The organism is Microcoleus sp. T3_A4 (genome assembly GCF_036700465.1).
Classification (GTDB): Bacteria; Cyanobacteriota; Cyanobacteriia; order Cyanobacteriales; family Microcoleaceae; genus Microcoleus.
In genome coordinates this window covers 57672-102748 of record NZ_JAUBOY010000027.1, presented here as the reverse complement: position 1 = coordinate 102748, position 45077 = coordinate 57672, and the positions used below count along the sequence as shown (strand labels likewise).

General features: G+C 45.6%; 60 protein-coding genes and 1 pseudogene (1 of these 61 only partly in view). 41 read left to right on the top strand and 20 right to left on the bottom strand.

Annotation, left to right across the window (positions count from 1 at the left end; all coding sequences use genetic code 11):
• A partial coding sequence (locus QUA07_RS16820; RefSeq protein WP_333327006.1) for a choice-of-anchor Q domain-containing protein occupies positions 1–1632 on the top strand: 1632 nt, incomplete at its 5' end.
• Between the two features lie 185 nt (positions 1633–1817).
• Here the strand turns inward: QUA07_RS16820 and QUA07_RS16815 are convergent.
• Both QUA07_RS16815 and QUA07_RS16810 read right to left on the bottom strand, forming a co-directional pair.
• Complete coding sequence (locus QUA07_RS16815; RefSeq protein ID WP_333327003.1) at positions 1818–2081, bottom strand: hypothetical protein; 264 nt, start codon at positions 2079–2081, stop codon at positions 1818–1820.
• Between the two features lie 15 nt (positions 2082–2096).
• A complete protein-coding gene (locus tag QUA07_RS16810; RefSeq protein ID WP_333327001.1) occupies positions 2097–2966 on the bottom strand; it encodes a DNA phosphorothioation-associated putative methyltransferase in 870 nt (289 codons plus the stop codon).
• Between the two features lie 87 nt (positions 2967–3053).
• Between QUA07_RS16810 and QUA07_RS16805 the strand changes: the two genes are divergently transcribed.
• The 6 genes from QUA07_RS16805 to QUA07_RS16780 all read left to right on the top strand — a co-directional run bounded on the left by QUA07_RS16805 (position 3054) and on the right by QUA07_RS16780 (position 6209).
• A complete protein-coding gene (locus QUA07_RS16805) occupies positions 3054–3389 on the top strand; it encodes a DUF3846 domain-containing protein (RefSeq protein ID WP_333326999.1) in 336 nt (111 codons plus the stop codon).
• 143 nt (positions 3390–3532) lie between these two features.
• The gene (locus tag QUA07_RS16800) at positions 3533–4363 is read left to right on the top strand and encodes a siphovirus Gp157 family protein (RefSeq protein ID WP_333326997.1); all 831 of its coding nucleotides are present in this window, start codon (positions 3533–3535) and stop codon (positions 4361–4363) included.
• Between the two features lie 132 nt (positions 4364–4495).
• The gene (locus tag QUA07_RS16795; protein WP_333326995.1) at positions 4496–4912 is read left to right on the top strand and encodes a hypothetical protein; all 417 of its coding nucleotides are present in this window, start codon (positions 4496–4498) and stop codon (positions 4910–4912) included.
• 14 nt (positions 4913–4926) lie between these two features.
• Complete coding sequence (locus tag QUA07_RS16790; protein WP_333326993.1) at positions 4927–5184, top strand: hypothetical protein; 258 nt, start codon at positions 4927–4929, stop codon at positions 5182–5184.
• Positions 5181–5813 (top strand): hypothetical protein, encoded by a 633-nt coding sequence (locus tag QUA07_RS16785; protein WP_333326992.1) that lies wholly within the window; start codon positions 5181–5183, stop codon positions 5811–5813. The genes QUA07_RS16790 and QUA07_RS16785 overlap by 4 nt, the downstream gene beginning before the upstream one ends.
• 84 nt (positions 5814–5897) lie before the next feature.
• Positions 5898–6209, top strand: a complete 312-nt coding sequence (locus tag QUA07_RS16780) for a hypothetical protein (protein WP_333326990.1) — start codon at positions 5898–5900, stop codon at positions 6207–6209.
• A gap of 67 nt (positions 6210–6276) precedes the next feature.
• Here the strand turns inward: QUA07_RS16780 and QUA07_RS16775 are convergent, their stop codons facing one another.
• A complete protein-coding gene (locus tag QUA07_RS16775) occupies positions 6277–6627 on the bottom strand; it encodes a hypothetical protein (protein ID WP_333326988.1) in 351 nt (116 codons plus the stop codon).
• A 142-nt stretch (positions 6628–6769) separates the two neighbouring features.
• Here QUA07_RS16775 and QUA07_RS16770 point away from each other — a divergent pair, with 142 nt between their 5' ends.
• From QUA07_RS16770 to QUA07_RS16750, 4 genes and pseudogenes are all read left to right on the top strand, one after another.
• Positions 6770–7147, top strand: coding sequence for a hypothetical protein (locus QUA07_RS16770; protein ID WP_333326986.1), 378 nt, complete (start codon positions 6770–6772; stop codon positions 7145–7147).
• A gap of 75 nt (positions 7148–7222) precedes the next feature.
• A complete protein-coding gene (locus QUA07_RS16765) occupies positions 7223–7519 on the top strand; it encodes a hypothetical protein (protein ID WP_333326984.1) in 297 nt (98 codons plus the stop codon).
• 82 nt (positions 7520–7601) lie between these two features.
• Entirely contained in the window at positions 7602–8123 is a 522-nt protein-coding gene (locus tag QUA07_RS16760; protein WP_333326982.1) for a hypothetical protein, read from the top strand.
• A 126-nt stretch (positions 8124–8249) separates the two neighbouring features.
• Positions 8250–9115: pseudogene (locus QUA07_RS16750) on the top strand (DUF5895 domain-containing protein).
• Positions 9116–9194: 79 nt separating this feature from the next.
• Here QUA07_RS16750 and QUA07_RS16745 read toward each other — a convergent pair.
• Positions 9195–10406: a transposase gene (locus QUA07_RS16745; protein WP_333326978.1), complete on the bottom strand. Its 1212-nt coding sequence runs from the start codon at positions 10404–10406 to the stop codon at positions 9195–9197.
• Positions 10407–10822: 416 nt separating this feature from the next.
• On the opposite strand from QUA07_RS16745, the gene QUA07_RS16740 reads away from it, so the two are divergent.
• From QUA07_RS16740 to QUA07_RS16710, 7 genes are all read left to right on the top strand, one after another.
• Entirely contained in the window at positions 10823–11266 is a 444-nt protein-coding gene (locus tag QUA07_RS16740) for a hypothetical protein (RefSeq protein WP_333326976.1), read from the top strand.
• A gap of 465 nt (positions 11267–11731) precedes the next feature.
• A complete protein-coding gene (locus tag QUA07_RS16735) occupies positions 11732–12223 on the top strand; it encodes a hypothetical protein (protein ID WP_333326974.1) in 492 nt (163 codons plus the stop codon).
• Positions 12224–12294: 71 nt separating this feature from the next.
• A complete protein-coding gene (locus tag QUA07_RS16730; RefSeq protein ID WP_333326972.1) occupies positions 12295–12657 on the top strand; it encodes a DUF2493 domain-containing protein in 363 nt (120 codons plus the stop codon).
• 120 nt (positions 12658–12777) lie between these two features.
• Entirely contained in the window at positions 12778–13935 is a 1158-nt protein-coding gene (locus QUA07_RS16725; RefSeq protein ID WP_333326970.1) for a hypothetical protein, read from the top strand.
• Positions 13936–14076: 141 nt separating this feature from the next.
• The gene (locus QUA07_RS16720) at positions 14077–14574 is read left to right on the top strand and encodes a hypothetical protein (protein ID WP_333326969.1); all 498 of its coding nucleotides are present in this window, start codon (positions 14077–14079) and stop codon (positions 14572–14574) included.
• A 223-nt stretch (positions 14575–14797) separates the two neighbouring features.
• Positions 14798–14956 carry a hypothetical protein gene (locus tag QUA07_RS16715; RefSeq protein ID WP_333326967.1) on the top strand — a complete coding sequence of 53 codons (159 nt, stop codon included), beginning with the start codon at positions 14798–14800 and terminating at the stop codon, positions 14954–14956.
• A gap of 589 nt (positions 14957–15545) precedes the next feature.
• Entirely contained in the window at positions 15546–16001 is a 456-nt protein-coding gene (locus QUA07_RS16710; protein ID WP_333326965.1) for a hypothetical protein, read from the top strand.
• On the opposite strand, the gene QUA07_RS16705 is transcribed toward QUA07_RS16710, so the two are convergent.
• A complete protein-coding gene (locus QUA07_RS16705) occupies positions 16002–16424 on the bottom strand; it encodes a hypothetical protein (RefSeq protein ID WP_333326963.1) in 423 nt (140 codons plus the stop codon).
• 196 nt (positions 16425–16620) lie between these two features.
• Here QUA07_RS16705 and QUA07_RS16700 point away from each other — a divergent pair, with 196 nt between their 5' ends.
• The 7 genes from QUA07_RS16700 (at position 16621) to QUA07_RS16670 (ending at position 20799) form a co-directional block, all read left to right on the top strand.
• Positions 16621–17184, top strand: a complete 564-nt coding sequence (locus QUA07_RS16700; RefSeq protein WP_333326961.1) for a hypothetical protein — start codon at positions 16621–16623, stop codon at positions 17182–17184.
• A gap of 65 nt (positions 17185–17249) precedes the next feature.
• Positions 17250–17972 carry a hypothetical protein gene (locus QUA07_RS16695; protein WP_333326959.1) on the top strand — a complete coding sequence of 241 codons (723 nt, stop codon included), beginning with the start codon at positions 17250–17252 and terminating at the stop codon, positions 17970–17972.
• Positions 17969–18175 (top strand): hypothetical protein, encoded by a 207-nt coding sequence (locus QUA07_RS16690; RefSeq protein ID WP_333326956.1) that lies wholly within the window; start codon positions 17969–17971, stop codon positions 18173–18175. The genes QUA07_RS16695 and QUA07_RS16690 overlap by 4 nt, the downstream gene beginning before the upstream one ends.
• Positions 18172–19185, top strand: coding sequence for a metal-dependent hydrolase (locus QUA07_RS16685; protein WP_333326954.1), 1014 nt, complete (start codon positions 18172–18174; stop codon positions 19183–19185). Before QUA07_RS16690 ends, QUA07_RS16685 begins: the two co-directional genes overlap by 4 nt.
• Positions 19186–19193: 8 nt before the next feature.
• A complete protein-coding gene (locus QUA07_RS16680) occupies positions 19194–20060 on the top strand; it encodes a hypothetical protein (RefSeq protein WP_333326953.1) in 867 nt (288 codons plus the stop codon).
• Positions 20050–20229 (top strand): hypothetical protein, encoded by a 180-nt coding sequence (locus tag QUA07_RS16675; protein WP_333326951.1) that lies wholly within the window; start codon positions 20050–20052, stop codon positions 20227–20229. The genes QUA07_RS16680 and QUA07_RS16675 overlap by 11 nt, the downstream gene beginning before the upstream one ends.
• A complete protein-coding gene (locus tag QUA07_RS16670) occupies positions 20230–20799 on the top strand; it encodes a thermonuclease family protein (RefSeq protein ID WP_333326949.1) in 570 nt (189 codons plus the stop codon).
• Between the two features lie 113 nt (positions 20800–20912).
• Here QUA07_RS16670 and QUA07_RS16665 read toward each other — a convergent pair whose 3' ends face one another.
• The 3 genes from QUA07_RS16665 to QUA07_RS16655 form a co-directional block, all read right to left on the bottom strand.
• Entirely contained in the window at positions 20913–21125 is a 213-nt protein-coding gene (locus QUA07_RS16665; protein ID WP_333326947.1) for a hypothetical protein, read from the bottom strand.
• Between the two features lie 680 nt (positions 21126–21805).
• Positions 21806–22222, bottom strand: coding sequence for a hypothetical protein (locus tag QUA07_RS16660; protein ID WP_333326945.1), 417 nt, complete (start codon positions 22220–22222; stop codon positions 21806–21808).
• 394 nt (positions 22223–22616) lie between these two features.
• The gene (locus QUA07_RS16655; RefSeq protein WP_333326943.1) at positions 22617–23123 is read right to left on the bottom strand and encodes a transposase; all 507 of its coding nucleotides are present in this window, start codon (positions 23121–23123) and stop codon (positions 22617–22619) included.
• Between the two features lie 200 nt (positions 23124–23323).
• Here QUA07_RS16655 and QUA07_RS16650 point away from each other — a divergent pair, with 200 nt between their 5' ends.
• Entirely contained in the window at positions 23324–23740 is a 417-nt protein-coding gene (locus QUA07_RS16650; protein ID WP_333326941.1) for a hypothetical protein, read from the top strand.
• 329 nt (positions 23741–24069) lie between these two features.
• Here the strand turns inward: QUA07_RS16650 and QUA07_RS16645 are convergent, their stop codons facing one another.
• The 7 genes from QUA07_RS16645 to QUA07_RS16615 all read right to left on the bottom strand — a co-directional run bounded on the left by QUA07_RS16645 (position 24070) and on the right by QUA07_RS16615 (position 33925).
• Positions 24070–24864 carry a hypothetical protein gene (locus QUA07_RS16645; protein WP_333326939.1) on the bottom strand — a complete coding sequence of 265 codons (795 nt, stop codon included), beginning with the start codon at positions 24862–24864 and terminating at the stop codon, positions 24070–24072.
• Between the two features lie 535 nt (positions 24865–25399).
• Complete coding sequence (locus tag QUA07_RS16640) at positions 25400–26803, bottom strand: hypothetical protein (protein ID WP_333326937.1); 1404 nt, start codon at positions 26801–26803, stop codon at positions 25400–25402.
• 756 nt (positions 26804–27559) lie between these two features.
• Positions 27560–28891 carry a Rieske 2Fe-2S domain-containing protein gene (locus QUA07_RS16635; RefSeq protein ID WP_333326935.1) on the bottom strand — a complete coding sequence of 444 codons (1332 nt, stop codon included), beginning with the start codon at positions 28889–28891 and terminating at the stop codon, positions 27560–27562.
• A 139-nt stretch (positions 28892–29030) separates the two neighbouring features.
• A complete protein-coding gene (locus QUA07_RS16630) occupies positions 29031–32015 on the bottom strand; it encodes a DUF3854 domain-containing protein (RefSeq protein ID WP_333326933.1) in 2985 nt (994 codons plus the stop codon).
• Positions 32016–32376: 361 nt separating this feature from the next.
• Positions 32377–32883: a hypothetical protein gene (locus tag QUA07_RS16625; RefSeq protein WP_333326931.1), complete on the bottom strand. Its 507-nt coding sequence runs from the start codon at positions 32881–32883 to the stop codon at positions 32377–32379.
• Positions 32884–32933: 50 nt separating this feature from the next.
• Positions 32934–33578 carry a Uma2 family endonuclease gene (locus QUA07_RS16620; RefSeq protein ID WP_333326929.1) on the bottom strand — a complete coding sequence of 215 codons (645 nt, stop codon included), beginning with the start codon at positions 33576–33578 and terminating at the stop codon, positions 32934–32936.
• A 137-nt stretch (positions 33579–33715) separates the two neighbouring features.
• Positions 33716–33925: a hypothetical protein gene (locus QUA07_RS16615; protein ID WP_333326927.1), complete on the bottom strand. Its 210-nt coding sequence runs from the start codon at positions 33923–33925 to the stop codon at positions 33716–33718.
• A gap of 327 nt (positions 33926–34252) precedes the next feature.
• Between QUA07_RS16615 and QUA07_RS16610 the strand changes: the two genes are divergently transcribed.
• The 5 genes from QUA07_RS16610 (at position 34253) to QUA07_RS16590 (ending at position 37517) form a co-directional block, all read left to right on the top strand.
• Positions 34253–35023, top strand: a complete 771-nt coding sequence (locus QUA07_RS16610; protein WP_333326925.1) for a hypothetical protein — start codon at positions 34253–34255, stop codon at positions 35021–35023.
• Between the two features lie 168 nt (positions 35024–35191).
• Positions 35192–35524 (top strand): hypothetical protein, encoded by a 333-nt coding sequence (locus QUA07_RS16605; RefSeq protein ID WP_333326923.1) that lies wholly within the window; start codon positions 35192–35194, stop codon positions 35522–35524.
• A gap of 126 nt (positions 35525–35650) precedes the next feature.
• The gene (locus tag QUA07_RS16600; protein ID WP_333326921.1) at positions 35651–35899 is read left to right on the top strand and encodes a hypothetical protein; all 249 of its coding nucleotides are present in this window, start codon (positions 35651–35653) and stop codon (positions 35897–35899) included.
• Positions 35865–36146 carry a hypothetical protein gene (locus QUA07_RS16595; protein WP_333326919.1) on the top strand — a complete coding sequence of 94 codons (282 nt, stop codon included), beginning with the start codon at positions 35865–35867 and terminating at the stop codon, positions 36144–36146. The genes QUA07_RS16600 and QUA07_RS16595 overlap by 35 nt, the downstream gene beginning before the upstream one ends.
• A 513-nt stretch (positions 36147–36659) precedes the next feature.
• Entirely contained in the window at positions 36660–37517 is an 858-nt protein-coding gene (locus QUA07_RS16590; RefSeq protein ID WP_333326917.1) for a 3'-5' exonuclease, read from the top strand.
• On the opposite strand, the gene QUA07_RS16585 is transcribed toward QUA07_RS16590, so the two are convergent.
• The 4 genes from QUA07_RS16585 to QUA07_RS16570 all read right to left on the bottom strand — a co-directional run bounded on the left by QUA07_RS16585 (position 37480) and on the right by QUA07_RS16570 (position 39696).
• The gene (locus tag QUA07_RS16585) at positions 37480–37830 is read right to left on the bottom strand and encodes an HNH endonuclease (RefSeq protein ID WP_333326915.1); all 351 of its coding nucleotides are present in this window, start codon (positions 37828–37830) and stop codon (positions 37480–37482) included. The genes QUA07_RS16590 and QUA07_RS16585 overlap by 38 nt on opposite strands.
• A 53-nt stretch (positions 37831–37883) precedes the next feature.
• Positions 37884–38333: a DUF5049 domain-containing protein gene (locus QUA07_RS16580; protein WP_333326913.1), complete on the bottom strand. Its 450-nt coding sequence runs from the start codon at positions 38331–38333 to the stop codon at positions 37884–37886.
• A 119-nt stretch (positions 38334–38452) separates the two neighbouring features.
• The gene (locus QUA07_RS16575; RefSeq protein ID WP_333326911.1) at positions 38453–38650 is read right to left on the bottom strand and encodes a hypothetical protein; all 198 of its coding nucleotides are present in this window, start codon (positions 38648–38650) and stop codon (positions 38453–38455) included.
• 11 nt (positions 38651–38661) lie between these two features.
• On the bottom strand, positions 38662–39696 hold the full coding sequence (locus tag QUA07_RS16570; RefSeq protein ID WP_333326909.1) for a hypothetical protein: 1035 nt from the start codon (positions 39694–39696) through the stop codon (positions 38662–38664).
• 128 nt (positions 39697–39824) lie between these two features.
• Here QUA07_RS16570 and QUA07_RS16565 point away from each other — a divergent pair, with 128 nt between their 5' ends.
• From QUA07_RS16565 to QUA07_RS16535, 7 genes are all read left to right on the top strand, one after another.
• Positions 39825–40106 (top strand): hypothetical protein, encoded by a 282-nt coding sequence (locus QUA07_RS16565; protein ID WP_333326907.1) that lies wholly within the window; start codon positions 39825–39827, stop codon positions 40104–40106.
• A 98-nt stretch (positions 40107–40204) separates the two neighbouring features.
• Positions 40205–40501: a hypothetical protein gene (locus QUA07_RS16560; protein ID WP_333326905.1), complete on the top strand. Its 297-nt coding sequence runs from the start codon at positions 40205–40207 to the stop codon at positions 40499–40501.
• Between the two features lie 61 nt (positions 40502–40562).
• Complete coding sequence (locus QUA07_RS16555; RefSeq protein WP_333326903.1) at positions 40563–41018, top strand: hypothetical protein; 456 nt, start codon at positions 40563–40565, stop codon at positions 41016–41018.
• Between the two features lie 2 nt (positions 41019–41020).
• Positions 41021–41257: a hypothetical protein gene (locus QUA07_RS16550; protein WP_333326901.1), complete on the top strand. Its 237-nt coding sequence runs from the start codon at positions 41021–41023 to the stop codon at positions 41255–41257.
• A gap of 210 nt (positions 41258–41467) precedes the next feature.
• The gene (gene iscB / locus QUA07_RS16545) at positions 41468–42754 is read left to right on the top strand and encodes an RNA-guided endonuclease IscB (protein WP_333326899.1); all 1287 of its coding nucleotides are present in this window, start codon (positions 41468–41470) and stop codon (positions 42752–42754) included.
• 147 nt (positions 42755–42901) lie between these two features.
• A complete protein-coding gene (locus QUA07_RS16540) occupies positions 42902–43240 on the top strand; it encodes a hypothetical protein (RefSeq protein ID WP_333326897.1) in 339 nt (112 codons plus the stop codon).
• The gene (locus QUA07_RS16535) at positions 43195–43662 is read left to right on the top strand and encodes a hypothetical protein (protein WP_333326896.1); all 468 of its coding nucleotides are present in this window, start codon (positions 43195–43197) and stop codon (positions 43660–43662) included. The genes QUA07_RS16540 and QUA07_RS16535 overlap by 46 nt, the downstream gene beginning before the upstream one ends.
• Positions 43663–43670: 8 nt before the next feature.
• Here QUA07_RS16535 and QUA07_RS16530 read toward each other — a convergent pair whose 3' ends face one another.
• Complete coding sequence (locus QUA07_RS16530) at positions 43671–43874, bottom strand: hypothetical protein (RefSeq protein WP_333326894.1); 204 nt, start codon at positions 43872–43874, stop codon at positions 43671–43673.
• Positions 43875–43991: 117 nt separating this feature from the next.
• Here QUA07_RS16530 and QUA07_RS16525 point away from each other — a divergent pair, with 117 nt between their 5' ends.
• The 3 genes from QUA07_RS16525 to QUA07_RS16515 all read left to right on the top strand — a co-directional run.
• Positions 43992–44156: a hypothetical protein gene (locus tag QUA07_RS16525; RefSeq protein WP_333326892.1), complete on the top strand. Its 165-nt coding sequence runs from the start codon at positions 43992–43994 to the stop codon at positions 44154–44156.
• A gap of 65 nt (positions 44157–44221) precedes the next feature.
• Positions 44222–44740, top strand: a complete 519-nt coding sequence (locus QUA07_RS16520) for a hypothetical protein (protein WP_333326890.1) — start codon at positions 44222–44224, stop codon at positions 44738–44740.
• 69 nt (positions 44741–44809) lie between these two features.
• On the top strand, positions 44810–45077 hold the 5' portion of the coding sequence (locus tag QUA07_RS16515) for a hypothetical protein (RefSeq protein WP_333326888.1). The gene runs 107 nt beyond the window's last position; the window shows 268 of its 375 coding nt (coding positions 1–268); it begins with the start codon at positions 44810–44812; the stop codon falls past the right edge of the window.

The following is a 45077-nucleotide window of genomic DNA, read 5'->3' as shown; positions in this document are numbered from 1 at the left end:
AACAGTACCTTTTCCGGCAACAGCGCTGCTAAGCAGGGCGGAGGAATGGTTGTCGCTAACAGAGATTCCTTTTCGACGAACATCGTCAATTCGACTTTTGCTAAGAATACCGCTGAATTTTCGGGAGGTATTGCTACTTTTAACGACCCTGTGAAATCGCCAATTACTGTCAAGAATTCGATTTTTGATAGGAATACGGCAAGTAACTCTTTTAAAACTAGGCAGCACACTGGACGGGAGCTCATCGATGGGGGCAACAACCTTCAATTTCCCGCTAAACTGACGACCGGAGATCCTAATGATAGTAATGTTACGGCGAATGTGACGATCGCAGACCCCTTACTCGGCCCTTTGCAAAATATTAACGGCGCTTTCGTGCTGCCACTGCTAGTAGGAAGTCCGGCAATTGATACTGGTACTGGTGTGGGCGCGCCGGCTACTGATCAGCGCGGTGTGAGTCGCCCTCAAGATGGTGATAATAACGGAAATGCGATCGTTGATATTGGCGCTTATGAATTTAACCCTACAGTTACGCCGACTCTTCTTATGGGTTCTTTGGGTCAAATCAATAATTACAGCGGTGTCAATGACCTAATTACACAATGGCCTACTGCTGCCCAGAATCAAGGCATCCAACTCTCTGGGATAGCTTTTGATGGGTTTGAAACGAACTACCTTAACCCTAGTGTCATCAGCAACCTCACCTTAGCAACAAACGAAAACCCTAAAAGCTGGTTGAGCTACGGCAGTCCTGGTGGTATTGGTGTTCCATCCTCTTATGATGGTTGGTTCACCGACGCTAAGAAAATTCGGGCGGAAATCAACCATAACCCGAACACCAATCAATCTCAGACCCTGAAGGTGAAATGGGCAGATAACCAAGACATTACTAGCACAACGATCGACCTCAGTGCATTGAGTCCCAAAACAGCTCCTGGAGTGGGCGATCAAGGCAATGAAGTGGGTTTCCTGCAAATCTTTAATAATGGGGTTCGGGTACCGGCCACCAATTTTACGATCACTCGCCTCAACGCTCCGATCGCTCCCCAACCCATTAGTGTGTCTTCAGAGGGAGTGACTTTCATTGGCGATCGCACCGATGGTAGTTTCAAATTCCAGATAGTAGGAGACTCTTCGGGCGGCGCTACTTTTGACGAACTGCGGTTCTCCACCAAAGCCTACGATAGCCCCACCGCTGCCTACGCCGCCACCTCCTTCAAAAACGATGGCTCCGACTACCTAGTGCGGAACCTTGAATATCAAGGGATTTCTAATGTTGATACTACTGCTGTGCCTCCGACTTTCTTCTATTACGGTTCATCTCCCGATCCTATTATTGATGGTGGTTCGGCAGTTGTTACGATTAATCGGACTGGCGATACTTCGGTTTCGGCTTCGGTGGACTATTTGATTGTTGCCCCTGGTAATGGTCAACCCGTGAACAACCTAGACTACACCATTAGTCCATTTGCTGTAAATCCTTCCTCCGGCACGGTGAACTTTAATGCGGGTCAAACTAGCGTTAGTCTGACGATTAACAATCTACCCGGCTTGACTGGTGGGGTGGTGAATTTGGGCTTTGGTTCAGGTTCGATTGGCACTCCGGCATCCACTGCAATTACTCTGCTTTAAGGCTGTTAGTAGAGCGAGGAATCCTTGCTCTACTAATACGTCCCGCCAGTAGTTAAATGCTTTGGTAGTGATGCACAGTAATGGTTTAATATTAACTCAACATAAATTTCCGCGTAGTGGCAATTTGTAACTTTGTACATCACTATAATTTATCCAGAAGAAAACGATATCCTTACTGTGCATGACTACCCAGGCGTGATAAGTTTCTCGTTGTTAGGAGCTAAAGTATTGTGGTTAACGGAAGCACTCGTAGTATTTAAACAGCGAGATGTAGATTGCTCGTATTCCTGATTCAAGGCATCAATTTCTTCGGCAGTCAGGTAAGAAGCCCTAGCAAAAGATTGATATTGTTCGTATTCCTCATTTAATGCGTCAATTTCTTCGTTGGTTGTGTAAGAATCCCTGACCCGACTGGGAACCCAATCTTTCATCGAAATAACTTTAGTCACGACTGCATCCTCCACTCATTCGCTCATCCCACTAAGTATAGCTTCAATCCGAATCAACCTTCGTTCGCTGATGCAAAGTAAGTCCCTGCGTTCCATCGCTCCTACAGCATTCAGGTAGCATTCACTTTGAGCAGTTCCTAAGTGCATGGTTAGCTTACCGTTGGGGAGAGACCGAGAACGAGACTTCAACCGGAAATAGTAATAGCGCTTACCCTTCTGAAGGGAGGAATGCTTTTCAATGATAGCATCAGCGGGAGGAATCCAAGCACTTCCTAATTCCTGCTGCTGGCAATGAAGTAGAAAGCGGCACTTTTCCAAGTAAGTGCGATCGCTACTGTGGATAATCAGGGGAAGAGCGCGAGAGTTGTGAGAAACAGTGTAGGTATTGTGAGCCAGGTAGCGGGCAGGTACACCCAGGGTATCTTCAATTAAGTGTTTGAGTTCGATGTGCGAATAGCACTTCTCAAACGTACCCCATCTCGTAATTACGCCATCGTTGTAAGCAACACCCGCATGATTAGTCGATCGCCCGGTAATAGCGCTAACCACCAGAGTTTGACGAGCGAGTTGGTAAGCGTGATAGAGCACTTCACACCGAAGTGCTGGAACTTCAATAGTGCTCAGAACATAAAGCAGGGTAACAACATCAACCGCTCTTTTGAGAGTACGGGGAAAGTAGTAAGGGTCGTAACCACGGGAACGAAAACCCATTGCTTGAAGGAAGCGCACATCATCCCCGCGACCGCATCCATAATCTAAGTGCGTGTGATGGGGTAACAGAATTCCCCCATCAACAGCAGCAGCCATCGGTAAGCTCAATTCATGGCGCTTGAGAGCAGCTTTGTGTCTGGGTATTATGACATTTTCCAAGTTTGTTTGTGTCATGGGAGCATCTAATTAATATTAATACAGATATACAAATAATTTCAATAAAATGGCTAGCGCTAGGGTGTAAATAATAGGGAATTACCTATGCTCTACGCTTTGATTAACAACACAGGAATCCACAGACTAGAAGTAGCAGAGAAGTGGGAACTTGCCGACCTGCAAAACCGAGTAGGCGTTGAAGGTGAGGATGCGTACATAGAATACGTGCGCCATCAATTTCCTGACCCCAACATCGACTTAATCTGCGACGAGGAATTCTTAGACAAACAATTGCCCTTAACCTGCATTACCTCCCAAAGTATTGCGCTACGCGGTCAAGTAATTGCTGCTGCATCTACAGAAGCGGGTGAAACCATAGGGTTAACCGAAGCTCAGTTTCAATTAGTCGCCGCTAATCTGACTGTGGTAGTTTTTGCCTAACCAAGGCTGCCTCAAGTTCTTTTACTTGGGGCAACTCCACCATTTAAAAGTTACCCAATCACCCATAAAGAATAGGTAACAAAAGGAAAACAAAATGGCTCTCGCTTTCTTGTGAAAACAATTAGAACAATAGGAAACACATCATGCCCAGAAAGAAGACACAATCAACCGTATCCCTAGAATCTTCTATCTCCCCTGCATTGATTGAATCTATGCCCAATACTTCCTTGTTGGATGGCATTGTCCCTCAATTACTAGCAGCATCCGAGCAGGGAATGGAAGCACTAAGCACCCTCAAAGCTCAATTAGTCGCACAGCACGACACTCCCGCTACTCCTGAATCCGACTCCATCGTGCAGCAAGCGTGGCAGCACATGAATCCAGACCAACGCGCTCTTATCTCCAGTCGTTGTGAAGCGCACCGAGAAAAAGAACGAGTGCGCGGTAAATCATTGCACCAACTCACTGTTCAATTGGAAGATTTGGATGAACTAATCGACAGCATCGAAGGTGAAGAAATCACACCCGAAATAGAAGCAGCGGTACAACAACTACTCGAACAACGGGGTGACACCTACGACCAATGGCTCATCAAAATAGACAATTACTGCGCTGCCATTACCAACCGCCATGCTCTGAGCAAACAACGCAAAGCTGAAGCAGAACGCCTGAGTAAACTAGCAGCTAGCGACAGCCAACGAGTTGATTGGATGAAAGCACAACTCAAGAAGTGTCTCGAAGCTCAAGGTGTCAAGAAGCTAAGTCTACACCGATTCAATTTAACTATCAGCAACAACGGTGGAGTCTTGCCCCTCAAACTCTCTTGTGAAGTAGCAGAACTTCCTCCCCAATTTCAGCGCATTGAAGTATCACCCGATAATGGAGCTATCCGACAAGCCTTAGAAGCGGGAGATATCGAAGCTCAACGAGTTGCACAATTCGGAGAACGTGAAACTCATTTGAGAGTTCGCTAGATTCCCAGCAAGCCTGAAACAATCATGAATAAAAGTGAGGGTTTCAGGCTAAATGTTAAAATAAAAAGAGAAAGTAACTTTAATAAAATGGCTATCGCTAGTGTAGAAAATATAGTAAGTTAGAGGTACATCATGCACTGCAACTTAGGGTTAGATTGCGCTCAAATGGGCTTGGATGAATGCGGAGAGTGCATCAATGAAGAACTATGTCATGAATACACAAAAGCCTGGAGTTTATACGACATAGTGCTGCTCAAAGGATTACCAGGAGCGGTGTATCTTTGTTGGCATAGCAGGGATGTGAATACCGAATGGACAAATGAACAATGGGGATTTAAGCACCTCAACAACTGCGATTGGTTATTGTACCACACTGCCTCCTTGAATGCGTTTACAGAGTGGCAACACGCCTATTACAAACTAAGCTCTAGAAACAACACCAAGTACGTCCGCAGTGACTTATTTGATGAGTTTGAGTATTTGAGAAAGCAGGTAGACCCGGAGTACGGGAAAAGCCAAGAAAGCAGCGCTCTCATTCTCTTTGAATAACAGAACACAGGAAAATGACCAGAAAAATTCACAATTTACTCAGAAAAGCTTGTTTTGTGAAATGTCGTAACCCTTGCCACCACGAACGGGGCTACACCTTAAAGCATCATAAAAATGCAGCCCTAATCCAAGTTTACTTTAACTCGTTTGAGTTGTTAGATGAAGCAGATCAAGTTTTGAAAACCCAAGGCATGAATGGGGTTAAAGCCTTATCCCATAAAGCGGAAGGCTGTTTTCTTTCTATTGAACTAAACCCGGAGCCACAACAATGATAGGAACGCACTTTATCGAATTACCCGTACCCATGCCACCCATGTTACCGTCCATGATTGGAGTCAGCAACACTCAATACTTTGCTCTTTACTACCAAGGAAGCAAAGCCACGTGGAGTAACGGCAGAGCAATGGCGACATTTAGCTACTACGCAGCCTATGCACCTCTAATCGAACACATAACTTTAGCAATTCACTTAGATCCTTACAATTTAGGTTCCGATGATGAAATGCCAGAACACGCTATTTTATGTGACACAGTGAGCCGTAAAATGTATGTCGGCACGTACAAAGAAATCGATCACTTTCTGTTACAGCAGCATCCCAATGAGTCGCCCGCCTTATCAGAGCAAGAGTTTAAAGAAGCCGTAAAAGCGGTAGAGAATATGACCTTAGAGCAGATGCAGAAGCTGGGAATGTTCGAGATGTTCGGCAGCACCAATCCCCAAGCGCGCCAACAAACCATCGAGTTAGTGCAGTGGCTAGACCAACAAATCACCGAAGAATTGATACAGCAATATATTCAACTAGCTAACCGGGGTAATTGGACAGCGATAACGGCATTAGACACTCTCAAGCGTAGAATCTCGGAAGCTAAGGAACACCAACAGCAATTAGAGAGCAATTAAATTATCGATGCCGAGGAATTATCAATATTACAGCCTCGGCGTGGGTATAAAACATCCATAGTGTAGCGAAAGGGGAGTTAGGCAATGAAGCGAGTGACTTGGAGAGATAAAGCAATTGATAGCATTGCCGATGCTCTTCTAGAGTACGAAGCTCAATGCTTGTTAATGGGAGAAGCAATAGAAGGAAAAGCAGCGAAGAAATGGGTATCCAGAGAGCGTTTTCCCTTCGGATTCAGGAAATACACTCCCTACAGAACCTGGCTCCAAGAAGTTGCCAAGATTCCCCATTTCATTAGCACGGGATGGCCAGCAAAAACCTATCTGGGGTGGCGTAGCGGACTCCCAAGGCGCCCTCGCAAATGCCCTGTAAGCGAGGGTCAACTCAGTTTATTTTAAAGAGTAAGGAGTATTAGATTCAGAAACGCAGCGTAGTTCCTTCATCTAATACGCGCTTGCGCGATCGCTAGTCTTTCCCTGCTACTCCACAGCTCTTGTGCGTTCTCGATTTAGGGTGTTTGCGATCGCAGCGGGGATTGCAGATAGGACAGAGCAATCGGTTGTTGTGAAGCTTCTTAAGTTCCCGTTCCCGATGCCACCCCCCGCGCCAAGTCCTCACCAACACCAACTCCCGCCCCTGTTCCACCGCAGCTTTGGTGATTCTGGCTCCCACTTTAGTTTGGTGTTCCCTCAAGCGATCGCCCACGGGTTTATTGGTGCTGCCTAAATAATGGGATGCCGTGGCTCTGGGATTAGTTAAATTACCGATTGCGGGTTGCCAGTGTATCAAATAACAACCGGGTTGATTCGGGTTCATGGCTTTGATTAATCTTGTTTGCAACCAAAGCGTTAGCTCTTTTATTGAAGTGAATTAAGTTATTGATCAGACCTAATTTAAATAAATCATAAAACCTAAAAGTAATGGCTATCGCTTGGGGTAAAACTAGCCAATAATTCTCATGTTAATTCAACCCAATAAATCCATTCAATTACCCAAGCCTTACCGCATTCCATTAACTACTCAAACCATCGAGTTGCGGTGTTGTCTCGAAGTTGCAGCAGACTCAGATGAGTGGATAACCCCGACCCCGGCATACTTTATCGGTCAAAAAGTGTGGTTGATTACCCCAGATTTACCCATTGATGATTGGGAAGAAAAGCGCATCTTTGGTATCGAACTCTACGCCCCTAGGTGGCAGCATGGCTCTTTGATGGCTGAACCCGTTTGGTACTACGGAGTCAAAGCTCTTACGGGACAAGGAGAAACTAAATGGCTGACCGAGGACGAGATTACCCCGAATCCTCAAGCCTATGATTTTGAATCCAACCATTTCTAACAGCATCAATAACCCACAAAACTCCCAAGTAATTGCTAACGCTTGGGGTGCAACATTAGCAAATAAAGTAAACCCATGAACATCAGAACAATAGCCGTGGTGTATACCCGCAAATTCAATTTGCTTAACTTCAATTCAGTTGACTTATCCTGCTCGTTGTGGGCACAAATAGACCCCGAAGAAGATGAAGATTGCTGCATTGCTATATTGCAGGATAAAGCAAGAGAAGCGGTGCGTTGTGAGTATCACAAAGTAAAAAGCAATCAAGGCCCCGTACCCACAGTTAAAGTAAACGGTGCTTTTGTTGAAGACTTCATCCCAGAAGGTGAAGAATATAGCACGATTGCGGTAAATCCAACCCATCTCCAATAGCACAGCGATTGATAGAGAAAGAAAAGCCCCAGGTAAGTGCTATCGCCTGGGGTACAACATTCATTGAGTTGAGGTAAAGGTTATGAACCATCGAGTATTTGAGGGTGAGTTCCGCGTTGAAGGTGACAAGCGCATCTTGCAGTGTCATTCCCGTGGAGACAAGCGCTACAGCCCGTTCTTTTGCTATGTGAAAGCTTTCGGTACAACGGATTCAATCGAGAACCACTACCAATGCGCCAAGCGTTTTGAAGGTTGCCCCGAACCCGGGAACTGGACTGCTGCTAGGTATTGGAAGCGCCAAGGATGCAAGCAAATAGCGTGGCAAATAGGCGATCGCGAGTTACCCGTGAAGTCGAACGAACAAGGCACCAGCTTTGCTCTTGATGATTGGGGAATCCAATACTACATCGCTCTGTGGCACCGACACTTATCCCAACATCCCGAGAAAGTAGAATTCGCTCGACAATTTGATGAATTTGAAGACCCGTTTAAACGAGATTTTCCCTTCAGTCAAGCTGATGCAATCCGAGTTGCTGCCCGCGAAGGAGTCGAAGCACTTCTGCCTTATTTCGCTCCCCTGAAGCAACTCCTCGATACCAAGTAATCTTAGCTGGGCTGCAAGCTATGAATTATGAACTTGCAGCCAGTCAAAGCTAAATGTCAATAACAAATAAGCAAGAAAAGTGAAAGTAAATGGCTTTCGCTAGGGTGAAAAATACGAGGTTTTATCATGGCTAAGAAATCCGATACAAATGTTCAATCCGATGCAGCTATCCAATCCGAAGTAATGCCCGCTCCCGAAACGGGAGAACTGCCACTAGAGCGCGATGAGTTTGCCAGTCCCGATTTCGTAGACCCCGAAGCTCGTCTACCACGCATTCAAGCAGTGCGGGGAGAATCGAATCTAGAACACTGCGGCTACTTCGTAACTGTGGATCAAAGGCACAAGCAGGTTGGCTAGATTTCGATGAATCCCAGCTAATCGAGTACACCTTTAATTCAGGAAAAACAGAGCAGGGAATCCTGATTCGCAAACCCCGGATGATTGTTTGTCCAAAAACACCCGTACTCGCCTTTGACCGGGATGAAAGCGAAAGACTACAGCAGACGGTAATCCTGGGCTTGTACGACCGCACTTGCAAGGAAAACGAGCGCATTAGCAACATCCAATTATTCCAAGTATTCTTGGTCAACTCGGATAACCAACCCCTGCATTCCATTCCTTTAAGCTACAAAGCCAAGGGTGCGAATCAAGCGAGTTTTAGCAAGCATTGGCAACAATTCTGCACCGAGATTACAGCCTGCCACGCCATCGGAAACAGGATTGCCGCCAAACCCAAGAATGCAGCTTTCAAGAGTTTGTGCGTATTCGAGTTTGAGGTAGAGCGCCAAACCGTAGGAGAGAAAAAGAAATCGCCGTGCTGTTACGTTACATCGCACACAAAACCCACCCTAGAAACTTGGAAACAGCACTTCCTAGGTTACGACCAGCAGGCTAAACAATGGACTTGGGAAGCCCTCGAACCAGAGCGCCCTTTGACCATCCCCGCACTCCAATTTTCATCATCTCCACCTCTAGCTTTAGCTGAAAGCTAATTCTTACTTTGGGGAATTGAGTAACTTCGATTCCCCAGAACTCAAACAGTGACATACTCCTACATTAAGCTGAGTACAGCTATAATGTAGGCTTCTCAGCGACTCCAGCTATTGCTTCGGACGTTAACTGAGCTTTAAAGACGGAATGCCCTACCGCCCTATTTTTTATTACGATAGCTGCATTATGATCGCGGTCAAGACTACATCCACAATGTGGACAGTCGTGCCATCTTTCGTGCAGCTTTTTTGGTACTTTTTCACCACAACTAGAGCAATCTTGTGAAGTATTGTAGGCACATACGGTCATCACCAACAAGCCAGCATTTACGGCTTTGTTTGTCAGTATCGACAGAAAGCTTGACCACCCAGCGTCCAACACAGATTTAGCTAGCTTTGTACGAGCAAGTCCCTTAATATTCAAGTCTTCAACTGCAACAACATCATATTTTCTCAAGAGATTGTTAGCAGTTTTGAAATGAAAGTCTTTACGCTTGTCGGCTACTTTCTTGTGACACTTCCCCAGTTGATTAACTGCTTTCTGCCTGCGGTTGCTGCCTTTTTTACGGCGCGACACCCGCTTCTGAATAGTTCGCAAGCGCTTTTGAGCTTTGCGGTAATGTTGAGGAATTGCCACAGTCTCATTTTCTGATGTTGTTAAGAAATCCTTCAGTCCCACATCAATTCCAACAATCTTTTGAGGATTAAAATCTGGTTTGATCTCAGGGACTGTTGAATCTTCCAAACTGAGAGTGACATAGTACCCATCAGCTTTTTTGGTAATAGAAACGGTTTTGATTTTGAATCCATCAGGTATGGAACGGTGTAAAACAACTTTAACTTTTCCGAGCATCGGCAAGTTAATTAAGTTGTTTTGCAAGCAGCCGTCTTTAATTTGAGGATAGGTGAACGTGCGGTAACGACTGCGCGGTTTAAATCTGGGTCTACCGCTACGCTTTCCGCTGCTATCACCTTTTAAAAAACGATCGAAAGTTACCTTAACTCGCTTAACTACATCTTGAAGCACTTGAGAATAAATCTCGGCATACCAAGGGTGAGTTTTCTTGAGTTGAGGTAATGTTTTTTTCTGAGTGTAGTAATCTGGATTGTCTCGCAGTTCAGGTAAATGGCAAACTAGCGGACACGCATTGATGGGACAACGGTTTTGTTCGTACCAATTAAATCGATCTGCCAACAAATAGTTGTACTGTGCACATAACATTGACAGCCATCTGTCAATCTCAATGGCTTGCAGCTTTGTTGGACGTAATCGATATTGGTAAGAAGTTTTCATTAACCTGTGAATGTTTGACTTCAGTCGCTACTTATCAATTAGCATCAATATACTTGAATACGTTACTTCATGTCAAGTGCGTAAGTGAACATTTTATTTATACAATCAGCGAGGTTTGTACTCGCCAGTGTTAATTTTTATTGTCAAATCTCAACTGGTGACAGAAATGTTTAAAAAGGTGTATTGAAAAAGTCTAAAAATAATTCGTTCGTCTCGTCATCCACCCGCCCACTGCTCAACGCTTACACCGTATGAGATTGTGAGCGGGTGGAATCCTCACCTCACCGCGCCTTTCATCCCACACCAATCGAAACGATATCGCGCGAGGGATTCCCGTCTGCCAAGCTAAAAAAGCACAGGAAACAACAACAAAACGGCTATCGCTTGGAGTGAAAACAACGAATCAGAGGTACATTATGGCTCGCACAACTGTAAAACAACCCCAACCCCCTAACTTTGATGCTGCTTTTGGTGATGGCTTTACTGTCAAAGATTACTCGGAGAAAGAGTGGGAAAGCGTTTACTATGCCATCCGAGAACTGCAAGGACGAGCACTCAGGAAATCTAAATTAGCTCAGGGCGATACGTTCTCCTGGGATGCTTACAAAGCTAAGTTTGCAGAAGTATTCGGAACGCCCCAGGATAAGCGCTTTACTCTGGAACAACTGGTGAGTTACGCTCAGCAAAAATGGGGCATGGACTTGGAACAACTTAAAGCATACAACCGCCGTTCTTGGGAAAAGCGCAATGTGGAAGTTAAGGTATCGGTGATTCCCGCTGCTGTGAAAACTCCCAAGGGAATCAAAAATATCAGTTCTTGGGATGTTAGCAATCGGGTAACAGATACTTGGGCAACATGATATTCCCTACTAATTGAATCGCGACTGATTCGCTATTACTCCCAGGCTAGTCCTGGGAGATGCACTATGCCTAATAATAATTAAGCGGAACATCTAATTTAATGCTATTCCGATACATCTTTGCAACACTTTAAAGCTGCACTAATGAATAGTTGGAGTAACTAACGATCGCCCGCTACCATCCACACACAGAACTTACCAACGATCGCCCGCACAACCGATCGCGCTTGGGAAACCTCCACCGCCCGCAGTAACGATCGCACTTCCAATTCAAAGGAATGGGACGTTGCTTTAAGCGCTGGGTTGTCACTGCAACAAGCGGTAACAAGGACGGTTGAAATGGGTGCAAAGCTTTACGGTAGCTGAGACTTAAGGGTGGGAGCTTCGCTGCGGGGGTGTAAGGATTTCCCTGGCAGTTAAGCGTTGGAGCTTCGCTGTGAGGGGTCAGTAGCTGAGGACAAAGAAATGACCATTAAGTTCATCAACAAAGTAGACCCAAATTCCATCCAGGATTTGAGGAATTGGTGTAGAGAACGCATCCAGGACATGAGCCAAGATGTATCTCGTTATGCTCCCGGCAGAATGAGAATGTGGATATTTGCCGAATGCGATTTGCGAACCAATGCCCGGGTTTATCCAGCTTATACGGATAATCGAATCCAGAAATTTGCTCAGCGAGTTTTCCCCGGCTGCGATATTGCACTGCTAACCTACAACGGAAAAATTGATTGGCATCGAGACCACAATTATGCAACAACAATTGCACGAGGAGTAAATCTCGGACAAGCAAAGTTTGGCATTGGCTTACCCAACAATCGGGAAGTAATTGATTTGCAGGATGGAGATATCTATGAATTCAACTGCAAATCACCCCATGCCATATTGTGGCACAGCCAAGAACGATTCAGCATCACATTTTGGAAAATGCGGAGCGAGTACAAACAACAACTGAGTTAACCAGAGATTTGAAACGAGGTAGAGAGTAAAATCTCTACCTTTTTTTGTACTAACAACAGGAGGAAAAGACAATGCTCAAAGTAATCATCGCAGGTTCCAGAGATTTCAACCATTACCAATTACTCGAACGCCTGGTGGATATGTACCTCCAGCGTTACTCGACCGACCAGATAGAAATAGTATCGGGAGGAGCGCGTGGTGCCGATCGCCTCGGTGAACGCTACGCCCAATCGCGGGGAATGGCACTCAAGGAAATGCCCGCAGATTGGAATCGCTTCGGTAAATCAGCGGGTTATCGGCGCAATGAGGAAATGGCGCAATATGCCACTCACTGCATTGTTTTCTGGGATGGCTCGTCACGGGGAACCCAGCACATGATTAATCTAGCCACTCAATACAACTTGGCTCTGAGAATCGTGCGCTATCGTCCTTAGAAACTTGCCCTGAGCAAGGCATAAAAAGGCTCAGAGACAAGAAGAGAAAAGAAAAAAGGAAAGTAAATAAAACTGCTTTCGCATTCAGTGCAAACACAATTCAATTCAGGAGAAACGACCGTGAGCTTCATCAACAAATCCCAACTCGGAATCTACGCACCCAAAGCTTCAGAAAAAGCGGTAATCGGTGCCGAAGCCCAAACCGTTATCAAGGATGCTCTTTCCACCTACAAGAAACTCTACTACGGATTGAGACAAGTCGCTTGGCAACACCGAGATAAACGAGCCAGCTTCATGGATGCTAAATCCAAGGGAGAATTGGAGCAATTTATCATCGCACCAGGTTGTCGCCAAGATGATGGTTCCTATTCCAAAGATGAATGGGATTATCAACAGCTCAATAAATATCTCTGGGAGCGTTTCTGCACCCATTTCGAGGATACCTTTGGCTTAGAACGCATCCAAGAATTGACCAAACTCAAGGATTTGTTAGCCGTCACCGAAGAGTTGCTATCAGTGGCCCTGGATGAATGGGGACACCGCATCCTCGAACGCATTGAAGATGAATCATCCGAATCCCTAGAAAACGTAGCGCGGTACACGAGTGATTTGCCCAATGGTATCCGCATCGAAGCAGATTTCCGAAATCCAAATAAGCGAACAATCGCTCTTTCTGCACCCAACTTCTCGAATATCCCGGATGTATTGGTCGAGCAAATGCGGGGCGATACTTGTTGGCAGGGAAGGATTTATTTCGATACCACTGGAGTAGCGGCGCTCACATCCAAGTCAGCCAAACTCCTAGGTGAAATGCTCGAACTAGCCGCCAAGGTGAACAGCGGCATCAAAGAATTTATCGCAGCACCGGATTTCTTCCTAGGTTTGGAATCAGCCCAAGCCCGCAAGCGCAATCTCCAACAAGTGAAGGCAAGGCTCATCGAAATCAACGAGAACAAACTCACCCAACGCCAAGTGGAAGCACCCGAAAAGCAGGCAACCCGCCGCATCAATGAAGCGATAGACGCAGCCGAAAATGCGGAACCAGAAGAGTTTGAGGAAGCTCGGAATCAAGCCGATCGCATCAAAGCCCAGCATCCCAAATCCCAACAACCGCAGCCAAGGCCATTAAAACGACGTGCTGCCACCCTAGATGAAGTTGCCGAATGGATGGAACGCAACGTTCATTTATTGGGAATGGAACCCGACATCGATGCTGAACTCGGAATCAAAAGCGTAAAACAATCCAAACGCCGAGTTAGTGAAGCTGACCGAGAATAAGCGCCCTCTCGAATAAGCAAGCGGTCGTACTTAACCAGAGTGCGATCGCTTTTTTACTTATCAACTACTTGAGGTAACAAGAAACAGGAAATACCCAGAAAACAGCTACCGCATGGCTGCAAACAATATGAGGCAACTGTCATGCGCTATTCCACCGATTCTGGATTCACATTAATCGAAAAACTCATCCTCATTGCGGTACTCAACATCCTGTGTGCTATCGCAGTACCGGGATGGATTGGGTTTATGAATTCTCAACAAGTTAGCGTAGCAAACGACCGGATTTATTGGTGCTTCCAAAAGGCGAAATCGGAAGCTCGACGTGAAAGATTAATCATGGAGTGCCTGATTCGACAAACACCCCAGGGCATCGAATATTCGGTTCACCGAGTTGATGAACCTCCTCAGTGGCAAAGTGCGGGCATTGACCCCAAAGTCACGATTAAAACTGCCACTTTCTACTTTGATAAAAAAGATGGAGCCTATCGGATGCAGTACAACTGGCGCGGTGTAAGTAACGGACGCTTGGGTCGCATTCACCTAGTCAAAGAAAATGCAGAACGCTGCACCGTGGTGAGTACCCTGCTAGGCTCTATGAGAACTGGACGGAGGGGCAACTCATCCAACCCCTGCATCTAACTCAAAGCGAGCGCGTACCGAGAGTTTGCGCGCTGAGTGTTTGGGTGCATCCACAGAACTCGATGACCCAGCAATCCTGAATCATATTTGTGCATTGTTACATAAATCTTGGGATTGCTGGGGATAATAAAAACTAATTATCAACGCTACATCATCACCAATAAAGATTCAATCAAAGGGCTATCGCAAGGGGTGTAAAACAAAAATAGGAACCCTAGTTACCATGCTCCTAATTAGCTTAGTGCAATTCATCGCTCTCTTCCTACAACAAGAATTAGCACAATACATCGCACCAGAACCATCCCTCACACCTTACTTAGCTCAACTCAAACTCCAGCACGAAATAGAATCGGATTACTATCACGCCTGTGGACGCTGGTAATCACTGAAGTTGGGGCAGCGGTTGCATTCTACTCGCTTCTCCCGTTGCCCGAACTTCCCCATTGTTTTCATATTCTGGTACACCGAGCTATTCGCTGTGTTTCGGTGCGCTGGTATATCAAGATAATCTTTGTGTTTCAGTGCTAGCGCATCTTAAACAAGATATTTGTGGTGTCTCTGCACTCAAAGCTATGGGCTGCGTTTCGATGTTGGTGTACTCAAAGCTATGGGCTATGTTTCGGTGCTAGCGCCTATCAAGATACTCGTTTTGTTTCAGCGCACTGGCATATCAAAAAGATATTTATGGTGTTTCTGCACTCAAAGCTATAAGCTATGTTTCGGTGCTAGCGCATACTCAGATTCTCGTTGTGTTTCGGTGCTAGCGCATACCAAGACTCTCGTTGTGTTTCGGTGCACTCGCCCACCAAGTTATTGTGTGTTTGTTATTCTCAGACTTGCCCTATCTAAGGTTACTTTGGTGCTGCACTAAATTAATCTTTAATCCAGGTTATTACAGTTTGTTACAAAATCATTACTTCAGCCAACTTGGATTTGTTTGCTATTTCTAACAGCCGAGTATCATAAGGCACATGGTATTAGAAAAGAAGCTGAAAATCATCCCCGATATCGAAACGGGCATCATCGCTCACCAAGTTTGTTGCACCGGTGTACTGCATACGGGTTTGGGCAAGGCAATTGCCAAGAAATGGCCGTTGGTGGAATCGGAGTATCAACGCTTCTGTGGCCCCGATGCGGGTGGAAAGCGCTTTGTTCCCGGCAAAATTCAAATGGTTCGGGTTAGCTCCACTCCTGAGCTTTGGGTGTGCAGTATGGCGGGTCAGAACTTACACGGCAGCAAGAAACGCTATACCGATTACGAAGCCCTGGCGCTTTGTTTGTCCAAACTCCACCGCAAATCCTTGGAATTGCAATTAACTCCTTTCCTGCCTTACAAACTTGGATGGTCTGGGGGGCGCGGTGAGTGGAGTGTTGTCCGTTCCCTGATCGAACAATACTGCCCCAATGCCATCATCTGCATGGATTGATTAACTCACCTGCGTTAGGGTCAACTGCGAGGTAAACAAAGAGGGAATTGAAGACTCGGTGCTGAACTGAAGAAAGTAGACTCCCGGCCCCAAAGTGGTTGTCAAGTTGCTCGAATAGCCATCGCTCGAATCCACCACCACGCTACGACTAGAGTTCACAATTGCTGCGATCGCATTGTCCGTTACCAGGTTCACTTGCACGGGAACCTTCACTCGAAATCTCGCCCAGTCGGTGATGTCATCCCCGCCGATGCTTTCAGAGATGGTGGAAACTCCGCTGCTGTTCTTGCTGGTTGCGCCCTCATTCCAATCTGCACCAGTTAGGATATCCACGCTTTCCCCGGTTTTGGAATTCCTGCGCCTTTTCGCTAACGTTCCCATGTTCCACGCTCTACTCTGGCTGTTGCCCATGTCAGTTTGCATTGTCTCTTGTTCCTATTGGATTTGTTTGATGCTGCTAAGTAACAAAATACACTAAAATTACTGCTTTACTGACAGTGGAATAACTGAGCCAAAGTTGCGGTGGATTCCGGTTCGATATTCCAGTTAATAAGTGGATTTTGTGCGGTGTATAGTTCATATTATGTAAATCTGATATGAAAAAACTACCAAAATTCCAATGAAAACAGAACTTTCCACGAAATGGCGACCCGATGAAATCTGTGAGAAGCTGAGTATCGGATCGTCTACGTATTACAACAGATTAAAGCACCTGGGAATTGAGGCAAGCAAAGATGCCGATGGCCCGTATCTCAATGCCGAGCAAATGAAACTGATGGAGGATTTGAGCGAGCACATCAAAGCAACGGGGAAGATGCAGGGATTCGGTGGTGGCGGTCAGCTAGCGATCTCGGAAAGTTCTGGTTTGGCATCGGAATTAGATATTCCCGTACAGCCGGAGATACCGGGCAGTGACGAAGATGAGGAGGGGCGAAACCGATTAATTTGGGAAGCAGGCGAACTCAAAGTCCAACAAGAAGCTGCGGTAGACCTCCTTAAGTTGCACCTGGCGGCTCAGATGACCGAGGAGGATCTGTTTGACGAGCAAAGAGCAAAACTCCAAGCCATCAGGAATGCAGCCAACCCAAAGCCGAATGCCGCAGCAGCACAAGCTCAGCAACTGTTGCAGCGGCACCGTCAGAACCAAGGCAAGAATCAACAGATAAATCAAGAAACGAAGTAACCAAAGTCTGCGAAATCCTCCGCAGCGGTCATTGCTGCATCGTCACCGGGGAATTAGGCACGGGATTGGAAGATGTAGCGGCGGGCGTTGCTTTGGAATTGGCGGGGGAGTTCTCCATTGCTACGACTATCTACAAGGGAAGCGGCAAGAAGTTCTTTCAACAATTGGCAGAACAACTGGACATTCCTACCGAAGTGGAGGATGAGAAAGGCAAAGTGAAACAATTGACCTTAGACCAACTCAAAGAAGAAATCGCGCTCAATATTCCCACTGATGCGTTATTGCTGTTGCCCGAAGCCAAGCGCCTCACCACGGGGATTAGATTCTGGTTGGAGGATCTAATCGAAGCTGGTTGTCGGGTTTGTTGCTTTGCGGTGGCGAACCCCAGCCGCGATATCTTCATCAAGATGATCGAAGCTGAATTAGAATTGCCGAGCGATCGCGCTATTAGATCTGCGATGGAAGATGAAGCTGCAAAGTTGGGTTTGAATCTCACAGCAGCTCGGCTTTCCCAACTGCAACCGCTAGCGGGGAGGAATCCGATGTTGGCGAGGAAAGTAGTGCAGCAAGAGAAACTCGGCATCAATCAACCAGTTGAGCACCGCCAGTATTTGGTAATGATGCCGATCATTCTGTCAGCATTGTTTTCCTTCGCCATTGTTCGCTATGTAGGTATGGGTACGGGAAACAAGAATTGGCAAATATTTGGTGGCATTGCCTTAACTTTGGCAATGGCAGCCAAACAGTTAGGACGGGTCGAAGGAGCTAAGAAGAGGTTGGGTCAATGATTAAAGTTATTCCTGCAACAGAAGCGAACAGGCTTCTACCAGAACAATGGGTAAATATCTATGAACTCACACTAACAGGCGATGCTGAATTTTATGATTGCTGTCAAGTAAAAGATTTAGTAGATTTAGAAAATTCGTCAGAATACGATTTAGAGCTAATAGATGAAGCAAAAGTTATGCCTGTTGGAGAAGCTTTGAAATGATGGCTTTAACTCATGCAATTATTTCAACTGCAGGAATTTCATTAATACTCACCACCAACGATCCGATACATCTAGCACTGGCGATTGCAGGCAGCCAACTACCGGATCTCGACACGAGTACCAGTACGATCGGTCAAATTATATTTCCGATTTCTAATTGGATTGAGAATCGATATCCTCACAGATCAATTACTCACAGTTTGATTGCAACTGTCGCGATCGCAATTCTTGCTAGCCCGCTATATTTTTATATTGATTGGAAAACCTGGTTGTGCTTGCCACTAGGACATCTGATCAGTTGCTTCTCCGACGTATTCACCAAACAGGGAGTGCAGCTTTTCTGGCCGCATCCAGCTTGGTGTATATCAGTGAGCAATCCTAATCGGAGGCTCCAAACTGGTGGAACTGGTGAATATTGGGTTTTAGCAATTGCTGCTGCTGTATTAATTGCAGCAATTAATTTAAGCGGTACAGGAGGACCAACTGCTTTAGTTGGAACTTCATTAGGCTTGCGATCGAACGCAATTGAAACCTATCAGCAAAGTAGTGCCAGCAATCATATTTACGCCAATGTAACAGGAACATTTGCAGCAGATTCAGCAGCAGCCGACGGCAAGTATTTTGTGATTGCTAATGAGGGCAACGAGTTTGTTGTCATTAATAAACAGGGAATTTTCAAAACCGGAACGAATATTATCGCAGCTCGGTTGACCGCTGAAGTGGGCAAATCTGCATCGTCGTCAATTCAAATTCTGGAGTTCGACGAAGAAGAGTTCGCCATAGCACCCATTCCCGATACTCTCATCTTTGTTACGGGTACGCTAACCGTGGACGAACCTGATTCAATTAAAATAGTAACCAATCCGAAACAATTAGAGATAGCGAAACTAATCGGTGATAAAATAACTTTTAACTATTGTCCACTAGAAACAGCCATCAAACTACTGAGCGGACAATACATCACAGGTTCCCTAGAAGCCAAGATATTTAGCCCTACACCAGACTTATGAGGTAGCCTATGAAAGAATATATAGCAACTGCATTAGGAGCGGGAGTGGTCGGATTCTTGCCTTTCCTCAACCTTAACCCGCAGCCTAATACACTAACACCAACACCCGCACCCGCACCCATACCCCGTTTACAAAAGCAGCCCGTTATTCAGCTACAGCAATCAACAAAACCAGGAAAAAGACACCGCATTCAAGTGCAGGTAATCTCCCTCAACGATTTAAAGATTGCTGAAGGAGCGGAGGTAGCAGCCGGACAAATTATCAGCGATCGCACCGAAGAGCGCGAAAGTTTGGAAGCGCAGCGCAATCAAATAGACATCAGCATCAAGCAGTTATCCGCTTCTATGAGCCAAGTAGCCGAACTCCCTCCCCCTAATTTTGCAGTGCAGGAAGCAGCGATTGCCCGCATCAAAAGCGAAATTGAATTGATGGATGGCAAACCTTCGCTACCCGCAACACCAGCTCCTTTTTTCAGGTTTAAGGACGAAAAGTTGAGGAACCTCCTGGAACCAGAGAAGATGAATAAAGTGGCGGAGGGTATCAGAACAGAAGCCTCGGAGCGAGCTAAGATGAGTGAAACAAAAGCAAAATTAGCGCTCGAATTAAATCAAGCAATTGCTGCCTTAGATAAAGCACAAAGCGACCACCAGCACCAGCAATACCAACATTCACTCAACCTGATTCGCCAACAATCCGAGATGCAGAGGCAGCAGTACCAAGTAGCTAGTTTGGTAGCTCAGAAACAACAAATAGAATCGAAACTGCGAGAAATTACTCAGATTAAGTCTCCCGTTGCTGGCCAAGTTCGCCGCATCAAAAACCTGGGTCAAAAGGACAGGCAGATTAACTTAGAGGTGGTAATTGATGTTAAGTAAAAGCTATCGGGACTGTACCATTACTCCGCAAGACTTAGGCTTCTTAATTCAATTTCCATCGGGCGCTAAGGTATTGATTAAAGATGCCAAATCTTTTGAAGATTGCCAGAAGTGGATTGACCGACAATTGGCACATTTGGCAATAGAAAAAGCGTTGGGGAATCAATAAATGCAGAAGTTCCTCAACGCCCTACCCCTGTTAGCCATCGCAGCTTTGATGTGGTTCCACTTCCACCAACCCAACAGCGATAACCCTACTCCCAAACTAGCAAAGCCACCGAGCGAGACACAATCTCTACGCTGCGAGGTAGTAAAAAACTCGATTTACGACGGCGATACTTTTCGAGTTAAGTGTGACAATCAGGAACAAAAGATTCGGCTGTGCGGCATAGACGCGCCGGAAGTAATGCAACCCCTGGGTATTGAGTCTCGGAATTACCTGCGTTCCCTAGTTGCCCAAGCAAAAGGTCAGGTTATAGTTATTGAGATGGATCGGGACAAGTACGGTCGCAGTGTCGCTGAAGTGTTGCTAGAGTCTCCGTCAGGCGAACAATCGGTGCAAGAGGAAATGCTCAAAGCGGGTATGGCGTACCACTACAAGCAATTCAGTGCCAACTGTCACAATGCTGATGTGTTCGATATTGCAGAGGAGATGGGGCGCTCAACACGGCGGGGAGTGTGGCGGCTTCCCAATGGTGGTGAAAGACCTTGGCATTATCGCAAGCAAGATAAGAGCTGATTTACGCCAATGTTTGGTATACACCAAGGTTGTGTAGAGCGATCGCAATAGCAGGAAGTGTGGCGGCTTTCCAAGGGTGATAAACGACTGTGAAATTATCCTCAACCAAAGCGTTAACTAGGGTTCTGAAATTGTTGTTTTGCCCAATCAAGCAGCTCGTCATAGCTAGAATAAGCGCACAGTATCCGTGACTTATCGCCTTTTTTCCTTACGGCAATCACTTTGCCTCTTCTATCTTCATAACCGGGTTTTCCGGTCATTTCTTCTAGTTCTAGCTCGAAGAATTTAAGCGCTTGAATGAATTGAGAAATCTTATTGTCTTCCATGAGTTAATAGCTTTTTAATTGAATTGGCTCACCATGTCACTACATATATTTTAACTTATCCATTGCATCACTACACCAATTAGAATACCGAAAAACGTTGCGTTTATGAAACAGGAAAATCGCTGATTTTGATGCTCCTTGAAGGAATGTTAAAAGCTAGGAGCCAGCGCCTAAAACTAAGCCGGGAGTGTGGCAGTTGCCCGGAGCCAGCGTCAAAGCCAGTGATTATCGCAAACAGAAGAAGTGATATACACCTTATTTCCCAATCTAGAAATCTAAACTGGTACGGCTAGGTCAGGATACAAAATTAATTTTTATTGGAGTCTCTAGCTTTTAGAAGTGGGGTGCCATTTTCAGGCAACGGTGCATCAAACATCTTGGCAAACACATCAGCCCTAATAGTCTAGCTTTAAGACAGAGGTAGAGGTAAGACTCGTCCTAAGACCGGAAGTAAAACACACTTGACCTAACACGGCAAAATTGGATACAAGAGTCATACTTAATAACTAGAACGTAGATGGAGTGAGGCTCAAGGCATTCTTAGGAACCAGTTTTAGATTTTAGAGATAGAGTGCTACTAGCGATTGGATTTAAGTATCGGCTCCTTAGATAATTTCCTTAAGGACAAGGCAATGTCATGTCCTTAACTACGATATTTCTATACCTCAATTACCTGAAAACTACTGTAACATATCTGCCCAACCTGCTTTATATGCTTCCTCTAGTTTTTTCTCCCATGCTTTCTCTTCCTCCATATGTGACTCCACTTTTTCTTCAGGAGTTCGAGATTTATAAAACTCTTCTTGATCCTTTCTAAGCTTTTCATAAGCCCTTTTACATGGCTCTCCATTTTGATCTAGATCATCTTCGTCACACAGGTTACCATCTACCCATCCATAAGCATGAGTAAAAGCTTCTGTTGTGGTGTCGTAAGGTGGAGTTTTATATTTCTCCCAATAAGTGTTTGAAATCTCATCAGTGCCAGCTAAGGGTACTCCAGATAGAGCAGAAACTTTTACATAGTAGGGCTTTAGTTCGCTTCCTTCTTTCTCCAGTTTATAGCGCTCTCTATAACGTCGGGGGTTGTAATCTGTCATGACGATTAACCTCAATATTTTTTTTGAGTTGACATTTTTTTTATAACAAATTTTCTACAAGACAGATGTCATTGGTAACAAATTAAGCTAAGAAAGCATTTGTAAATCAGCAATTATGCTAACATAGACTCGGATTTTGGGCATAAAATTGAGATTTGGGCGGTTGAGGAATCATGCCTCCCATGATATAGCAAAACCATTGGATTTGTAAACAATCGATTCAATCATCACAAGCGTTTCAGGTTATTTTACATTCCTGACTCAAATAGACTTGCTATAGTGGTCTGTATCTGATAACTTAGCGGGCGCTCCGGATGCGATCTAAGTTGAAGGCGTTGAGGAAAAGAAAATCCAAAACAGAGCGATCTAAACGGGAGCATCTCGATTTGGCAAATCACGGGAAAACAATCTTGGAAATTGGTCTATGTCCTAGAAAAAGATAGGCAGCCGAGCGCAGCACACTTTCGGAGTAAAGAATCTTCTGAATGTCTAGACTGGGCGCACGTTTGGCAGTGGCATTATAGGTTGCGATTTCTCCTTCCAGACTAAAGTCACTGTTGGTTAGGTAATGGTCATCATCGTGGATTGCCTGAAAAATAAAGTTATAGATAGGATTAATTCCTAGAGTCGTGTCATAGTTCTCAGCCGATACCCAAAGATGATTTTGCTTAATGTCATTGAACATCTCGGCAACACTTTGGTAACGGTCGTACCACGAGAACTCTACGTTCAAGGAAAGACTCTGGTATTCGCCCCAAAGCCAATCACAGAATTGGGCGATCGTTGCATCGGAAATCTCGGTGGGATTGCCTTCTAGGTAAAGCTTAGCAAGAGTCTCCATTTGGGCTGAACTTGTGCTTGCTTGAGTGCGTTGAAGCAAGTTGTCTGTAATGAGCGTCATAGCATCCTTCGCATGGCTAATTCACCTTCATCCTTACATATCTTCTTAAGCAGTGCCGGATCTAATTCACATCTCATCCTTTTGATAAACATTATTGACACTCCTACCCATAGACAAGTGTTCAATAGACCTCTTGCAAAATTAGATCTAAACTATCCATATTTATCGTATATACTTCTAATAGTTTCATCTAAAAGCCTATGTTAATTCCCTTAGTTATCGCCTTGTCACAGCCTGTTAATATAGCACAAGCTCAACCTTGCAAGCTCTCGGTAATTGGCGATGAAGAAACGAACAATTGTCCACTTTTAACGGGAATATTCGCCTCAGAGGAATGGACAATTATGCTTTCTCGTTGGGAACCCGGAGCTTATGTTCTTAAAGGAATCAATCGAGTTAACGGCAAAAAGATTAACACTATGGGATCTGAAGTAAGAGGAACTGTAGATCGACCACAATATCCATTCAGTGAGGAAAACTCAGAGACTTTGTACCTTGTCACATTCCAAAGGGGAGACCGAAACACGATTCGACTCCAAATTTTTGTAGATACTGTTCCCGTTTACAATCAGTTGCTGCATAAGACATCTTCAAACGACCCATTTTTGGGGCGATAGAATAAGTATTTTAACCCTGTTTTATGGAAACAAAACCCATATTGGTCGCAGCAGGCGATCGCTTTCGGCGACCGCTAACAGAGTGTCGGCTGGTCTTTTTAGTCAAAAAAGCAGGCATCAAAACGAATCAAACGGAATCAAGTGTGTCAAGTTTCAATCCCTGATAGGGCTTTAGGTTTTTTTGCGACGGTTTGCAGTAACGCAGTAAGTAATGAAGGAGTTTCAACCCCTGATATGGTTTTAAGTTTTTGTAGCTTAACGCCATAGAAATTATCTCAGCACATCTTCGGAATGAATCGGAGTATAGATTTCTAATTCCCTTTTGGGGTTTACCCTTCAATCATCTCCAAAATTGCCTCAATGTCTGCGAGTGTTGCCGCTGATTTCTTACGCTTGGCTTTCAGTCTGTTTAGTAGGTCAGCAGCCTCGGGTAGCTCAAATTCAAATGCTGACTGCTGACCTTTGTGAATTTCCGATTCAGGTTGTGAAATATCGCAGCAAAGCGCTGTTATGGTTACTGGGCTTGGGAGTAGTGTCGAGTTCCAGCTTGGGAAATGCCCATCAATCGCTAATGAACCTTTATGGCCTTCCCACAAATGTTTCTCAAACTCAGAAATAGGGTGATAGCTAGGTTCGCTGTTGGGAGTGGGAGAGTAGGGATCATGGTCAAATACTGCAACATTCACCCTCATATCCCTATTCCAAATCATACAGAGACGTACCGCCCTAAATTGAGATTGTATTTCCCGTCGAAGGGTTTCATTCTCATTCGCTGACTTGATATAGCCATCCATCCATTCTTCGTTCTCAGCTTGCACTGTCTCAAGTTGCGATCGCAATTCTGCTAGCTCCAGTCGGAGTGTTTCATTCTCATCCTTTAATTTACTTGCTCTACCAATTGAACCCCTTGTATCAGGGGATTGAGACTGTTTCATTTCTATTTTAGAATTAATAATTCTATTCGCTGTGTCAAGCGGTTCGACGCCATTATCTAGTTGTCGAGCATAAAGTGTAGCTTCAGCAAGGACGATTGGAACTCGAATGGTGCGAGTCGGGCCGCTCTGCCAAGCAGCTTTAAAGCGGGAATCTTTGATTGAGTCTTCGTGTCCTTTAGGGTTTGGCATAACAAGAAGCTAATCACTTATGTCAAGCGTTTCATTTAGTTTTGCAAGAACGCCCAGTAGTGTCAAGCGCGTGACACCCAGATTTTTAGTATTCTCAACCGGACGGGTAGGCAGCTATTTTCTGAGGGTCTGAAACCAGCTTTTTTTGCAGCAAGAGTTTAGCAGCCCGTTGAAAAAATTCCGCTAAGGCTTTGGGCGGGGATACGACATTTTTCCCGCCTAGAGCTTTTTAGAGATGTTTGAGGCTGTAAATCAGGAAATACGGATTGTACCTTAAACATTGCCACCACTGCCTAAATTACACCCTAGTTACTAAAGATATTGACGTTGCTGATTTACGGTATGAAAAGCTAAATAGGCCCATCATCGAAACCAGTATCGACAAAGCTTGGGGATTTTCAAGTTATTTTTTTCATACCCTGGTTAAGCAACGCCGATGTACGTGGAAATCTGGGGTTCTGAGACACTTTTTCCCCGCTCCTTAGCCACTGGTAATCAGCACTAACGATCGCAAACTGTCGTTGGGGATGTGCGCTCATCGCTTTGGTCGGGTAGAAGCTCGGTTTTTGAGCTGTGGCGGTGTCTTGTCGCTATAGGTAAATGGTAGCCCTCTCTTGCTTTTTAATCTCTCCTCCAACCATTTGGGTTTCTCGCTAAACGAGATCGACATCGTACCGTCGGGAGCAAGGCGATACACCCATTTTGCGCCCGGACAAATAGACGACTTCATATCAGGAACCGATGGCGGCCATTTTCCCGTTTTGGCTGCTAGTGCTTTGACTTGCAGAATTTTCTGAGTGAGTTCCAAATCCAACATAGACTTAACTGCTTTACTGGTTTGGCTGGGATAACTTGTAGATGTCCTACCTATATAATTCCACCACGCGAAGTCCTTTGCCGGGGCTGAATCAGAAGCGCAAAAATTCTGCTGGCGAGATGCTGCAAGCGATCGTTTATAGGCGTGATAAGTATCGATCGCACAAAAGCGAACATAAGGTTTGAGCACCGGTTTGAACCACACCAGGACATTAGATAAAGTCCAGTCTAAGATTTTGTCTTCTAAAGTTGGGGGATAGTTCGTTTCCGTCTGAAATAGTGAAAGTATTCCTTCACCACTAGAAGCGCCTGATGCTTCTAATATCGAAGACCACGAGTATTTCCAAGCGAAGTCTTGCGAAAACTTGAACTTAGACAAATATTCTCCCTGCAAAGATGTCAATATCGATTCGCGGTAATCGTGTTCCAGCAAGCGCTGCTGCCACTGGGCGGGAAGGATCTCGGCTTTCCGCATCACCCCTGCTGGATATTTAGTCACAATCAAAGCCACAAGTTGAGGGATTAGGATGGGGCTTTCTGTTAAAGGCTGGTTGATTTTCCAGGATACTTCCAGCATTTCTGCTGCTGCTTCCGTCTGACCTTTACGGTATTTTTCTAGAATGTCTAGGGCTAAAACTCGTTGGGAATTAACCTGCCATAAATAAGCGGGTAGGGGAGCCGTCAGATCTCCTTCCAGAATCCAGCTAATATCTGTTCCCCAGCGCGGTACTTCATTCTTTAAAACCTGCTGGCGAAGTTCTGCTAAAGCCGTTTGCTGGGAGGCGAGATAGCGCTGTATTTTCTCTGAAGGTGGATTTATGGTATCGTTTGGTTTGGCAATCTCAGCGTCTAGGTACTGATTTAATTCTTGATAGAAACTTCCCCAGCCTAGATTAGACCCCACTTTAGAGAAAGACGCATCTAGCTTCAACGCCGCATCATTCGGCTCTGTTTTGGGAAACCGTTGGGCATAAGCTGCTAAATCCTGCTCGATTTCTTTTTCATGCACCGAGGCGATATAGTTGCCACCCACTATCCAGACTGCCAGCAGTCCCGCCAACCCAACAACCGAACCACCTAGAAATTTGAGGTTCCGTCTGAACGATGGATTTTGAATGTCCATAAACTCCTCCTTCACGCGAGCACACCTGAGAATGAGGCGTTGCTGAATACAAGTATGAATTCAAGTTTTCGGAATGGCTATAAGCCAAGTATGGTGAGTTTTGTAACATCAAGCGAAAAGTTTATTCATACGCCAGAATCAGCAACGCCTTACCTGTTTATCTTGCCCACTTTTTTTGGGCGCACGATCACATGACCAGGCCGTGTAACCTTTCTGCACTTATCCAGCAAGCCCTAAATACCTAACACGCCACACCCGAAGGCTCTAGCCGGATAGGAGCATATCCTGACCCAGGGCTTAAAAGTGCTAAGGCTAGGCGCGGATAACCAATATTGCCGGTATACACCAAACTCTGACAGGCATCTTGTAGGCTAAGGCTGACTTTTGCTTTTCTTCCAAAGTTTGACCAGTTGTCGGAAATTCTTATTTTCAATGTCTGTTAGCACAATACTTCGGACAGTTTTATATCTAATCGAGTGTCCAAAACCCAGACTGGCTATATTGTGGACTATTATTTCAAGGTTTAAGTCCAGCCCTAAGTTTCCTAAACTAAAATGCGTTAAAAATGATAGGGTTGTCTCTGTAAGGCTTACAGGGCAGTTTAAAAACTGTCTGAAGTATTGAGCAACCCCAGAAAATAATTGTTAAAAATATGAAATTACCTAGGGTAATTAGTATATTTATCTTGTGAGCATCTGTTGGCTCATTTAGTGAATCTGAGCAGCAAACTACTGCAAAAGTGCCTGACAATTGCCTTTATCTATGTGCATGAATGTAGTCCACAAAGTAAAATCTAGGACGAAGCCAGAATCTCAGCCAAGTGTAAGCTCCTAGACCTAGTAGTGCTATCACAATTAAGGGTAAGCCCACATAAAGTCGCAATTCATCAGGAAAGAGAGCAACAGCGCAAACAGTAATCACAAAGTAGCCTAAAAGCAATGCTTGTAAGCGTTCCACGACCAAAAGTGCTTTTCGACAGCTACTACAATGTTGGGTGTGTTGTTTGTAGCGATCGAGGGTTTGTTGGCGATCGTTATTGATATTCCGTGTCGGTGGAACATTGATTCCAACTTCGCTCCAGGGGAGTTGTCCGTCACAATAGCGGTCAAACCACTTCCTAAACTCAATTACGAAACGGTCTGCACTTGTAGGTAACTGATAGGCAGTTTTCCAGCTTTGGGTAGATTTGGCTTGTTGGAGAAAATACTCTTGCTGCTGTAGAAGAATCATATCTCCCTCAATAACAAGATTGCGATTGGTGATGTGATCCCACCAACGAGGTTTGAGACGATGGAGTGTTTGACCAAAGTTACGGGGAAATAGAGCGACAATTCTAGACTTCCCAGGAGACACAGGTATACAGTAGGTGAGCAATCCAAACTTTTTGCTGCCATCGCCAAAACTGAACGCATACTCCAAGCGACAAGGCGGTTCAAAAGTGATTGTTGTTTGAAAAGGCCCAACTATTGCCCCTTCAATCAAATTGGGTGTTGATTGCACGATTTGAAACGCCATCGGTCTTGCTCGTTTGCGATTTCCCTGCACGCCGTGATGAGCAAAAGGAACATGACTCGGATCGGCCACATTTTCCACAAGGGTTTCCCAATCATATTCTAAATCTCGTACAAAAGAAGACCAAACAAAGCCTTTAGTTGCATCTATCTGCGGTGATAAAGGTAAGGGTGTATTTGCAGCTTGTTCGCTTGATTTTGCATCTGGCCAAATCCAGAGTAAATCCTGTTGCTGACGAACTGGTAGTGCTACAGCACACAGATTTTCTTTATTCTTGCTTACAAGTTCTGGATTTTCTGCTTGGGGAATATGAGTACAACTTCCCTGCTCATCAAATTGCCAACCGTGATAGCTACACATTAAATTCCCTGTTTCGCCATCAATACGCCCCTCACTTAGAGGCGCAAGGCGGTGGGGACATCGATCTAAAAACACTTGGAAAGTTTCAGATGATTTGGGTTTCCAGATCACTAAACGCAGTCCCAAAAGTGTTACTGAAGTTGGTTGCTTGGGATCTAAATCTTGGAGTGGTATCACAGGATACCAATGCTCAAAAAAACTGAATTCTGGTTTCATTTGACAAAAAGTTAGGGTGTCGTGGGTAGGGAAAGGAAAAGACTTCCCGGTTCCCTTGGGTTAGCCTGCGCGCTCATACAACAAACGAAGGTGTCGTTATATTTTACCTCAGACGTTCGGGAGCGATGCAGACATTAGGTTAAGGTTGACTTTTTCTTTGCTTCCAAACTTTAACTAGCCGTCTAAAATCCTCATTTTCATCGTTTGTTAGCAATGCTTTGACCGCTTCCTTAACTCCCAATTGATGCACTCGGCAGTAGACATCATGGGCTGCTGCGGGGTCATTGTCCGCGATTGCTTTGAGTGCACGTTCAACCAGTTGTAGTTCATTTTCGTTGAGATTTGAGTCAGCAGCGGATTGTGAAACTAAATAACGCCGGTCAAGGTTGAGTTGTTTTTTTGATTGACCGAGAATTACCACTTCGCGGTCAAGCTCAATTCGACACAGCCCATCGCTCCATACCTCAACTACGGTGGCCAGCTCGCTCCTGTACTCCTCGGCACCGGGATACTGGGCAGAAACTTTCACTCGATCACCGGGGGTGAATTGGAGTTGAGGGGCGATTGGATTGTTACAAGTTTCTGGGTTGTTACATGGTTTGGCTTCCACCTCAAAAGTGGGTGTAACAGGCGCTGTTACAGGCGTTACATCCGTTACTGGTTGAGACTCGACTTTATGATTAACACTCTGGGCGATGTCAGGTGATGGTGTTTTTTTAGATTGGTTACTTTCATCCTGTAACGCTGTAACGTTTGTAACCATGAGGGTTGTAGGGTTTTTAGATGTTGTAACAATTTCAGAATTGCTAGTAACGTCTGTAACCACAACGGTTTGGGCTATTTGAGAAAGTGCTGGAATTTCTGCAATCGCTGAAGTGCCTGTAACCGTGCGGGTTAGAGTTAATTCTTGCAATCCGCCATCAGCACAAATAGTTTTGATGCAAGCCCAGTTCGGGATATGGGGGCGGTTGCTGCCATTTTCGTCCTCCGCGATGGCTACATCAACAAAGCACGGTAAAATCTGAAGTCCCCGCCACTGAGCCGGAATGCGCTTGATTTTGTCGCCTTCTCGCACAACTTCGGAAGCTCGCCAGTTATTTGACAATACTCGCTGCAAGTGGTGAACGAATTTGTTGTAACCGCTTGGCGAGAGATTGTGGGCTTTGCAATATGCCACATACCAACTGTGCAAATCGCTGCCCACGTAACTATCGCCACCCACTCTCAAACAGCGATCTACAAAAGAGCGAACGCTATCCCCTAGAATCGCGCCATCCTGTTTCAACGCCACAATTGACGGGTTGGTTGACGGTACGAGTAAAATGCGGTCGCGTTCTGTCTTGTCCATTGATAGCGCCCAACCAGCAATCTCACCCAACTCTGCCGATAGTTTGCGTCCTAGATCCGGATCTTCGATGCTTGCCGTTCGGGCGCGGGTTTGCAACGGAATGCAGCGCCTGTCCCAACCATCGCCACTATTCTCCGTTTGGATGTGTTCGACGGAGGCGATCGCAAATCGCACGTTCCATTTTTTTTGGTAAGCCGATGCCGAAAATAGAGCGCGTCCCGAAATGCCGCCATTGTCCACCAATTCGTAAAAAGCTTTGAGTCCGCTAAGAAAGCCGCCAGCATCGGGGATGTAAAACAAGGATTTACCAGTTAATAATTGATGCCGACCTTCAGGTTTTGTCAATTCGGTCAAGCTATTGGAACTGACGCTGTTTTCTTCGCCAAGTAAGTTTGCCCAAGTCCGCAGCATCACGCCTTTCCCGCTACCGCTATCCCCAATCAAGTAAGCAAATTTCCCGTAAGGTGCGGTTGGGTCTAAGTACATCGAAGTTACGGCCCTGATGACTTCTACTTGCTCGGCACCGTAGGCAGAAAGTATGAATTGCTTAAATTCGGCTGGACATTCTGACCCTGGCACATAATCGCAGGGGGAACAAGAAAGCAGGTAATGTTCCTTGTCGTGTGGGAACAGTTCGCCAGTCCTCAAATCCACAGTGCCGTTGGAGAATGATTTGAGGTGGTTCCGAGAAGTGTCAACCTTCTGGTGCAGCACCTTCCGGCAATATTTAAAAGCCGAATCTAAGAATTTGTTAGTGCCGAACTTAAACTTTTTGCCGACTTCTGCTGTTTCGTAGCAGTTCTCGGTAAAGTCGCCGATGAGTTTGTTCACATCCGCTTCATCTTGGAATTGCCAATAGCGCCCGTTCCATTGGTAGAAAGCATCATTGACAACTATCCAATCATCTCCGAATAAATTCTTGAGGCAGTGCACCTCAAACGTTGTGGACTTGGGGACTAAGTATCTGTCTCTAGTTCCACCGCTGCCGCCGTCGCCTCCAAAGGTTTTTGATTCCCAGTCCTTAAAAGTAACGGACGTGGCCAGCACTTTTCTAAAAGCTTCAATGCTCTTTCGTTGAATCAAATCGTCCATGCCTTTTGTCTCGCCTTCGGTGCCCGCATCCCAACCTCCAGTTGCACTGTAGACCGGAACGTCGAACTTGAGCAACACAAGACCGAGTTTCCTCTGTTCCCAGGTGACGTTTGGGTTGGTGGCGGCGTCGGCATCGAAGGAAATGATGAACCCGAAGCCGGCACGGGCGTACTTTTCTAAAGTTTCGACCAAGTAGCGCTTGCCTTGAATGTCTCCTTTTTTAGAGGTTAGACCCATTGAAACGCCCAGCAGTGCAATAGTTGGGATGTCGTTAGCGCACCCGGAGATTCCTTTGAACGGGCCTTCGGTGAGGACAATGCACGGATGGTCGTTGATGCGGTAGCAGTGCTGCTTGAGATTTTCTGGCTCCCAATAGTTTTTGTCGGTGGGATGCTGAGGCAAGAATGCGTCGTACTCACCAACGGGAGTCCGATATTTGGGCGCTTTCTTGCAGCTTTCTGATTTCCAAGGCTTGTCCGGTCTGAACTGAAATTGTGTGCCTGCACCAATAAAGAGGATGCCACCCGACTTTGCCGTGTAACCTAAATATACTGATGCCTCATCCGCAGATACGGTGCGACAGTTGGCGTAACTCCAATCATTCAACAACCCCCGGCTCTCAATGTGGCTCTTGTGTTTGGGGGAAAGATAAACGGTAGATTGAATTTGCTGTACAGCGTTCATAGATGCCTCTTTCCGCTACTCATAGCGGTGCGTGCTGGTTTTGTTTGCAAAAACCCGCTATATGTAGAAGAGACGACCCGGCGCTGGGATTACCGTTGAATTACACGGAGTGCAAATGATGCGGTAATGGCAGATATGGACTATGATGAATCTAAAGTTTTTTATATTTTGTTGTTCGCCGTCTCTTGTTTAGAGTTTTGTCTCTTCTACATAGGCGCGGGCATTTTTTTTGGTCTGGTTTAATGGATGCGGTCGCTTGTTGGCAACAGCCTTTTCCAATTTTATACCCGACGTATTGCCAGCGAGCGTTAGCTGGCAAGGAATTTGGGAATCGAAAAATCCCAATTGTTGCCGAGCGCCATTAGCTCGGTTCCTCCTCACCCCCCGGCATTCTCCAAGGATCGATGCCGTTTTCTCTGAGTAAACGCTCAAAGTAGTCGCGCTCGGCTCTGGCTTCATCGTCAACCCAAAACGCTTCCCTAATATCCTGTTCGAGTTCAAGAACTCGTTGGCTCAGAAGCTCGTTTCGTTCAGCCTCGGTGCGGGTAACACCGAAAGCTTCGTCAAACCGCCGCTCCAAGGTTTCAGCCATCAGGGCATCTACCAGAGCCAGAGCTTGCTTGTTTCCTCTGTGAGCCTGCCAGAGCCAATATTTTCTAACGACTGCTAACGGTAGCGCGTTAATCCTGGCTTGTCCTCTAAGTTGTTCTCCCGCTGGTTCTATCTCAGAAATCTGAGGCGTATAACCCTCACCTGCTAAAGCTTTGAATGCCTTATAACGCAAAAAATCTGAGATGTTCTGAACCTTTAAACCGACACATTCCGCCGCCTGTGTTTGGCTCATTCGATACAAGCCGTCTGGCAGCATGAACCCATCTACTGTAATGGAACCTATTTGCCAGATCGCCCCCCAGTCCTCTAGCTCGGCTCGGTTGGAGGCACACCGCCTTGAAAAATCAACTCGGCAGTCAACCTCAACTCTGGGAAAGCCAGCGATTCAACTCGGTCATCTCCCCGAAACTGGCTGATTTGATACTCGCCGTCAACCAACTGGCAAACCGAGAGTGTGGGTTGCTTGGGAGTGCCGATGAACTTGCGGCCGCCCAAACCGAGATAATCCACAATCCAGTATTCGGGGATGCCCATTTCTTCGTAGTCGGCGAATTTGAGATGGTAATCGTCCCGCCAGTTAGTGCTGACGACCTCTACAGCCAACCGCACCGAAGACCCCATCGCGATGATGGATTCCCTATCCCAGCGCGGTTCTCTCTGGCGCAGAGCTGCTTCGTCCAGGACAACTACGTCTGGCTGATAGCCCGCCTCGTTGCGGACGGGTTTGAGCAGGCAGTCACCGGGGATAAAGCAAGGCAATTTCAGTCGCTTGATTTCCCAATTTATTTCGCTGTCTATAAAACCTGTAACGCGGGAATGGCGGCCAGTTCCTAAAGGCATTTCAACAATTACTCCGTGGTGTAGTTCGTAGCGGCGAGTAGAGTTCTCTGGATACCAGGCTGCGAACTCATCAAACGTGATTGTTTGGGGGATTGTTTGGGTTTGGCTCATGTTGCTGTTTCCTCTGAGTTGTTGGTTTTGAACTGCGAACGCAACGAAACCGGATTCCTCATCCGCTCCGAGGTGTAATCCGTATACATTTCTCCCAGCAAAGCTTTATATCCATTCGAGTGCAAAAATGTAATGCGTTAAAAATCGAAAGTGCTTTCAGCCCCGGATAGCAAGCGTTTCAGAGCTTTGGAACGCAAAAAATCGAAAGTGCTTCTAGCTGGTTTTCCAACACATTCCGCCGCCTGTGTCTGGCTCATCCGATAACTGCCATCTGGCAGCATGAACCCATCGACTGTGAGGGAACCTATTTGTACCGAGGCTCGAACGGCTCTAATTGATTCCGTCATGACATTTTCATCTGGTAGACCTTATGTATGGGGTCAGCCTTATGATTTTTGGTCGCTTTCAGTTTCAGGGCGATCATTCTGCTGATTCTGTTCTATGTACTGTTTGACCAAATCGATAAGAACTTCATTCATATTTTTTCCGTTCAACGCACAAATAGCCTTGAACCGCTCTCGAAGCGTTCGAGAAGGAAATGTGAGTTTCAAGGTGGGTACTGGTTCTGTAGTTTTTCGGTCGGCCACTGGGATATCTAACGCAATTACTTTATATATCCCAGACTACCCGTTAAAGCTCGTTTTTTGCTTAATGGGTCAATAGGTGCATACGGGATGTTTGCATTAAACATCCCGTATAAGTTATCATACACTTACGAACGCCTACAAACCAAGCAGAAGCATAAAACAGTTATCTGTACTCCCGATATGGTTGCTTCAGTAAGCTTTGTTAGCGTCAAAAACCCAAAACCAAACCCCGCCCCCTCTGACTCGCAATCTTCTGGGGCGGGGTTTGGCACTCACTTTCGGGAGATTTCCTCTATGTTCGCAGATTACGGGCAGCCATCGCAACCCGCCCGACCAAGCTTTGTAGAAATACCCAATCCCCGCGTTACCACCACAATGGGACGCATGGAAGTGACCGATGTTCGTTCTGAAACCGTCATGGGTCGCCTACTCGATGACCGAGATAATCCGATACAGGAAGAGGGACAACCGATTTACCTGTGCGTTCGGAAACACGAGATTTTGTGTCCTACCGAACGAGCCAACGTAATGAGTTGGTGGCAACTGGAGGAACAAGCGCTGACTCCGTACACAGCACTCAGAAAATATTCCCTCGAATCCTTGATTAATCGATTGGATGGACTCAAATTGGATGAACTCTACGCTTTACGAACCTTGGTTTGTTTGGAGAGCGATCCATTTCAAGCGTATTCGGGTAGCGTCAACAGCGACTTATCCCACTTGCAGCTTTGGTTTCCCACAGTGCGAGTTCTCGATCGTGTCGAACAAAACCAACTAGCAAGCGCGCTGTGCTGGCGAATATCAAGCGAATCCAACGCACCGACAGCACCCACACGGGGCGACGGGAGGAACGATTAATTATTGAGTTGATAGAAGATGTCGTCTCCAATTTCTCTTTTAGTCCAGTTAGTGGGTTGAGTGTTTTTATTGAGCAATGATGCAACCTATAACTAATCACGCCAAGAAATAATATCTGGAACATCTCCCATGCGACTAATCCCATAAAACGAGTAAAAGGCTTGAATTATGATTACAAACTTTGGTATTGGGTTGCCAACGACACCAAGCTTCACGCCGCAATTGTTTTATTCGCAAAATCTGGATTTTGTGCCCAGTCCAGACGATACTTTGCCGTCGGTCATTCCTGGTACAAACAGTTTGCCAGTTCAATCTGATGGCTGCGAACGGGTAAGAGTAATGGTTTTTGGATCGAGTTACGGGGTTGCTTACACGATTCGCTGGCTTTACGGGCTACAGTTCGCTCAGATCAGCGAGTGGAGTTTGCTTATGCCTGCTCCAAGTGAGGGTGAATTTATGAGCATTGTTACCAAGCGAATCCCACTGAGTCCAACTAACTAATTGGCATGAAATTTGGTAACAACTTGGTAACAATTTTGTAGCAACTTCTTCGGCGGCGCTGGCGATAGTTTAATCTGTTGTATCAAAAGCGATCGCCAGTTTCTTCTATCAAGACATCAGCGAGGCATGACTATGACCAACGGCAACGGGCTTAACGGTGACACGCCTAACGGCGACACGCCCCAACCCGATCTAATACAAAAGTTAACAGAATACGTTGAATCTGTGGAGATTTCTCTGGAAATCCAGGAGGATAAAACAGATGTCATTGAAGATCAGGTGGCAAGTCTGACCGAGCAGATAACCGAGTTGAAACAACAAGTGAAAGAGATGTATGGAGATGAAGAAGACTGGGAACGAATGTCAAAGACTTGACGGGCTTATCGCACGCCGTCAGGAGAAAAACCGATTGCAGCGGTCAAAGCTGGAGCGAACCAAGCGCTTGCGAGATGAAGCTGCTTTGAATAGACCTTTTAGAAAGTCTCCCCTGCTAAACTTTGTTGATGATTTGGTACATCGACCCCCAAATCAAGAACAGATGCGCCAGCTCAAAGAACTACTTCTAGAAGAACAGAAGGCGATCGCTAAACTCATTGCTTTAGTTGACCAGCATCTAGATTGAGGTACTCCCCTGATTGAAGCCGAGGTGATTCTTGAAAGATGTTATGAGGCGGTCAATAGACACGCCTCTTCATCTTTTTCAGGGCGCGAACCTGAAAGTTATTAAAAGTTTTAAACCAAAACCTACACTGTTTTAATACTTTTAACTTATTATTGATTTCTTGCAACCAACTGAGAATATGGCAGCTCCAAAGTTAACTAAAAAGGAGCGATTTTGAAGGTAACAGGTAAGAATGGCAAACCTTTGTACGGCATAGTATTACAAGCAATTTTCATAAAATAAACCCAAACGAAGGCTAACGGTGAAGCGGGATTAGTTGTTTTAATTCGCAGACAGTGACACTTCTTTGATAAAATAATTAGATTGTCGTTTAGTTTTGCAGCGGGCGACCATCCCCCAATCTGGGGGTTTTCTATTTCGATGGTATTATTTTGTTAGCTGTTGCGTGGGTTCTCCCGTGCCGCAAATCGAGCTATATTTTGAATGTGCTGTTTTGATATTGAGCTGTCAAACATGGAGCTTACACAATACAGTTGGTGGGGCGAATCCAACGAACCGCCACCGCACCTGAAAACTAAAAAGCAACTGGGTGAACTTGGTTTATCGCCTTTGAAACCTTCAGGCGTTATCCCAACGCGAAAATACGACGTGCTCCTCTACGATTCGACTAATCCTGAATGTTGCCGACCAAAAAGAAAGCCCTCTGCCAAGCAATTGGAAACCCTGGCTGCTAATCGGCTCAAAGCCCAAATCAAGCGGGATTATCAAGATTGGTATCGAGAAGTAGGTTTCATAGAAAAAGATAGGGTGAATGCTGTTCTTTGGGCAAGAGAACAATTAAGCCAGAACGATTGGGTGATTCTGGATACTGAAACTACGGGGCTATATGATGCTGAGATTGTAGAGATAGCAATTATCGATTGTCTCGGTGAAATGTTGCTGGATACGCTCATCAAGCCCTCTATTCCAATACCCGCAGAAGCAGCAGATCTTCACGGCATTAGCGATGCAATGGTGGCCGATGCTCCGAGTTTCCCCGAAGTCTATCCCCGTATTGATGCAGTCCTTAAAGATAAACGATTATTAATCTACAATTCTGCTTTCGATATCAAGATTTTAAATTACTGCTGTCGGCTTCACAGTTTGCCCATTTTGAAGTTGACAAAGCGCTCCAACTGCCTGATGGAATGGGCGGCACAGTGGAGGGGATATTGGAGCTACTATTACCAAGATTATCGGTATTTCCCCCTGCCTGGTGGAGGACACCGAGCGTTAGGAGATTGCATAGCAGCCCTCCAATTAATTAAGAAGATGGCGGCGGATTCGGATCAGATCAATTGTCCCGTGCCGATTCCCCAGAAGAAGCGATGATATCCCAATCCACCGCATCATCGGGGAACAGCGACAACTGCCCCGGCGATACGTTGGATTGCCCGCGATTATGATACGAAAGGTGACACGCGGTACACAGGGCGATTAAGTTTTCAGGGCGGTTGTCCTCCGGTATCCGATTGCGGTGGTGTACCGCCAAAGTTAAAGCACACCGTTCTGATTTGGTTAAGCCGCTTTGTTTACCGGGTCTGAGACATTGTTGATGGCACTTAGTGCAGCGCCACCCCGCGTTTTCCTTGACTGATAGCGCAATCTCAGACCAATTGTCGGGATACCTCTTTGGTTTAGGCATAGCTCATTTCTCACAATTGGGACGATCGCTTTTCCTGTCACCGTTCATCCCATTTAGAGAGCTGCGAAACCCCTAAAAACACCGCTGCAATAGCTTTCCAAGTTTGCTTCAATCCATTGAGCGGTTTCTAGATATCCCAAAGCTACAGCTTGCAGTCGCACCGTGTTTGCATGGAACATATTGGTCGTGTTTGCTTCTCGAACTGCATTGATGCCTTCCAGGATGCACTCCGGTATTTGGATCGGTTCCTTTGGCTCTAGGGCACTGGGCAGCTTCCCCAAGAAACCGAGATATTCCTTGACCCGCAGCTCGAAGTTAGCCTCAGCTTCAGCTAAATTAGTGAAGTAGCGGCCGTAATAGAAGCCACCGTCTTGACAGTTGTAGAAGTGCGTGACCCATTCCTCATTAGGACGCCATTCTCTGAGAGTAATGTAACCTGGGGCTTGCCCACCATCACCGGGGATGGGATGCGATTTTAATATGGAGTGGCTTTGAGCGTTCATAAACAATTTGTGTGTGTTGAATTAGGAGAATTTGTAGTTGATGGACTTGGGCAACTTGAAAACTAAGTAGCAACTGTCGCAGGGGCGTAGGGTGCATCGGTCGTCTTTCATCGGATTAGCTAAGCGCGAGGTGTAAGAAATTGTAAAAGTTCATCTCCGTGTTTTCCAATCGGGTTATAGCCAATGGGCAGCCAAAAGTAATCAGACGCCCAATAACCGCCGTCAAAATCTTTGAGCCACCAATCATCATCTACACCGCCCAAACAAATCTTTTCTGCGTTAAAGTAAAGCTTGATTCGTTGAAATTTCTCAGCCATTGGTTTCACAATTAAAATACAGGAGGATACTCAAAAGCAGGTTGCCAGTTACTATTAATTAGCCTACCCGTTTTTGCTGCATTGTAGTTCCTCTCCAAAAAAGAGCGGCGCTTGGGTTCTGAATTACCCGTCTGCTGTATCAGCGTTTCACGTAACGGGTGGTGGCTGCCAATCAAAAACTCGTTCCTGGTGTAGAGCCTTTCTAGATAGCGTTTATGGGGGAGCCGGTCGAACTTACCGCCCACGCCCCGATTGCAGCTAACGCAAGCGAGCACGAGATTCCAGATGCCGTCAACGGGATGGGCGATGTTGTAGTTGATGAGAACGCGGGGAAAAAAGTGGTCTACATCCGTTAAATCTATCGCACTGCTGATAATCGAAATATCGCCAAAGCAATAGAAACACTTACCTTTTTGATAACCATTTAAAGCACCGCGACACGAGGTAATGTTGACGCGGCTCATCGGTTTGCGAACGAATAGCAGCTCCAGGTCAGCATCGTAACCCACATTAATCAGATTGCGGGATACTTTCAACTCCCATGCCGTCTCCACCAACCGCCACCGCGCATCAACCTCTTGGGGTAAGTTCTGCCCCTGGTTTCCCTCCAACATCCCAAACAACTCATCGGTCAGGGTAATGGCTTTAGCACCCCGGCGTTCGTAAGCAAAGAAACGCATCGGTGTCTCCGCTTGATTGACGTTGTGGAACTTGTCGAGCACTACCTTGAATCCTTCTCTCGCCGTAATCGAAATCAATTCCTCGTAGCTAATCTCACCCCGGTCGTATCGGCGGCAAGCTTCCAAGAAGGGGTAGGGAACATTGGTTTGTTGAGATTGGCTATCACATAGGCGCAGGTGTTCCAGAGTATGCCGCGCATAAGCTTGTGCCAACTCCTCCAAGGTGATGATGCTTTTCCCGCCGGGTGCTAACTCCAACAACGACTGAGCTAGCGCAAACTTGTACGAGGCGACGTTCTTGCCAAAAAGGATGATGCCCCGCCAATAATCCTCTATTGATGGTGCATCTCCCCAGAACTCTGACATACGCGCCTTGACAATAGTTCGTAAACTAACTACACTAGCTAGCAGGTTATCAAAAAGGCGATCGCCCAAGTCCGGTCAAAGTCGAGAGCGATCGCCCAGCACCCAAAGCAAGTTCGGATACAAGAGTAATGAAAGCACAGATTTACGTGAATAGGCACATCACTGCCGCCAATAAAAAAGCTAGCAAGCTCAGGGGAGTTTTGGTGGACGAGCGGGCTATCAGCATCAACACTTACTTGGGGTCGGTCTATGCCAAACGGGTTGAGTTTACCAGCGGCTGTGTGTTGATTCAAGATGCAAGCAAAGTGCGGTGCTCGGGAGCGAGTATTTGGATTGAAGCTCAGTTCGAGAGTTTGGTGATAGATGGGGTAGCAGCAGACAGAGCGATGTTCAACAAGGGAGAAAGATGACAGTCATTCAGAAAATCCCAGAATCAAGGTGCATTTAAAAATAACTGCATCCCGCGAAAGCTGAAATCGACAGTTTCCTCACTAGCAAGATATTAGATATGCTCAAAGGCAAAGAATACATGACCCAACAGCAGCAAGTCCTTGTGGAAGAATTCGAGGCTGAAATTGAATCGGAGTACGCGCTTTGTATAGCCCAGCTCCAAAAAGCCAAGCAAGCGATTGAATCGCCTACAGCGGACTTAACCCAACAGCATCAAAACTTAGCCAATTCCGAAATTGATGCGCTCCGTAAATATTGGTACGAGCGGTTAGAAGCTCTCATCAATCTTGTCTCCTGGAGAGCGCCAAAATTGCTCCAACAATTGAACGAAAAGTATCTTCACGATATTCATTAATCAACCTGTGTGCAAGGGCAATCTATTCATCACCTAAACCAATAACTCGGAGCCTAGCATCATGTATCACGAATTACTCGAAATACTAGCAGTAGAGCTAGCCAGACGACAGGGAGACTCCCTTAGAAACACCAATACCAATAATCCCAAGTTTCAGGTCTACCCAGCAATGGCAAAAGTTTCTCTTGAAACCATTGATGGGTTGCTGAAAGAAGAAGGTATCACGTTCAAAGAGCTGGAAGTTTACACGATCGGGCGAACATCTTCCTCTCCCAGTGCCAACATTCTGCTGTTGGATGAATTGACCGACAGACTGATCGTTAATCTAGCTAAGGTTAACGGACTAAAGATTGAAAAGATATACTTGGGCGATGTCATTATCCAAGTGTATTTAGGAACGGTCAAAACGTGTTTGAGTGTAATCGATAGTTTCCTATCACAAAGAAAGCTAGAGTTTGAGGACTTAAAAGTGTCCGAAATGTGTCAGATACCAACCCTATCAAATCAGGAGCCATAACAATGTATTACGAATTAGTCGAAAGATTGGCAATTATACTAGCCAAAACAGAAGGATGGGAAATTGAAGATATTCACGGCAGCAATCCGAGAATGAAAATTTACTTAAATATGGCGGCAGCCTGCTTGGGTGAAATCGACAATTATCTCGAAGAACAAGAGGTTGAATTCGCAGATTTGGAAGTTAATGCAAGATACGAGATGCCGCAGGTACTGAATCAGGACTTACTGAAATCCTAGACATTTCTGGAGAAATCCTGAAATAGCTAAGTAAGTCCAGGCTTTCGTTATTAGGAAGCGTTAAAGTTCATACCTTGGGGTGCGTGCCAGCCCCAAGCACTATAACTCCGCAGTTAAACAGGCAAGGATTTGTAAAGCCAGTGCTGTGGAGAAAGTACCGCCTAATAACCCTGCCGAGGCAACCTTTACTAATTAGGAATAGACGCAACCATGTCTAAAACTCCCAACCAAGTATTCGTGCTTGATAGCCACAAAAAACCTCTAACCCCCTGTTTACCCTGTATAGCCAGAAAGCTATTAAATGCAGGCAAAGCCAAGGTTTTTCGACTATATCCATTTAGCATAATTCTCAACAAATCAGTAGATGAACAACCACAACCCATAGAAATTCGGATTGACCCTGGTAGTAAAACCACTGGCATAGCTTTGATACAAGGAACCCAAGTAATTTGGGGTGCTGAACTTACCCATCGAGGACAAGCGATTAAAGCCCGATTAGAAACCCGCCGCGCTATTCGTCGTAGTCGTCGGAATCGTAAAACTCGCTACCGGAAACCACGATTTTTAAACCGTACCCGCCCTCAAGGTTGGCTACCCCCAAGTTTAAAACATCGAGTCCTAACTACAATTACCTGGGTTAATCGTTTATGTAAGTTAGCGCCTATTAAATCCATAGCTTTTGAGTTAGTCAACTTCGACACTCAAAAAATGCAAAATCCAGAGATTTCCGGCGTTGAATATCAACAAGGGGAATTACAGGGTTATGAGGTTAGGCAATACTTACTCGAAAAATGGAATCGGAAGTGTGCTTACTGTGGTAATGAAAATTTACCGCTGCAAGTCGAGCATATTAACCCACGCGCCAAGGGCGGCAGCAATCGCGTTTCCAACCTTTGCTTAGCTTGCGAAAAATGCAACCTGAAAAAGGGGACTCAAGATGTCAGGGATTTTCTCAAGAAAAAGCCCGAAGTTCTTAAAAAAGTAATGAGTCAAGCTAAAGCACCATTGAAAGATGCAGCGGCAGTTAACGCAACCAAGTCTGCTTTATTCCAAGGTTTGAAAAATACAGCAATTGAACCTATTTATGTGGGACGCGGTTCTTTAACTAAGTTCAATCGGACTAATTTAAAGTTTCCAAAAGCCCATTGGATCGATGCTGCTTGCTGTGGAGATGTAAGTCAGGGTTTAACTTTGGCTATCAATCAGCCACTGCTAATTAAGGCAATGGGTTGGGGTAGTCGTCAAGTCGTACAGACTGATAAATATGGGTTCCCGCGTTCGGGGTATAAACCCAAGAAAAAAGTCGCAGGCTGGAATACGGGAGACATTATTTCAGTCATCGAGGGAAAACATCAGGGGGTTAAATGCAAGAGGATTAAAACTACTAGATTCAAGGGTAGTTTTGATATTCGGGTGAACGATAGTGTGATTAGCGTTTCTCGCAATCAACTTAAACCCGTTTATCGCAACGATGGTTACAATTACTCATTTGCATGAGATTGTCGTGAAATGTCCGAAAAAACAGTGAGAGGAACGCTGAAACCGAGTATCGACTCCGCTAGTCGGTTAAGTTGCAACACGATCGAGCTTTAAATACGCCGTATCTAAAGCTTGATTGCCACCTAGTATAGAACAACAAAGATTATGTTTATCGCTCAATCTATCAGACAACCAGACCAGTTTTACTACGCCCATACTCTCTCTAGCGCTAAACGCTGGAAAACTCGTAGAGGTGCTGACAATGCCGTTGCTAAGTATCCCAACAGTTACGTGGTAATCGCAGAATCAGAGATAGGTTCGCCCGAACACCAATCCCTGTTTTTGATAGCTCGCACCCAGGTAGAAAAAGCAGCAGAACAGGCTTACCGCAACCACAGTTCAGAAGCTTTATCTTCCGAATACCCCGACTCTCATTTTGAAGAATTGGCGGTGCGGGCTTGGGAACGCTACCAGCAGCAGCGGTTGCAGGAGGCTGCGAGTTGAGTTTGTACGCCATCCGGTTCAAAAAGGATACTCAAGTGCGCTATGCCAGAGAAACGCAGGGAAACCCTGAGTACAACGCCATTGATTCGGCTTATTTGGAAGGAGCGAAAACTTGGAAAACGGAACGGGGCGCTAAAAAGTATCTCGAATCTCATGTTTTGGTGGGACGGCAGGGTCAAAGAATCCAAGCCCGGTGGACTGAGATCGAAGTTGTGGAAATCTCAGCGCAGCAACAATGGCATATCAACAATCCAGGCGTTATCAAAGAAGCTAAAGCTAAGTACGACAGCAAGCGCCCCGTGTTCTCGTTTCGCCCTAAACCTGAGATTCTACAATGGTTGGAGAAGGAGCGATGCGAGGGTGAAAGCGATGCCGATTTGCTCAACAGGAAGCTGGGAAAGTTGATGAAGTTGGAGGAATGATTGAAGTGTCAGCTTTGTTTTTGTGCTTCACTTGCCCTCAGCTCCATCAATAATTGATACTTACCGATCGAATTATTGACTTTAGAGCTATCGACATTGGTCTGGGAACCGACTGCATCACCTTGTTGCACCCTGCGTGCAATTATCTGCAAACTTTCTTGTAACTCTTGGATTTCTGACAACAATGTTGCTTTAACTATTTCCACGTTCATAGATAACCTCTATTTTGAAAACTCTGAGACTTACTATTCTCCTAGTATAATAGAATTGGTTAGCGCTGATAAAGTTAGTTTCTTCTGCATGAGTTAATCTTAAATACCCTGTCACTTATGGACGAACTAAACATCAAGAAACAACTTAAAATAGAAATGGATGCTGCTTATAAAGCTTTCAAGAAGAATCCGAGTGCTATCAATTATGTCAAACTAGAAAGAGCCATGCTCAAATACCAAATGTACGACAAAAACCGAGATCATTACGCAGCAGGTGGATAACAACACCGTACTACACAGCAAATACACCATCGACTCAATAAGTTAGCTCAACCTTAATTATTACCATGAACAATCCAACTGAAACTACTGAATTAGAGGAATTCAAAGGATACTTGCAAGATATAGCTGTGGTGATGAAAAAAGTACCAGGCAGAACGGATTGGAAGTACCGGGGTTTTGAGGAATTGGTGTTAGAGTGCGGAAGGGTGATGGAACCCAAACCGCTACCCAAAAACATCAAACAAGGTCAACCGAGAGTCTGTTACGCCAATTGCCAGCAATTAGTCTTAAAAAACCGCAGCCTCACTTACGTCGAAGGCTATGCAATGGCGCAAGGCGTGTCTATCCCGCTGCAACACGCTTGGCTGCTTGATGCCAACGGATACGTCATTGACCCGACTTGGGAACCTTTCGGCTGCTGTTATTTGGGCATTCCCCTGGCTACATCGTGGGTAAAATCAATTTGGAATTCTCGAAAGCAGAAGGGACGGCCTGATGAACTGAGCATTTTGCAGGGGAATCATCTCGAAGAGTTTTCAATTTTCAAACAAGGATTCCCGGCAGAGGCTCTTGCTAAAACTTAGATTAATCGCAGTCATAACACAATGACCGATTAGCTCAAATTATCAATTCACAACAAAGGAAGTTACAGAATGACTAATTACATTAACACTATGGAGCTGGACGAGCTAACTCACGATTTTTTATCCAGTTTGCCTTCTCACACGCACATGAGTTGGACGGAGTGGCAGAAAGAAGCAGAAGCCTACGGATTGGATGAGAATCAGATTGCTGAATTGCAGCAGTACCTTGAAGCAAACAAGCAGCTCACATCTCCTATGAGATTCGCGGGTCGGCAGTGGTGGCTGACCAAACAGGAGATTGAACACGTCGAACTAATCAAGCAGTATTTTCCTACAA

Bases quoted from the DNA above. Each gene is read 5' to 3' on its own strand.
- iscB (WP_333326899.1), top strand. From the start codon at position 41,468: ATGTCTAAAACTCCCAACCAAGTATTCGTGCTTGATAGCCACAAAAAA.
- QUA07_RS16670 (WP_333326949.1), top strand. From the start codon at position 20,230: ATGCAGAAGTTCCTCAACGCCCTACCCCTGTTAGCCATCGCAGCTTTG.
- QUA07_RS16610 (WP_333326925.1), top strand. From the start codon at position 34,253: ATGTTTGCATTAAACATCCCGTATAAGTTATCATACACTTACGAACGC.
- QUA07_RS16570 (WP_333326909.1), bottom strand. From the start codon at position 39,696: ATGTCAGAGTTCTGGGGAGATGCACCATCAATAGAGGATTATTGGCGG.
- QUA07_RS16705 (WP_333326963.1), bottom strand. From the start codon at position 16,424: ATGCAAACTGACATGGGCAACAGCCAGAGTAGAGCGTGGAACATGGGA.
- QUA07_RS16540 (WP_333326897.1), top strand. From the start codon at position 42,902: ATGTTTATCGCTCAATCTATCAGACAACCAGACCAGTTTTACTACGCC.
- QUA07_RS16520 (WP_333326890.1), top strand. From the start codon at position 44,222: ATGAACAATCCAACTGAAACTACTGAATTAGAGGAATTCAAAGGATAC.
- QUA07_RS16680 (WP_333326953.1), top strand. From the start codon at position 19,194: ATGAAAGAATATATAGCAACTGCATTAGGAGCGGGAGTGGTCGGATTC.
- QUA07_RS16690 (WP_333326956.1), top strand. From the start codon at position 17,969: ATGATTAAAGTTATTCCTGCAACAGAAGCGAACAGGCTTCTACCAGAA.
- QUA07_RS16605 (WP_333326923.1), top strand. From the start codon at position 35,192: ATGATTACAAACTTTGGTATTGGGTTGCCAACGACACCAAGCTTCACG.
- QUA07_RS16530 (WP_333326894.1), bottom strand. From the start codon at position 43,874: ATGAACGTGGAAATAGTTAAAGCAACATTGTTGTCAGAAATCCAAGAG.
- QUA07_RS16720 (WP_333326969.1), top strand. From the start codon at position 14,077: ATGCGCTATTCCACCGATTCTGGATTCACATTAATCGAAAAACTCATC.
- QUA07_RS16710 (WP_333326965.1), top strand. From the start codon at position 15,546: ATGGTATTAGAAAAGAAGCTGAAAATCATCCCCGATATCGAAACGGGC.
- QUA07_RS16640 (WP_333326937.1), bottom strand. From the start codon at position 26,803: ATGGACATTCAAAATCCATCGTTCAGACGGAACCTCAAATTTCTAGGT.
- QUA07_RS16775 (WP_333326988.1), bottom strand. From the start codon at position 6,627: ATGAACCCGAATCAACCCGGTTGTTATTTGATACACTGGCAACCCGCA.
- QUA07_RS16565 (WP_333326907.1), top strand. From the start codon at position 39,825: ATGAAAGCACAGATTTACGTGAATAGGCACATCACTGCCGCCAATAAA.
- QUA07_RS16580 (WP_333326913.1), bottom strand. From the start codon at position 38,333: ATGAACGCTCAAAGCCACTCCATATTAAAATCGCATCCCATCCCCGGT.
- QUA07_RS16595 (WP_333326919.1), top strand. From the start codon at position 35,865: ATGAAGAAGACTGGGAACGAATGTCAAAGACTTGACGGGCTTATCGCA.
- QUA07_RS16660 (WP_333326945.1), bottom strand. From the start codon at position 22,222: ATGACAGATTACAACCCCCGACGTTATAGAGAGCGCTATAAACTGGAG.
- QUA07_RS16805 (WP_333326999.1), top strand. From the start codon at position 3,054: ATGCTCTACGCTTTGATTAACAACACAGGAATCCACAGACTAGAAGTA.
- QUA07_RS16760 (WP_333326982.1), top strand. From the start codon at position 7,602: ATGAACCATCGAGTATTTGAGGGTGAGTTCCGCGTTGAAGGTGACAAG.
- QUA07_RS16575 (WP_333326911.1), bottom strand. From the start codon at position 38,650: ATGGCTGAGAAATTTCAACGAATCAAGCTTTACTTTAACGCAGAAAAG.
- QUA07_RS16765 (WP_333326984.1), top strand. From the start codon at position 7,223: ATGAACATCAGAACAATAGCCGTGGTGTATACCCGCAAATTCAATTTG.
- QUA07_RS16810 (WP_333327001.1), bottom strand. From the start codon at position 2,966: ATGACACAAACAAACTTGGAAAATGTCATAATACCCAGACACAAAGCT.
- QUA07_RS16770 (WP_333326986.1), top strand. From the start codon at position 6,770: ATGTTAATTCAACCCAATAAATCCATTCAATTACCCAAGCCTTACCGC.
- QUA07_RS16780 (WP_333326990.1), top strand. From the start codon at position 5,898: ATGAAGCGAGTGACTTGGAGAGATAAAGCAATTGATAGCATTGCCGAT.
- QUA07_RS16730 (WP_333326972.1), top strand. From the start codon at position 12,295: ATGCTCAAAGTAATCATCGCAGGTTCCAGAGATTTCAACCATTACCAA.
- QUA07_RS16620 (WP_333326929.1), bottom strand. From the start codon at position 33,578: ATGAGCCAAACCCAAACAATCCCCCAAACAATCACGTTTGATGAGTTC.
- QUA07_RS16740 (WP_333326976.1), top strand. From the start codon at position 10,823: ATGGCTCGCACAACTGTAAAACAACCCCAACCCCCTAACTTTGATGCT.
- QUA07_RS16700 (WP_333326961.1), top strand. From the start codon at position 16,621: ATGAAAACAGAACTTTCCACGAAATGGCGACCCGATGAAATCTGTGAG.
- QUA07_RS16630 (WP_333326933.1), bottom strand. From the start codon at position 32,015: ATGAACGCTGTACAGCAAATTCAATCTACCGTTTATCTTTCCCCCAAA.
- QUA07_RS16555 (WP_333326903.1), top strand. From the start codon at position 40,563: ATGTATCACGAATTACTCGAAATACTAGCAGTAGAGCTAGCCAGACGA.
- QUA07_RS16795 (WP_333326995.1), top strand. From the start codon at position 4,496: ATGCACTGCAACTTAGGGTTAGATTGCGCTCAAATGGGCTTGGATGAA.
- QUA07_RS16525 (WP_333326892.1), top strand. From the start codon at position 43,992: ATGGACGAACTAAACATCAAGAAACAACTTAAAATAGAAATGGATGCT.
- QUA07_RS16590 (WP_333326917.1), top strand. From the start codon at position 36,660: ATGGAGCTTACACAATACAGTTGGTGGGGCGAATCCAACGAACCGCCA.
- QUA07_RS16550 (WP_333326901.1), top strand. From the start codon at position 41,021: ATGTATTACGAATTAGTCGAAAGATTGGCAATTATACTAGCCAAAACA.
- QUA07_RS16635 (WP_333326935.1), bottom strand. From the start codon at position 28,891: ATGAAACCAGAATTCAGTTTTTTTGAGCATTGGTATCCTGTGATACCA.
- QUA07_RS16615 (WP_333326927.1), bottom strand. From the start codon at position 33,925: ATGACGGAATCAATTAGAGCCGTTCGAGCCTCGGTACAAATAGGTTCC.
- QUA07_RS16585 (WP_333326915.1), bottom strand. From the start codon at position 37,830: ATGCCTAAACCAAAGAGGTATCCCGACAATTGGTCTGAGATTGCGCTA.
- QUA07_RS16790 (WP_333326993.1), top strand. From the start codon at position 4,927: ATGACCAGAAAAATTCACAATTTACTCAGAAAAGCTTGTTTTGTGAAA.
- QUA07_RS16625 (WP_333326931.1), bottom strand. From the start codon at position 32,883: ATGCTGCCAGACGGCTTGTATCGAATGAGCCAAACACAGGCGGCGGAA.
- QUA07_RS16665 (WP_333326947.1), bottom strand. From the start codon at position 21,125: ATGGAAGACAATAAGATTTCTCAATTCATTCAAGCGCTTAAATTCTTC.
- QUA07_RS16600 (WP_333326921.1), top strand. From the start codon at position 35,651: ATGACTATGACCAACGGCAACGGGCTTAACGGTGACACGCCTAACGGC.
- QUA07_RS16785 (WP_333326992.1), top strand. From the start codon at position 5,181: ATGATAGGAACGCACTTTATCGAATTACCCGTACCCATGCCACCCATG.
- QUA07_RS16650 (WP_333326941.1), top strand. From the start codon at position 23,324: ATGTTAATTCCCTTAGTTATCGCCTTGTCACAGCCTGTTAATATAGCA.
- QUA07_RS16675 (WP_333326951.1), top strand. From the start codon at position 20,050: ATGTTAAGTAAAAGCTATCGGGACTGTACCATTACTCCGCAAGACTTA.
- QUA07_RS16800 (WP_333326997.1), top strand. From the start codon at position 3,533: ATGCCCAGAAAGAAGACACAATCAACCGTATCCCTAGAATCTTCTATC.
- QUA07_RS16655 (WP_333326943.1), bottom strand. From the start codon at position 23,123: ATGACGCTCATTACAGACAACTTGCTTCAACGCACTCAAGCAAGCACA.
- QUA07_RS16735 (WP_333326974.1), top strand. From the start codon at position 11,732: ATGACCATTAAGTTCATCAACAAAGTAGACCCAAATTCCATCCAGGAT.
- QUA07_RS16685 (WP_333326954.1), top strand. From the start codon at position 18,172: ATGATGGCTTTAACTCATGCAATTATTTCAACTGCAGGAATTTCATTA.
- QUA07_RS16645 (WP_333326939.1), bottom strand. From the start codon at position 24,864: ATGCCAAACCCTAAAGGACACGAAGACTCAATCAAAGATTCCCGCTTT.
- QUA07_RS16560 (WP_333326905.1), top strand. From the start codon at position 40,205: ATGCTCAAAGGCAAAGAATACATGACCCAACAGCAGCAAGTCCTTGTG.
- QUA07_RS16715 (WP_333326967.1), top strand. From the start codon at position 14,798: ATGCTCCTAATTAGCTTAGTGCAATTCATCGCTCTCTTCCTACAACAA.
- QUA07_RS16745 (WP_333326978.1), bottom strand. From the start codon at position 10,406: ATGAAAACTTCTTACCAATATCGATTACGTCCAACAAAGCTGCAAGCC.